Source organism: Marinobacter sp. UBA3604 (assembly GCF_002375325.1).
GTDB classification, from domain to species: domain Bacteria; phylum Pseudomonadota; class Gammaproteobacteria; order Pseudomonadales; family Oleiphilaceae; genus Marinobacter; species Marinobacter salarius.
Genome location: NZ_DFMB01000008.1, coordinates 6,606 through 59,376 on the forward strand (window position 1 = coordinate 6,606; position 52,771 = coordinate 59,376).

At 56.5% G+C, this 52,771-nt stretch carries 43 protein-coding genes and 2 tRNA genes; 11 read left to right on the forward strand and 34 right to left on the reverse strand.

The window, feature by feature from the left end:
* The 4 genes from B2590_RS01440 to B2590_RS01455 form a co-directional block, all read right to left on the reverse strand.
* A partial coding sequence (locus tag B2590_RS01440) for a hypothetical protein (RefSeq protein ID WP_286847804.1) occupies positions 1-2,148 on the reverse strand: 2,148 nt, incomplete at its 3' end.
* 9 nt (positions 2,149-2,157) lie between these two features.
* Entirely contained in the window at positions 2,158-3,540 is a 1,383-nt protein-coding gene (locus tag B2590_RS01445; protein WP_286847805.1) for a tyrosine-type recombinase/integrase, read from the reverse strand.
* A 136-nt stretch (positions 3,541-3,676) separates the two neighbouring features.
* Positions 3,677-3,750, reverse strand: a tRNA-Arg gene (locus B2590_RS01450).
* 162 nt (positions 3,751-3,912) lie between these two features.
* Positions 3,913-3,989: transfer RNA gene (locus B2590_RS01455), tRNA-Pro, on the reverse strand.
* A gap of 164 nt (positions 3,990-4,153) precedes the next feature.
* On the opposite strand from B2590_RS01455, the gene folD reads away from it, so the two are divergent.
* On the forward strand, positions 4,154-5,011 hold the full coding sequence (gene folD / locus B2590_RS01460) for a bifunctional methylenetetrahydrofolate dehydrogenase/methenyltetrahydrofolate cyclohydrolase FolD (protein ID WP_075196075.1): 858 nt from the start codon (positions 4,154-4,156) through the stop codon (positions 5,009-5,011).
* Positions 5,012-5,064: 53 nt separating this feature from the next.
* Here folD and B2590_RS01465 read toward each other — a convergent pair whose 3' ends face one another.
* From B2590_RS01465 to B2590_RS01475, 3 genes are all read right to left on the reverse strand, one after another.
* Positions 5,065-7,245, reverse strand: coding sequence for a malate synthase G (locus tag B2590_RS01465; RefSeq protein ID WP_286847807.1), 2,181 nt, complete (start codon positions 7,243-7,245; stop codon positions 5,065-5,067).
* A 143-nt stretch (positions 7,246-7,388) separates the two neighbouring features.
* Positions 7,389-8,771, reverse strand: coding sequence for a cysteine--tRNA ligase (cysS, locus tag B2590_RS01470; protein ID WP_126812262.1), 1,383 nt, complete (start codon positions 8,769-8,771; stop codon positions 7,389-7,391).
* 40 nt (positions 8,772-8,811) lie between these two features.
* The gene (locus tag B2590_RS01475) at positions 8,812-10,488 is read right to left on the reverse strand and encodes a glutamine--tRNA ligase/YqeY domain fusion protein (protein WP_286847809.1); all 1,677 of its coding nucleotides are present in this window, start codon (positions 10,486-10,488) and stop codon (positions 8,812-8,814) included.
* A 138-nt stretch (positions 10,489-10,626) separates the two neighbouring features.
* On the opposite strand from B2590_RS01475, the gene B2590_RS01480 reads away from it, so the two are divergent.
* The gene (locus tag B2590_RS01480; RefSeq protein ID WP_041333789.1) at positions 10,627-11,136 is read left to right on the forward strand and encodes a peptidylprolyl isomerase; all 510 of its coding nucleotides are present in this window, start codon (positions 10,627-10,629) and stop codon (positions 11,134-11,136) included.
* Positions 11,133-11,858, forward strand: a complete 726-nt coding sequence (locus B2590_RS01485) for a UDP-2,3-diacylglucosamine diphosphatase (protein WP_199447514.1) — start codon at positions 11,133-11,135, stop codon at positions 11,856-11,858. The genes B2590_RS01480 and B2590_RS01485 overlap by 4 nt, the downstream gene beginning before the upstream one ends.
* A 48-nt stretch (positions 11,859-11,906) precedes the next feature.
* Here B2590_RS01485 and B2590_RS01490 read toward each other — a convergent pair whose 3' ends face one another.
* The 5 genes from B2590_RS01490 to B2590_RS01510 form a co-directional block, all read right to left on the reverse strand.
* Complete coding sequence (locus tag B2590_RS01490; RefSeq protein ID WP_136633129.1) at positions 11,907-12,617, reverse strand: amino acid ABC transporter ATP-binding protein; 711 nt, start codon at positions 12,615-12,617, stop codon at positions 11,907-11,909.
* A gap of 95 nt (positions 12,618-12,712) precedes the next feature.
* The gene (locus B2590_RS01495) at positions 12,713-13,798 is read right to left on the reverse strand and encodes an amino acid ABC transporter permease (RefSeq protein ID WP_051946669.1); all 1,086 of its coding nucleotides are present in this window, start codon (positions 13,796-13,798) and stop codon (positions 12,713-12,715) included.
* Positions 13,798-14,985 carry an amino acid ABC transporter permease gene (locus B2590_RS01500; RefSeq protein ID WP_085680117.1) on the reverse strand — a complete coding sequence of 396 codons (1,188 nt, stop codon included), beginning with the start codon at positions 14,983-14,985 and terminating at the stop codon, positions 13,798-13,800. The genes B2590_RS01495 and B2590_RS01500 overlap by 1 nt, the downstream gene beginning before the upstream one ends.
* Before the next feature lie 93 nt (positions 14,986-15,078).
* Positions 15,079-16,104, reverse strand: coding sequence for an amino acid ABC transporter substrate-binding protein (locus B2590_RS01505; RefSeq protein WP_036205048.1), 1,026 nt, complete (start codon positions 16,102-16,104; stop codon positions 15,079-15,081).
* A gap of 260 nt (positions 16,105-16,364) precedes the next feature.
* On the reverse strand, positions 16,365-17,246 hold the full coding sequence (locus B2590_RS01510; RefSeq protein WP_349678077.1) for a hypothetical protein: 882 nt from the start codon (positions 17,244-17,246) through the stop codon (positions 16,365-16,367).
* A 99-nt stretch (positions 17,247-17,345) separates the two neighbouring features.
* Between B2590_RS01510 and B2590_RS01515 the strand changes: the two genes are divergently transcribed.
* Together B2590_RS01515 and B2590_RS01520 are read left to right on the forward strand one after the other, a co-directional pair.
* On the forward strand, positions 17,346-19,214 hold the full coding sequence (locus B2590_RS01515; protein ID WP_075196049.1) for an LTA synthase family protein: 1,869 nt from the start codon (positions 17,346-17,348) through the stop codon (positions 19,212-19,214).
* A 33-nt stretch (positions 19,215-19,247) separates the two neighbouring features.
* Complete coding sequence (locus B2590_RS01520) at positions 19,248-21,044, forward strand: glycerophosphodiester phosphodiesterase family protein (protein ID WP_075196050.1); 1,797 nt, start codon at positions 19,248-19,250, stop codon at positions 21,042-21,044.
* On the opposite strand, the gene B2590_RS01525 is transcribed toward B2590_RS01520, so the two are convergent.
* Both B2590_RS01525 and B2590_RS01530 read right to left on the reverse strand, forming a co-directional pair.
* On the reverse strand, positions 21,019-22,335 hold the full coding sequence (locus B2590_RS01525; protein WP_218618585.1) for a winged helix-turn-helix domain-containing protein: 1,317 nt from the start codon (positions 22,333-22,335) through the stop codon (positions 21,019-21,021). The genes B2590_RS01520 and B2590_RS01525 overlap by 26 nt on opposite strands.
* A complete protein-coding gene (locus B2590_RS01530; protein ID WP_218618586.1) occupies positions 22,227-22,991 on the reverse strand; it encodes an ATP-binding protein in 765 nt (254 codons plus the stop codon). The genes B2590_RS01525 and B2590_RS01530 overlap by 109 nt, the downstream gene beginning before the upstream one ends.
* Before the next feature lie 128 nt (positions 22,992-23,119).
* On the opposite strand from B2590_RS01530, the gene B2590_RS01535 reads away from it, so the two are divergent.
* A complete protein-coding gene (locus tag B2590_RS01535; RefSeq protein ID WP_075196051.1) occupies positions 23,120-23,725 on the forward strand; it encodes a DUF1326 domain-containing protein in 606 nt (201 codons plus the stop codon).
* A gap of 40 nt (positions 23,726-23,765) precedes the next feature.
* On the forward strand, positions 23,766-24,488 hold the full coding sequence (locus B2590_RS01540) for a DUF2182 domain-containing protein (RefSeq protein ID WP_178380795.1): 723 nt from the start codon (positions 23,766-23,768) through the stop codon (positions 24,486-24,488).
* On the opposite strand, the gene B2590_RS01545 is transcribed toward B2590_RS01540, so the two are convergent.
* The 3 genes from B2590_RS01545 to B2590_RS01555 all read right to left on the reverse strand — a co-directional run bounded on the left by B2590_RS01545 (position 24,482) and on the right by B2590_RS01555 (position 26,817).
* The gene (locus tag B2590_RS01545; RefSeq protein ID WP_075196053.1) at positions 24,482-25,591 is read right to left on the reverse strand and encodes a hypothetical protein; all 1,110 of its coding nucleotides are present in this window, start codon (positions 25,589-25,591) and stop codon (positions 24,482-24,484) included. The two genes, B2590_RS01540 and B2590_RS01545, sit on opposite strands and share 7 nt — an antisense overlap.
* 15 nt (positions 25,592-25,606) lie before the next feature.
* On the reverse strand, positions 25,607-25,945 hold the full coding sequence (locus tag B2590_RS01550; RefSeq protein ID WP_087148974.1) for a DMT family transporter: 339 nt from the start codon (positions 25,943-25,945) through the stop codon (positions 25,607-25,609).
* 101 nt (positions 25,946-26,046) lie between these two features.
* Entirely contained in the window at positions 26,047-26,817 is a 771-nt protein-coding gene (locus tag B2590_RS01555; RefSeq protein WP_007154058.1) for a ferredoxin--NADP reductase, read from the reverse strand.
* 119 nt (positions 26,818-26,936) lie between these two features.
* On the opposite strand from B2590_RS01555, the gene B2590_RS01560 reads away from it, so the two are divergent.
* Positions 26,937-27,872: a LysR family transcriptional regulator gene (locus B2590_RS01560; RefSeq protein ID WP_036205030.1), complete on the forward strand. Its 936-nt coding sequence runs from the start codon at positions 26,937-26,939 to the stop codon at positions 27,870-27,872.
* A gap of 14 nt (positions 27,873-27,886) precedes the next feature.
* Here B2590_RS01560 and B2590_RS01565 read toward each other — a convergent pair whose 3' ends face one another.
* Positions 27,887-28,489, reverse strand: coding sequence for a tRNA-(ms[2]io[6]A)-hydroxylase (locus B2590_RS01565; protein WP_036205028.1), 603 nt, complete (start codon positions 28,487-28,489; stop codon positions 27,887-27,889).
* Positions 28,490-28,683: 194 nt separating this feature from the next.
* Here B2590_RS01565 and acnB point away from each other — a divergent pair, with 194 nt between their 5' ends.
* On the forward strand, positions 28,684-31,278 hold the full coding sequence (acnB, locus tag B2590_RS01570; RefSeq protein ID WP_036205853.1) for a bifunctional aconitate hydratase 2/2-methylisocitrate dehydratase: 2,595 nt from the start codon (positions 28,684-28,686) through the stop codon (positions 31,276-31,278).
* Between the two features lie 262 nt (positions 31,279-31,540).
* Here acnB and putP read toward each other — a convergent pair whose 3' ends face one another.
* From putP to B2590_RS01635, 13 genes are all read right to left on the reverse strand, one after another.
* Positions 31,541-33,031, reverse strand: coding sequence for a sodium/proline symporter PutP (gene putP / locus B2590_RS01575; protein ID WP_036205025.1), 1,491 nt, complete (start codon positions 33,029-33,031; stop codon positions 31,541-31,543).
* Between the two features lie 214 nt (positions 33,032-33,245).
* On the reverse strand, positions 33,246-36,425 hold the full coding sequence (gene putA / locus B2590_RS01580; RefSeq protein ID WP_075194788.1) for a bifunctional proline dehydrogenase/L-glutamate gamma-semialdehyde dehydrogenase PutA: 3,180 nt from the start codon (positions 36,423-36,425) through the stop codon (positions 33,246-33,248).
* 201 nt (positions 36,426-36,626) lie between these two features.
* On the reverse strand, positions 36,627-37,406 hold the full coding sequence (locus tag B2590_RS01585; RefSeq protein ID WP_136633329.1) for an AraC family transcriptional regulator: 780 nt from the start codon (positions 37,404-37,406) through the stop codon (positions 36,627-36,629).
* A 67-nt stretch (positions 37,407-37,473) separates the two neighbouring features.
* Positions 37,474-38,106, reverse strand: a complete 633-nt coding sequence (gene tmk, locus B2590_RS01590; RefSeq protein ID WP_286810927.1) for a dTMP kinase — start codon at positions 38,104-38,106, stop codon at positions 37,474-37,476.
* Positions 38,103-39,170: an endolytic transglycosylase MltG gene (gene mltG, locus B2590_RS01595; protein ID WP_151982523.1), complete on the reverse strand. Its 1,068-nt coding sequence runs from the start codon at positions 39,168-39,170 to the stop codon at positions 38,103-38,105. The genes tmk and mltG overlap by 4 nt, the downstream gene beginning before the upstream one ends.
* 4 nt (positions 39,171-39,174) lie before the next feature.
* Positions 39,175-39,990: an aminotransferase class IV gene (locus B2590_RS01600; protein ID WP_151982525.1), complete on the reverse strand. Its 816-nt coding sequence runs from the start codon at positions 39,988-39,990 to the stop codon at positions 39,175-39,177.
* A gap of 7 nt (positions 39,991-39,997) precedes the next feature.
* Entirely contained in the window at positions 39,998-41,245 is a 1,248-nt protein-coding gene (gene fabF / locus B2590_RS01605) for a beta-ketoacyl-ACP synthase II (protein WP_036205013.1), read from the reverse strand.
* A 115-nt stretch (positions 41,246-41,360) separates the two neighbouring features.
* Positions 41,361-41,594 carry an acyl carrier protein gene (acpP, locus tag B2590_RS01610; protein WP_007154069.1) on the reverse strand — a complete coding sequence of 78 codons (234 nt, stop codon included), beginning with the start codon at positions 41,592-41,594 and terminating at the stop codon, positions 41,361-41,363.
* Between the two features lie 132 nt (positions 41,595-41,726).
* Complete coding sequence (gene fabG, locus B2590_RS01615; protein ID WP_007154070.1) at positions 41,727-42,470, reverse strand: 3-oxoacyl-ACP reductase FabG; 744 nt, start codon at positions 42,468-42,470, stop codon at positions 41,727-41,729.
* 16 nt (positions 42,471-42,486) lie between these two features.
* Positions 42,487-43,422: an ACP S-malonyltransferase gene (gene fabD, locus B2590_RS01620; protein WP_075194783.1), complete on the reverse strand. Its 936-nt coding sequence runs from the start codon at positions 43,420-43,422 to the stop codon at positions 42,487-42,489.
* A 129-nt stretch (positions 43,423-43,551) separates the two neighbouring features.
* Entirely contained in the window at positions 43,552-44,553 is a 1,002-nt protein-coding gene (plsX, locus tag B2590_RS01625) for a phosphate acyltransferase PlsX (protein WP_051946665.1), read from the reverse strand.
* 43 nt (positions 44,554-44,596) lie between these two features.
* Positions 44,597-44,776: a 50S ribosomal protein L32 gene (gene rpmF, locus B2590_RS01630; protein ID WP_036205010.1), complete on the reverse strand. Its 180-nt coding sequence runs from the start codon at positions 44,774-44,776 to the stop codon at positions 44,597-44,599.
* 71 nt (positions 44,777-44,847) lie between these two features.
* Positions 44,848-45,402 carry a YceD family protein gene (locus tag B2590_RS01635; protein WP_075194781.1) on the reverse strand — a complete coding sequence of 185 codons (555 nt, stop codon included), beginning with the start codon at positions 45,400-45,402 and terminating at the stop codon, positions 44,848-44,850.
* Positions 45,403-45,523: 121 nt separating this feature from the next.
* Here B2590_RS01635 and B2590_RS01640 point away from each other — a divergent pair, with 121 nt between their 5' ends.
* On the forward strand, positions 45,524-46,159 hold the full coding sequence (locus B2590_RS01640; RefSeq protein WP_075194780.1) for a Maf family protein: 636 nt from the start codon (positions 45,524-45,526) through the stop codon (positions 46,157-46,159).
* Here B2590_RS01640 and B2590_RS01645 read toward each other — a convergent pair.
* From B2590_RS01645 to rluC, 3 genes are read right to left on the reverse strand one after another with little or no spacing between them, the layout of a single operon-like run.
* The gene (locus B2590_RS01645) at positions 46,126-47,175 is read right to left on the reverse strand and encodes a S49 family peptidase (RefSeq protein ID WP_036205005.1); all 1,050 of its coding nucleotides are present in this window, start codon (positions 47,173-47,175) and stop codon (positions 46,126-46,128) included. The genes B2590_RS01640 and B2590_RS01645 overlap by 34 nt on opposite strands.
* Positions 47,176-47,200: 25 nt before the next feature.
* On the reverse strand, positions 47,201-47,848 hold the full coding sequence (locus B2590_RS01650; protein ID WP_036205004.1) for an HAD family hydrolase: 648 nt from the start codon (positions 47,846-47,848) through the stop codon (positions 47,201-47,203).
* A 50-nt stretch (positions 47,849-47,898) separates the two neighbouring features.
* Positions 47,899-48,840: a 23S rRNA pseudouridine(955/2504/2580) synthase RluC gene (rluC, locus tag B2590_RS01655; protein ID WP_178380760.1), complete on the reverse strand. Its 942-nt coding sequence runs from the start codon at positions 48,838-48,840 to the stop codon at positions 47,899-47,901.
* Between the two features lie 704 nt (positions 48,841-49,544).
* Here rluC and rne point away from each other — a divergent pair.
* Positions 49,545-52,727 carry a ribonuclease E gene (gene rne, locus B2590_RS01660; RefSeq protein ID WP_286810926.1) on the forward strand — a complete coding sequence of 1,061 codons (3,183 nt, stop codon included), beginning with the start codon at positions 49,545-49,547 and terminating at the stop codon, positions 52,725-52,727.
* Positions 52,728-52,771 lie beyond the last annotated feature (44 nt).

Below are 52,771 nucleotides of genomic sequence, written 5' to 3' on the forward strand. Positions count from 1 at the left end.
ATCGGTAAGAGCATCCGTAAAATACTCTACATCCGACTCCACATGCTTATTTTCCAAAAACCTGAAAAGAGGAACAATTTCTCCCCACTTTGATTCCTCATAGTTCTGATAGAAAACAGCATCATTAGAGAAAACCTTGGCTCGGATGTCGTTCAACATTCTCAACAGCTTTATTACGGAAAACTTAACATGGGATTGAAACGGCTTCAGTTTAGATTTATCAGTGTTAATCCAGACCTCAACCTCATCATCGTCCTTTGCTTCAGCATCAACTTTTACATCAAACGTTCTTGCATCTAGCCAAAACGCATTTGAGAAGCGTATGCCGCATTGGGATACAAAACAAAAAAATGTTGAAAACACGTGCACTGTTCTTGGATCAAAATTATCTAGACCTTCCAGCTCAGAGAGATCTAACGATACATTTCCGAACGATATATCTACGGTTTCAGCGTACTCCCGGAACTTCTTGCGCCAGGCTTCTCGGCTTAACTCTTTTTCGACTAGATCTCTTCGAGCACGTAAAGAGCAATAAGAGAAAGCAATTAAAAATTCTCTCAGAAGCCACCAATAATCGTAATCAACCTTTTTTTTCTGAGCTTCCGCGTACGAATATCCTCGTATTTCTGGGGCAAGACTCATCGGGTTGGGTACAGAAAGACCTTCAAGATTTATATAGCTATCAAAAAACGCACTAATATTTTTTAGGCCTGCCTGTAACGCATTTACGTTAGCTTTACCGCCTTCAGCACCAACATCCGCGCACTTCTCGAAGAAAGTCGGCAAGGTAACGGGCAGAATTGCATTTGGATCAAGACGCAACAGAAACGAATGCGTGTTCCGAATAAAAAGATTGGGATCAAAGTCTTCGAGGCATTCTGGCACTCTTAGGTTAGGTTCTACATTCTCCTTAAACCATGGGAGATATGAAAATATATATGCGTTGAATATTCTTAACGACCCAGCCTTAGTTTTCTTGGTGTTTTTTTCGTACCCATCGCCTAAAAAATCTTTTTGATGGGCCAGCCAAAGGCTTTTAGGATATGTCTCGTACAATTTCTCAGGTCTAAACGATCCAAGTGCCTTGTCAGTCAAAAAATACGAGTCAAAACGAACAAACTTTTTGTTTACCAGCTCATAAACTGAGCACCCTTGAGGTATCGGTGCAATTCCCGGCCGATATCTTGCATCTCCATATTCTGTGCGAACAATGGTAGGAAACTTTTGCTTGTAAAGCCGACCGCTTTTTGCGTTTTGGTTTAGCCGCACCGCGTGGTCGACGCCGAGTTGTTTTGCATTGAGACTGAAATCATAAGGATCAGAAAGACCTGCCTTCGTCCGGCGCTCTATAATCTCGCGCTGGTAAATCTGAGGGACCGACCCAATTCTCACGACCGTATCATTGAGTTTCTTGGTATAAAGAGTTAAGTAATCTTCCTCGTGCAGCCTAGAATAGAGCCAAAGGGCTGCCTGAGGCCCCCTCGCAACATCGGTTAAGGCCAAGTTCAACCTTTGCACTTCAACAAATAAAGACAGGTCGAATTTGGTTGCGGCTTGATAGGCAAAATAATGACGCATAAGAACAGCTGCGGAGCTAAACTGCTTGTGACTCTCATTTTCCCTGTACCATTCCCAAGCAAGCTGCTGCATTCTCAAATCAAGCGAACCAGAAAGTTTTTCAAGATAGCGCTTATCGCTCGCGACACACCAAAACTGTATCTCGGCAGGCAGTTTCTTGAACCATGGTGTGAGCACAATGCTCCCCGCCCTTGGTACAGCAAACAAAGGGGTAGGCGGTAAAAAAATCATTCTTTGAAGTGCTAAATGAAAAACTAGCACATTAAAGAGTGACCAAACCTTAGTAGACGTTTCATGACTGAGTGACTCTGAAAAAAAATCACTCAAGATATCTCTGAGCGCCGAAATATCTTTTGGCCGTTGGCCATAACAAAAAATATTTACAAGATTATGAAACTTGTCGACGTTTTCTGGAAAAATAGTTGTTCTAAAAAATGTTAAAAGCTGAATGTGTGCTTTTCGATATTCCCTGGGCACCTCTTCAACTTTCAAAAATTCGATCGCTTCCGAAACCACTTTGTTTTGTTTGAAACCCGTTCTGGTAACGATAAATGGTTTATCAAAATCCACAATAATACCTTATTGATCCGCGATCTTCTTGATGCGAGTGAGATCCCAACCCTTCTTTTTAATCAACGCTTGGGCTCGCTGTATTTTACTCATCGTTACTCGCGTGTCCGGTAAAGAGTAGCCTTCTGTAGTTGATTCAAACTTATGCCCCATGTGTTTCTTTACAACGCTCAGCGGGAACCCAAAGCCCCCCTCTCCGTTCGGCTGGTAATTCCGAAGCCAGGTTCCGTAAAAATGCCGAAGCGAATGTAATGAGTACAGCTCTTTTGCCTCGATACCTATGCGCCTCTGAGCCTCTTTAAATGTCCTGTTATGAGAGGTCGAGTCTTTATCAAACCACGTCTTTCCCTGAGCATTATTTGCCATGGTAACGAAAACGAAATCATGCGAAGGATTAAAACGATCTCGCTCTTCACTTATGTAGTTCAGCAGGTATTCGAAAAAGATCTCTTTAAATGGACTTAAAAACAAAACATCCTTGGTCGTCCGACCCTTGAAAGCGAGTTCAGTAATTTGACAATCAGTTAGATCGTCATAAACCTGAATCCGGTCTGCGTAAGGCAGAATCTGGACCAGCTCTTCCTCAATCAATAAATCTTCAAATCTCAGTTGCAGAGCCTCTGACGTCCGTATGCCTGTACCAGCCATTAGCGAGAACAAGCATATATCTCGATAAGAGGATGCATTCTTAATAAGATCCAAAATTTTATCTATCGGGAAACATTTCTCGTAAAACCGATAATCAGGATCTTGAGGCCTCCCAAATCGTCTAGGCATCGATAAGTGTGGGCGAGTTATTTGTTTTGGGCCCCCCGAGATGCAACCGGCAAGCATAGATTTTCTTAGAAGCGCAGCCTTCTCAGATTTCTTCAGCGATCTCATCTTTCCAAGCTGCTCAATAAGTTGCTCCTCGCTAACAAAAGTATCAACCTCAAACCGCTCGTTGACAGCTTGTTGAGAGATCCACTCTTTATCGTTGAACTTCAAGAATCTATTAACGGTTGATAAGTAACGTCCTGTCGAAGATCGGGCCAAACCTTCAAAACCAAGATGGTGGGCGACTGCGCTGACAAATGGGCTGGGAGAACGATGACCCTCAGCCAGAAAAGAGGGGTACATAAACAATACGCGGTTCAAAAAAAGGCCCGAGCCATTGAGCTTCAAACCAGATTGAACCTGCAAGTCAGAGCAGGCGCATAGATAACGCAAAAAAAGTTGTAGGTCATTTATAACTGCGTTGAGAGTGGCTTGCCCGGAACCCTCAGACTCAGATAGATATTCAAGGAACTCTCGCGGGCCTAAAAATTCCGCGCCGCTCTCCACATCAAAATAGGTGGCTATTTTATAGCCAGTATGATGCCGAAACCGGTGTGTCTGAACCCTGCTTTCCACGGATGCACTCCATCTGAGGTACAGAGTGGATCGTAGTGCTGGATGCACTAATGAGCAACGAAAAAGAAGAAAAATCTTGTGAAACGGAAGTACTAGAGTCAGGCTAGATTATAAGCCATTGATTTATATAGGAATGCGTCCCCCGCAGGACTCGAACCTGCGACCCTCGGCTTAGAAGGCCGATGCTCTATCCAGCTGAGCTAGGGGGACATAAATCGCAAGTGGAGGATAACTTTGCGGATGCATAAAACTCAGGTACAGATAAGAACCTGCGACCACCGGCTTAGAAGGCCGATGCTCTATCCAGCTGAGCTACGAGCGCATAAACCGTTCGCCCACCTGACTGTTCAATATCCTGGACTGACCAGAAAGTGGTCGGGGTAGAGAGATTCGAACTCCCGACATCCTGCTCCCAAAGCAGGCGCGCTACCAGACTGCGCTATACCCCGTCTAAACTGAACAACAGATACCTCAGCAAAGTTGGCGCGCATATTACCGGCGCCGAACCGGTCCGTCAACACGCATTTGGGGTTTTCGCCCATCGATTGGCGACGGAGCCCAAGCATGAGACAATGCTGCGCCTTTATTTTCGCACAACCGACAAGACAAAGACATGAGCGCCAAACTGATCAACGGAAAAGATATCGCCGCCTCTGTGCGACAACAGGTTGCGGCAGGAACCGAGGCCCGTAAACAGCAGGGGCTTCGTGCGCCGGGGCTGGCTGTGGTGCTGGTGGGCAATGACCCGGCCTCGCACGTATACGTAGGCAACAAACGCAGGGCCTGTGACGAGGCGGGCATCATGTCGCTCTCCTACGACCTTCCGGAAGACACGTCACAGGAGGCCCTGGAGGCACTGGTTGACGAGCTCAACGAGAACCCTGACGTAGACGGCATCCTGGTGCAGCTTCCCCTGCCCGACCATATGGACCCAGACCCCATTCTGGTAAAGATCCGCCCTGACAAGGATGTGGACGGCTTCCACCCCTACAACATCGGCCGCCTGATGCAGCGCAAACCGGCCCTGAGACCCTGCACGCCCGCAGGCGTCATCACCCTGCTGGACAGCGTAGACACCCCTTACAAGGGCCAGCACGCGGTTATCGTCGGCGCATCCAACATCGTCGGCCGCCCGATGACCATGGAGCTGCTGCTCAAAGGCGCCACAGTCACAATATGCCACCGGTTTACCGACAATCTCGAGAAATTTGTGCGGGAAGCGGACATTCTGATTGCCGCGGTCGGAAAGCCAGGACTGATCAAGGGCGAGTGGGTCAAGCCCGGAGCAACGGTGATTGATGTGGGAATCAACCGGATGGAAGACGGCAAGCTGCGTGGCGATGTGGATTTCGCAGCGGCGTCGGAGCGGGCTGCTTACATCACCCCGGTTCCGGGAGGCGTAGGGCCGATGACTATTGCCACGCTACTACAGAACACGCTCTATGCAGCGAACGAGCTACACAAGGATTAATCTGGCCTCATAAAAAACCCCGCATTCGCGGGGTTTTTTATCACCGGCCCGGATTACTGACCGTACTTCTCTTTCGCCTTCAGACGATAGGCGTGCAGAAGCGGCTCGGTATAGCCATTTGGCTGTTCACGGCCCTTGAGAACCAGATCCATGGCGGCCTGGAAGGCAATGCTGCCCTCAAACTCCGGCGCCATGTCACGGTAGGACGGGTCGTTCGCATTCTGGCGATCAACCACCGCTGCCATGCGCTTCATGGTTTCATTGATCTGCTCTTCGGTGCAGATGCCATGGTAAAGCCAGTTAGTCAGCAACTGCGAAGCGATACGCAGGGTAGCGCGGTCTTCCATCAGGCCCACGTCATTGATATCGGGAACCTTGGAGCAACCGACACCGCTGTCGATCCAGCGCACCACGTAACCAAGAATACCCTGGGCGTTGTTGTCCAGCTCCTGCTGAATTTCTTCCGCCGACAGGGATTTCGGGTCGTCCATTACAGGCACGGTCAGGATGTCATCCAGGTTGGCACGGGTGCGGCTTTCCAGCTCTTGCTGGATATCCGCAACGCTCACCTGATGATAATGGGTGGCGTGCAACGTAGCCGCTGTTGGTGATGGAACCCACGCGGTATTGGCGCCGGCTTTCGGGTGGCCAATCTTGGCTTCCAGCATACCCGCCATCAGGTCCGGCATCGCCCACATACCTTTACCGATCTGGGCAACACCTCGGAAACCGGTTTCCAGCCCGACGTCCACGTTCCACTGCTCGTAGGCCTGAATCCAGGCAGCCTGCTTCATCGGCCCCTTGCGGATAAACGGCCCCAACTCCATGGACGTGTGGATTTCGTCACCAGTGCGGTCAAGGAAGCCGGTATTGATGAATACGGCACGCTCCCTGGCGGCATGGATACAGGACTTGAGGTTAACGGTGGTGCGCCGCTCTTCGTCCATGATGCCAACTTTCAGGGTGAAGGCCGGCAGACCAAGCGCATCTTCAACACGACCGAAGAACTCATTGGTAAACGCCACTTCTTCAGGCCCGTGCATCTTCGGCTTAACAATGTAAACCGAGCCGGTGGTGCTGTTCTGCAGCTTTCCAGTGCCTTTGAGGTCGTGAATCGCGATCAGTGAGGTCATGAGGCCGTCCATCAACCCCTCAGGCACTTCACTGCCGTCTTTCAGCAGGATGGCCGGGTTGGTCATCAGGTGACCCACGTTACGCACAAACATCAGGCTGCGGCCTTTCAGCACCAGCTCTCCGCCTTCCGGCTTGGTGTAGGCACGATCACCGTGCATCTTGCGGGTGGTTTGCTGGCCGCCTTTCTCGAAGGTTTCTTCCAGATCGCCCTTCATCAGCCCCAACCAGTTGCGGTAGGCCAGAGCCTTATCATCCGCATCCACGGCAGCGACAGAATCCTCACAGTCCATGATGGTGGTCAGAGCCGACTCCATCAGCACATCTTTTACATGCGCCCCGTCATCCTTCCCGATCGGGTGGCTGGCATCGACCTGAATCTCGAAATGCATGCCATTCTTGACCAACAGCACGCCCGTGGGTGCATCGGCGGCGCCGGTGTAACCCACAAAGCCGGACTCGTCTTTCAGGCCGGTAGACTCACCGTTCTGCAACTTGACCACCAGCTTGCCACCCTCAACCAGATACCGGGCTGCGTCTTTGTGGCTGCCAGAAGCCAGCGGAGCGGAACTGTCCAGAAGGTTGCGCGCAAATTCAATGACCTTGGCACCACGAACCGGGTTATAGCCACGGCCTTTTTCGGCGCCGTTTTCCTCGGAGATCGCATCGGTGCCGTACAGCGCGTCGTAAAGGCTACCCCAACGGGCGTTGGCCGCGTTCAGTGCAAAACGGGCGTTCATCACCGGAACCACAAGCTGGGGACCTGCCATGGTGGCCACTTCCGGATCCACATTTGAGGTGGAAATTTTGAAGTCGCCAGGCTCATCAACCAGGTAGCCGATATCCTTCAGGAACGACTTGTACTCGGCCATGTCGAGCTTCTGGCCCTTGTGGTCACGATTCCAGGTGTCCATTTTCTCCTGGATGTCGTCGCGCTTGGCAAGCAGCTCTTTGTTGCGGGGAGCCAATTCGTGAACAATCTTGTCGAACTCGGCCCAGAATTTGTCAGCGTCGACACCCGTGCCCGGAATTGCTTCGTTATTAACGAAATCGAACAGGTTCTTTGCGACCTGAAGGTCGCCGACTTGTACGCGTTCTGTCATCGTTGTTTGCCTCAGTGGGTTACTGTATTCCCTGCCCTTTTTACGGGTTTACCCGTCAGGGCCGTTATAATTCGAGGGCGGTATTGTACGGGAATTTCCCTACAAGGTCATTCCCGCGCCAACAACACGACCTTTGGTTGACATCATCCCCTGCGCCAGCTGGTGCCTTCGCGACTGTCGTCCAGGATAATGCCTTTATCGGCCAACTCATCCCTTATACGGTCCGCCTCGGCGAAATCTTTCTGCTTTCGCGCATCGGCTCGGGCCTGGATCATCGCCTCAATGTCGTCTGCACTGAGCTCGCCGCCAGTGTCGGCCTGGAAGTAGGCTTCCGGGTCCTGCTGCAACAAACCCAGAATACCCCCGAGCCTTACAAGCACTGCCGCTTGCTGGTTAGCCTTTTCGCCGCGCCCTTCCCTGCGGTCCAGGTTGATTTCATTAGCGACAGCATGAAGAACCGCAATGGCTCCTGCGGTGTTGAAGTCGTCATTCATGGCCTCGGCAAAACGCTGGTCGTGTTCCGTTTCCGCCACGTTCTTGGCCGGCACCAGACCACGCAGGGCATGATAGAGCCGGGTGAGCGTACGCCCTGCTTCCGCGAGATTTTCTTCCGAGTAATCCACCTGACTGCGGTAATGACTGGACACCAGGAAGTAACGCACCACCTCCGGCGCATACTTCTCAAAGATCTCACGGATGGTGAAGAAATTGCCCAGGGACTTGGACATTTTCTCCTTGTTCACCCGAATAGCGCCGGCGTGCATCCAGGTGTTCACGAATGTGTGACCATTGGCACACTCGGACTGGGCAATTTCGTTCTCATGGTGCGGGAACAACAAATCCGGCCCGCCGCCGTGGATGTCGAAGGTTTCGCCGAGGCAGCGGTTAGACATGGCGGAACATTCGATATGCCAGCCTGGACGGCCATCTCCCCAAGGCGAAGGCCAACTTACCTCACCCTCTTTGGCGGCTTTCCAAAGCACGAAATCCGCCGGGCTGCGCTTGGCTTCCTGAACATCCACCCGTGCGCCAGCCACAAGGTCTTCAAGCTTTTTCTTGCTGAGTTTGCCGTAATCGGAGTACGAATCTACGGAGAAGTAGACGTCGCCGTTATCGGCAGCATAGGCATGACCGCCTGAAACGAGCTTGTGGATCATGGCCACAATGTCATTAATGTATTCGGTCGCACACGGCTCCTCTGTAGGCGACAAAACACCCAGCTTAGCCTCATCCTCGTGCATGGCATTGATCATGCGCTTGGTGAGGTCGCTATAAACTTCGCCATTCTCGTCAGCCCGGCGCAGGATCTTGTCGTCGATGTCGGTGATATTGCGCACGTATTGGACATCGTAGCCGCTGTGACGCAGGTACCGCGTGATCACATCAAACGCCACCAACACCCGCGCATGCCCCAAATGACAGTAGTCATATACCGTCATGCCGCAGACATACATGCGAACCTTTCCTGGTTCGATCGGCTGGAACTCTTCCTTTTGCTGACTAAGGGTGTTGTAGATTCTAATCACGCTACGCTCGTTAAATAATTGAATGAATGTATCACCGAACTTACTTGCCCTTGCCCCAGGAATCCCTGAGGGTCACGGTACGGTTAAACACCGGACGGCCTGCTGCCTCAGTCAGCTCCTGATCGCAGAAGAAATACCCCTCACGCTCGAACTGATATGGCAAATCAGTACGGGGCTGGGCCAAACTCTTCTCTACTCTGGCGCCTTTGAGGACCACCAGAGATTCCGGGTTGATCAGGTCCACAAAGTCAGTCTCTTTATCACTGTCCGGCGACTCATGGTTGAACAGGCGGTCGTATTGATTGATATCCGTCTCAACGCTGTCAGTGGCCGACACCCAATGAACGACACCGTTCGGTTTGTAGCCTTCGGGGTTAACGCCGAGGGTATTGGGATCGTACTCGCATTTCAGTTCAACAATCTCACCGCTGTCGTCACGGATAACCTCACGGCAGGTCATGACGTATCCGCCACGCAGACGCACCGCCTGCTCCGGAGCAAGACGTTTCCATTTACGGGGCGGTTCTTCCGCGAAATCTTCCCGGTCGATGTACAGGGTCTGGCTCCAGGTGACTTCACGCTCGCCCATGTCCGGGTTCTGGGGGTGAACCGGCAACACCAGGGTTTCGGTCTTGTCTTCCGGGTAATTGGTCAGTGTCACCTTCAACGGCCGCATTACGCACATGGCGCGGGGCGAACGGGTGTTCAGGTCTTCGCGGATGGCGTGCTCCAGCATCCCCATATCCACAGTGCCGCCGGCCTTGTTGACACCGATCATGTCACAGAAGGTACGGACGGAATCCGGGGTATAACCACGGCGGCGCATTCCGGAGATGGTGGGCATGCGTGGGTCATTCCAGCTATCCACAAAGCCTTCGTCCACCAAACGCTTGAGTTTGCGCTTGCTGGTGATGGTGTAATTGAGATTCAGCCGGGCAAATTCGATCTGCCGTGGCTGGCAGGGAGCTGAGATGTTGTCCAGCACCCAATCATAGAGCGGGCGATGATCCTCGAATTCCAGTGTGCACAGGGAGTGCGTAATCCCCTCCATGGCGTCGGAAATCGGGTGGGTGAAGTCATACATCGGATAGATGCACCATTTATCGCCAGTCTGGTGATGGTCGGCATAACGAATCCGGTACAGAATCGGGTCCCGCAGATTGATGTTCGGGGAGGCCATATCGATTTTGGCGCGCAGCACCAGCTCACCGTTCTGATACTTACCGGCGCGCATATCGCGGAACAGCTGAAGGTTTTCTTCCACCGGCCGGTCACGATAGGGGCTGTTCTGGCCCGGTTCTTTAAGCGTACCCCGGTACTCGGCCATCTGATCGGCAGTCAGCGCGCACACATAGGCTTTGCCCTTTTCAATCAACTCAACGGCAAAGTCGTAAATGGCGTCAAAATAGTCCGAAGCGTAGCGAACCTCTCCGCTCCATTCACAACCCAGCCAATGAACATCCTTCTTGATGGAGTCAATATACTCCTGGGATTCCTTTTCCGGATTAGTATCATCAAACCGCAACGTGCATTCTCCGCCAAAGGTTTCCGCAATGCCGAAATTCAGGCAAATGGATTTGGCGTGGCCGATGTGCAGGTAACCATTCGGCTCGGGCGGAAAACGGGTCACAACCTTACCCGTGTGTTCGCCTTTGGCAACGGCGTCTTCGATCAGGCTCTGGATGAAGTTATGGGCTTTCTTGGACTCGGCGCTCATACAATCTCAATCGTAGGGTGTGTATCTGAAACCGCGTATTATACTCACAAATCATTGCCTAACTCATGCACGCGTACAAACTCTTCAGTACAATAACAGCCACGTTGCTTTTAATACCTACTTGAACAGGAAACCCTGATGATTCTGCTGAAAACCTCCCACGGTGACATCACTCTGGAACTGGATTACGACAAGGCCCCCGAGACTGCCAAAAACTTCGAACAGTACGTTCGCGACGGTTTCTATGACGGGCTGATTTTCCACCGTGTCATCAGCAACTTCATGATTCAGGGTGGCGGCTTTGAACCGGGGATGACCCCGCGAAAGACCCGCGAGCCCATTCAAAACGAAGCCAACAACGGCCTCAGCAATATGCAGGGCACCGTTGCCATGGCCCGCACCATGGACCCGCACTCCGCCACTGCGCAGTTCTTCATCAACGTCGAGAACAACGGCTTCCTCGACCACACCGCCGAGAATGCCGAAGGCTGGGGCTACTGCGTTTTCGGCAAGGTTGTGGAAGGCATGGAAACCGTTAATGCCATTCGCGCGGTGCGTACCACTATGCGTGCAGGCCATCAGGATGTGCCTGCAGAAGATGTGGTGATCGAGAAAGCCGAAATCACAGGGGACGGAGGCGCGGCGTGACCACGCTGTTCATCTCAGATTTACACCTGGAAGAGTCCCGCCCGGACATCACCAACGCGTTTTTGGGATTCCTTGAAGACAAGGCCCGAGGGGTAGAGCAACTCTACATTCTCGGCGACTTTTTCGAAGCCTGGATTGGCGATGACGAGCGAACGCCCCTGCAGGAGCAGATTGCGGCGGCACTGCGCGCGGTCAGTGACTCGGGCACCAGGTTGTACCTGATGCACGGAAACCGGGACTTTCTGATTGGCGAAGATTACTGCAACCGAATCGGCGCCACTCTACTGGATGACCCAACGGTGGTGGATCTTTACGGCACGCCTACCCTGCTAATGCACGGTGACAGCCTGTGTACCGCGGATGTGGAGTACCAAAAATTCCGCGCCAACATGCGCAACCCGCAATGGCAGCAGATGATTCTCCAACGACCCCTGGCCGAACGTCAGCAGATGGCCCGTCAATTACGGGAAATCAGCATGGCCAAGAACCAGGGCAAGGAAGAGTTCATTATGGACGTCACCGCGGATGAGGTGGTGAAGGAAATGGAGGCGCACGGGGTGCAACGACTGATCCACGGCCACACCCATCGTCCGGCTGTTCACGAGCTGGAGGCAGGCGGTAAGCCGGCAAAGCGGATTGTGCTGGGCGACTGGGACGAGAACGTCTGGTGGCTGGAGGTAGAACCGGACAAGGAACCGGTTCTTACCAAACAACCACTTTAAAAAGAGCCGGGCGACGCCCGGCTCTTTCCGTTAGGTGTTGCAGGCCGTTCAATGCTGCAGGATCTGCTTCAGGAACTTCTGGGTCCTGGGCTCCTGCGGGTTGGTGAAGAAATCGTGGGGCGGCGCCTCTTCAACGATTTCACCACCGTCCATGAAAATCACCCGGTCAGCCACCGTCTTGGCGAAGCCCATCTCATGGGTAACGCACAACATGGTCATGCCACTGCCCGCCAGCTCAATCATGACGTCCAGCACCTCCTTGATCATCTCAGGGTCCAGCGCGGACGTCGGCTCGTCAAACAGCATGATTTTCGGCTTCATACACAGCGCCCTGGCGATAGCCACCCGCTGTTGCTGACCGCCGGAAAGCTGACCTGGGAATTTGTTGGCCTGGTCCGGAATTTTCACCCGTTCCAGATACTCCATCGCCGTAGCCTCAGCTTCCTTGCGCGGCGTTTTCCGCACCCAGATCGGCGACAGGCAGCAGTTCTCGAGCACCGTCAAATGCGGGAACAGGTTGAAATGCTGAAACACCATGCCAACCTCGCGCCGGACGCTGTCGATCTGACGTACATCGTCGGTCAGTTCCACGTCGTCGACAATGATTTTGCCTTGCTGGTGTTCCTCTAACCGGTTGATACAGCGAATGAACGTGGATTTACCCGAACCGGAGGGGCCACATATCACGATGCGCTCGCCATGGCGAACCGCCAGGTTGAGGTCCTTCAGCACGTGGAAATCGCCGTACCACTTGTGCATGCCCTCCACCCGAATAATATCGGACTTGCCAACGTCCGAGGACGGTGACGATTGCGTATCAGGAGTTTGCGTTTGTTCTGTCATTGGTTTACCCATCAGGTTCTGTGACCGGTATCTAGTTTGCGCTCAAGGTTCTGGCTGTATCGGGAGATGCCGAAGCAAAACACCCAGAAACAGAACGCCACAAAGACATACCCCTCCACGGCCACGTTCTGCCAGGCGGGGTCCGTAACCGTCGATTGAACGGTGCCGAGAATATCGAATAGCCCGATAATCAGCACCAGCGTTGTGTCCTTGAACAACGAGATAAACGTATTAACGATGCCGGGAATAACAAGCTTGAGCGCCTGGGGCAGGATAATCAGTCCCATTTTCTTCCAGTATCCAAGGCCCAACGCACTGGCGGCTTCGTACTGCCCACGGGGAATCGCCTGCAGGCCGCCGCGAATGACCTCCGCCATATAAGCCGATTGCCAGAGCGTGATACCGATGAGTGCCCGCGCCAGTTTCTCGAAGTTCATGCCCTCCGGGAGGAACAACGGCAGCATCACCGAGGCCATAAACAGAACCGTAATCAACGGGACTGCTCGCCACACTTCGATGAAAACCACACAGAGCCCACGGATGATCGGCATCTCGGAGCGACGCCCCAGTGCCAGCAAGGTGCCGATTGGCAGCGAAGCAATGATGCCGATATACGCCAGAATCAGCGTCAGCATCAGCCCACCCCACTTCGAACTCTGAACCTCTTCCAGGCCAAACACGCCACCCGGAATCAGGAAGTAGCCGACAATCGGCAGCCCGGTCAGGCCGAACAATCCCAGCCATTTACGGCCAGGAAAGCGTTCAATGAACTGAGGCGCGAAAGACAGTGCCAGCAGGCCGAACATGATGTCCACGCGCCACTGGAATTCCTCGGGGTAAAACCCGTAGATAAAGAAATTAAGCCGCTGGTTGATAAACAGCCAGCAGGCTCCCGCTCCGGTACAGTCACTCGGGTCGGTGCCCTGGAAGTTCGCATCCAGCAATACCCAATTGAGCAAGGGACCCACGCTGGTCACGATCAGATAGCCCACCAACAGGGTCAGAATCGTATTGTGCCAGCTTGAAAACAGGTTTTCCCGCGCCCACCGGACCGGATCAATGCGCCTTTTTGGCGCTTTCATGGTTGACTCAGCCATCATCGCTCCTTAATCGCTACAGCCCGGTTATAGATATTCATAAACAGGGAGATCAACAGGCTGATGGTGAGATAAACGGCCATGGTAATGGCCACAACTTCCACGGCCTGGCCGGTCTGGTTCAGCGTGGTTCCCATGAACACCGCGACCAGATCGGGATAACCGATGGCCGTAGCGAGCGAGGAGTTCTTCACCAGGTTGAGATATTGGCTCGTCAACGGCGGGATAATCACCCGCATCGCCTGGGGAATCACCACCAATCTGAGCGTAAGACCATTCGGAAGGCCCAGTGCCTTCGATGCCTCAGTCTGCCCCTTGCTGACCGACAGGATGCCGGACCGAACGATTTCCGCGATGAAGCTGGCGGTATACAGGGACAAGGCAATCCATAGCGCCGCCAGTTCCGGAATGATGGAAATGCCACCACCGAAATTGAAGCCCTTCAGTGCTGGCAAATCCCATTCCAGGGGCTGACCGGCGAGGAGGTACGACACTATCGGAACCAGAACCAGAATGCCCACGCCCACCTTGAACGTTGGGAAAATCGCTCCGGTCGCCAGTTGGCGCCTCTTGGCCCATATACGAATGCCAATGACGGCTGCAATAGCCGCGAGAACGCCTCCCCACACCAGACCAAAGCCATCCTGAGTCACCGGCTCCGGCACATACAGGCCACGATTGTTGAGGAAAAAAGCTCCGCCGACGTCCACGCTCTGGCGCGGTGAAGGCAGGCTGCTGAGCACCGCAAAGTACCAGAAGAAAATCTGCAGCAGCAGGGGGATGTTGCGGATCACTTCGATATAAGCCAGAGAGACTTTGGCAACCAGCCAGTTACTTGAAAGCCTGGCGACACCGATGATGAAACCGAGGATAGTGGCGGTCACCACACCCATTGCCGATACCAGAAGGGTATTGGTCAGGCCGACCCAAAAGGTTCGACCGTACGACATGGTGGCGTCGTAAGGGACCAGGCTCATGATGATGCCGAACCCGGCTGATTCATCAAGGAACCCGAAACCGGTGCTAATGCCACGGCTTTCCATATTGGAAAGCGTATTGTCGATAAGAATCCAGCCACCCCAGAAGACGAGGGCAATGGCTACTACCTGGAAAAAAATAGCGCGAACCCGCGGGTCGTACCAGGGCTTTGGCCCCGCAGGTTTGGAATCAAAGGTTTGTTTTTTCATGCATGTTCCCGGAAAGCTAGCCCGCGACGAAACGAATCACAGATGTCAGTGGGCGGCTCCAACGGGAGCGCGCCCACTGGGTGCTTTCAGGTATTAACGTACCGGAGGCGCGTACATAACACCGCCTTCGGTCCACAGGGCGTTGATGCCCCGCTCCAGACCAAGCGGAGTGTCCGGGCCTACGTTGCGATCGTACATCTCGCCGTAGTTGCCGACCTGTTTGACGATCTTGGCGCCAAAATCACCCGGCAGACCAAGCTTGGCTCCCATGTCGCCATCAGTGCCCAGCAGGCGCTGGATGTTCGGGTTATCTGACTTCAGCATGTCGTCAACGTTAGCGCTGGTGACACCCAGTTCTTCTGCGTTGATCTGCACAGCCAGCACCCACTTCACGATATTGAACCACTGGTCGTCACCCTGGCGCACGACCGGCCCAAGGGGCTCCTTGGAGATGGTGTTGGGAAGGATCTTGGCCGAATCGGGGTCGGACAGTTTGGAGCGAAGTGCCGCAAGCTGTGAACGGTCTGAGGTCAGCACGTCACAACGACCGGACGCAAAGCCCTGGACCGTCTGTTCAGATGTATCAAATACAATGGGTTTGTATTCCATGCCCTTGGCGCGGAAGTAGTCCGACAGGTTGAGCTCGGTGGTTGTACCGGCCTGGATACAGACAGTCGCACCGTCCAGTTGTGTGGCATCGTCCACGCCGATGCCTTTGTTCACCAGGAAGCCCTGACCGTCGTAGTAGTTAACACCGGCGAAGTTGAGACCCAGCGATGCATCCCGGGTAAGTGTCCACGTGGTATTACGGGACAGCATGTCTATTTCACCCGACTGGAGTGCGGTAAAACGCTCTTTCGCGGTCAAAGGCGTGAACTCGACCGCCTTGGCGTCCCCAAAAATCGCAGCGGCTACGGCACGACAGGTGTCGACGTCTATACCGGTCCAGTTACCTTTGTCGTCCGGCTGTGAAAACCCCGGAAGACCACTGGTTACACCACACTGCAAATGCCCTTTTTCCTTGACGCTTTCAAGCGTCGTAGCCGCACTGGCAACCGAAGCGGTAAAAACTCCACACAGCATGGCTGCGCCGACGGCAATCGACTTGGCGTTCTTCATTATTTTATCTCCAAAATTCCGTTGGTTAGAGGTGCACAGAATATGAGCAATTTACGAGCCAGATATACCAACGTGTTGATTTATAGTATTTGTTTTATCAAACAAGCAGCCTCGAATACTGTCTTCAACCTCTACAGGCCTCAACTTTGTGCAGCGAATGCCTCACATCAGCACGCGCTGACAGACCATAGGGCAGGCAATTTCTCAACCGCTTCCCTATAAAGTAGAAGGCGTTCGCGAATTGGACCAGTTTTCACGAATTATTTTGGTGAGACCAAAGTATGATCCGGCTCCCGATAGCTTTCCAAACGACTGAGCCAGCCCGTCAGCCAGCGTTCTCGTTCGATCGGAGCGTCGGCGTTCCCGGCCCGACGGGTCAATACATCGGCGGCTGCGCTTCGGAATCGGTCAAGGGTCGGCCGGTCATCGCCTTTCATGGCAAGAAGGACCTGTAACAACCCCCATCCTTCACCGTTGTATTGCTCCGTGGCGGACAGCCCCTCCCCCTTGAAGTTCACATAGTCAATGACGGCATAAACCCCGCCGGACGTACTGACCAGTTCCTCAAGATGCCGCTTTACACGTGCTCGTTGGGCGTCAGGAGCTGCCTGCGTGACACGTAACAGGGAGCTACTGGCCCGCTGGACAATAAAGCCGGCCTGGAGATCCCGGGTCGCCAGCAGAAACTCCCTCAGTTCGGCAACACGGGCAGAATCTGCCACCTCGAGAAAAGCGGCTCTGTCGGGCCATGGCGCGTCAAATGGGTCCAGCCGTGCGAGCCAGCGGGGCAATGGTGCGTCACGCTTGGCCATGTACCGAATCAGTGCGGGAAAGCTTTCTACGAACCGCCCCTCCACTGCCGACGGATACCAGATAAAATGCCCGATACCGAGCGACGGAAAGGCTTCACCTTCGTTCCAGTGCACAAGGCAGGCTTTCTTCGCAGAACATTCATTACGAAAAATCTGCTGCCCCACCCAATCGAGCTCAGCCTCACTTAGCGTAATCGTAGGTGCGCTTAGGTCCTGCACGCCTGTCGATTCCGCTTCTGCCTGCGCGGGATCCATTTCATCGGAGCACCCTGACAGGGTAAAAATGATCAGCCATCCGATTACCAGTGATTCATAAACGTTCCGCGACATTGCCAGCCTCCAGCCGGTAGCGATAACCTGTTTGTTTGGCACCCGGTCTTTCACGCCTATGCTGACGACCTTAATCGCCGCTCGATACCGGACCACACTATGACATTTTTCTCTGGGCTCATGGCCAGACATTTCCGCCAGACACTGGTTTTGGCTTTCTGCTGGCTGGTTGTTGTCAGGGCGAGCTATGTGCTGCAAAGCGGTGTCGTTCCCGATCCGCTGGCAATGATTGCCGGCGACCTGGCCGGTGCGTTTGTTCTCGCTGTTTTGCTGTGCATCACAAGAGGCATTTCGAGGGTTATTCTGGTCGTGGTTCTGGGATGCGCAACGTTTGTTGCCGGCATGCACCTTACCGTTCACGGAACCCTGTTCCAGCTGTCACTGATTGGCAAGGGCGTTGATCCAACCTTTGTGACTGGCAGCCTGATCAACATTCACGCGCTCTGGCTTCCCGTCTACCTTTCCCTTGCCTGGATTCTTCATTGGCAGCACCGTCGTCTCGACACCGAAACATTGCCGGCAGGCAGGACCGGGCAGGTGGTGGTTGCGGTGCTCGTAGCCGCGGTCTATGGCGTGTCTTTCCAGAGCCTTACAACGCCCGCAAACAACGTTGTCGCCAGCTTTTTCGCCCAGATACCAGGGGCGATCATAGGGCCACTCGCCCCAGCACTATCCACGGAAGACGAGGACCTCAACGGGTCTGAAAAAGCCCTGAAAACCCTGCAGACGGCGAGCTTTTTTCGTCACCAGGTTGCCGCCCCCATTGTGAGGGACCACCCCAACGTGCTGCTGGTCATGATTGAGGGCATGTCCGGCGGTTATTTCCCAAGCCTGAGCCGCTATCACGATCTCGACCCAACCGTTACCCTGGCCAGCCTTGAAGAAAACCTGCTCCGTCATGGATTTCGTATCTACCGGAATTCGCTGAGCATGGAGCGCCAGACAGATCGCGGCACCTTTGCCATCCTGTGTGGCGAATACCCGGACTTCCGCCGGCAATCGCGGAAAATGGTTGATGTAGCTGAAGGCCGGGTTGTGGTGGACTGCATGCCCAAACACCTGAAGGAACATGGCTACCACACGGCCTACTGGCAGGCCGCGCCGTTGGATTACATGCAAAAGGGTGAGTTCATGCCGCAGGCCGGATTTATCGATGTCACCGGCGCAAAGATCTTCAACAGCCCCGAAGAAGAAGTGGAAGGTTGGGGGCCACCTGATCCGATCTATTTCAGCAACGTTGCAAAGCGTCTGCGACAGCTTGATGAGAAGCCCGGCCCGTGGATGGTCACCCTGCTGAACGTGGGGACCCATCACCCGTTTAAAATCGGAAAAGAGCCGGAGCAACAACCACCGGATGACGAATTGAGCACCGAGGACATCACACCAGAGCCTCAGGAGGCGCGCAAGAAGGCCATGAGAACCATGGAAGATGCCTTGAATCGGTTTCTTGACGACCTGGCGTCCGACGGCATTCTTGACGACACTTTAGTCATTATCACATCGGATGAGTCCGGCGGATTCATCCGCAAGGATCATGAATCCGTGCCTCTGAACAGCAACGTTGGTGTGCTGGCGATACGTCCTCCGGACAGCGATTCACTCGAAGATTACGCCAATCGTGACCAGATTGTGGCGCAAATCGATATTCCACCCACCATCCTGGATGCAACGGGGCTCGGGACAGAGGCCGGCGACATGATTGGCCGGAGCCTGATGGTCAAGCAACCGAAACAGCAACGCGACCTGTTGTTGGCGGACACCTATACCGGGCTCAAGTATTTCCTGAGGGAATCGGGGCAGCTTCTGAGCTGCAGCGAACTGATGACCGACTGCACCACTTGGCGCTTTAATCCGGAGCGACTGTTTGGCACGCTTGAGGCGACGAATGCCGAACCATTCCTGACGTTCGATGAGCGCACTGCATTGTTCAACAGGGCAGCCCTCATGAAGCCCGCAGAGGACCCCTGAGCTTGAAACTTCGATATGGGAACGGCTACCTGAATGAAGATTCTTGCACTGCACACTCTGGCATTCCTGCACGTTCATCGCCGGGCGCTGTTGGTCTTTTATCTGTTTTTCACCGGCCTCGTTCTGGCCGCCATTGCGCCGCTCTTTTCCAGCGCCCTGGCAGCGCTTCGGCCGATAACCGGTCACGCCGCCATCAGCACTGGTGGGCTGGTGCAGTTTGTGGTGTCCCCTGGCGGCTTACTATGGATCAGCGCAACGGCGACCCTGACCGCTCTCCTGGTAATCCTGCAACAGGCGGGCATGACCTGGATTGCCGCCTCCGGCGGAGGCCGCGAATACCGGATCGCCATTGCGACGCTGTGGGCTCTTGCGCGACGTTTCAAACAACTACTCACCCTCACCCTGCTGCAATTGGGCGGCCATGCGCTGATCGCTGTGCCTTTCCTGCTGGCCATAGTGGTGAGTTACCAGTGGCTGATCTCACCCCACGACATCTACTATCTGAAGCTGGAACGGCCACCCGAAGTCTGGTGGTTCCTGGGCATATCTGGTGTCGCAGCGCTGGGAATCGCCGTATGTAACGGCTGGCTTTATCTGCGCTGGGTACTATCGGTTCCCCTGCTCCTGCTGGAGCGCAGAGGTGCGCGCGATGCTCTCAGACAAAGTAGCCGCTATATCCACGGCCAGCGCCTGCCTGTGATGGGCGCAATCATCGCAGGCCTGGTCGGCCTGGCGCTGATCCCCATCGTGGTTACATGGCTGTTCCAGGCAATGGGAGGCGAGATCATAACGAGCCTGCCGGAGCGAATGGGCGTGCTGATGCCCGTCACCCTGGGCCTGATCGCGCTCTATATCCTGTTCACCCTCACCGCCGCCTTTGCCGGCATGGCGGCCTACAGCATGCTGATATACAGCGTGTATAGACAGGCAACGGGTCACCACCGTCACAGCACTGCCCAAACCCTGCCCCGGCGGGCCTCACCACTGGCGTGGTCGGCCGAGCTTTTAATCATCATCCTGGCCGCCACCCAGGCCTGGTTTGTCCTGCAATCCTTCGACCACCGGGACGATGTTTCCATTACTGCCCATCGTGGCAGTGCTTTCAAGGCGCCGGAAAACACCATGAGCGCCATAAGACAAGCCATTGAGGATGGCGCTGACTACATTGAAGTGGATATCCGCATGACCGCGGACGGCGTGCCGGTGCTTTGGCACGATACCGACATGCGACGTGTCTTCGGCCTGAACGCCAGGATCTCCGATATCACCCTGGAAGAGGCCCGTGCCCGGGACGCTGGTTCGTGGTTCGGCCCTGCGTTCAGCGATGAGCGAATCGCCACGCTGGAACAGGTCATCGAAACCACCAGAGGACAAGCCCATCTATACCTCGATCTGAAGCCCGCTCCGGAGACGCCCGACCTGACCAGGGAGGTGGTCCATATGCTGCAGCGCATGGATGCCGTGGAGAACACGGTGATTGCGGCCGCCGAATGGCGGGTCCTGGCCGAAGCGCGACAACTGGAGCCTTCGCTGAAAACCAGCCTGCTGGCACAATTCATCGTTGGTCCGCTGTGGGAGCAACACTTTGACATACTGGGCCTGCGACAGAACCGTGTCACTCCCGCCACGGTGGCTCGCACCCACCGTGCTGGCAACGAACTGCATGTCTGGACGGTCAATACGCCACAGGCGATGTCACGCTTCATCGACATGGGGGTGGACAATATCATTACCGACCGACCGGCTGTGTTGGCGCAACTGCTGCAACGCCGGCAGGCACTGACCGACGCAGAACTTCTGGTGATCAAGCTCCGGAACTGGCTGCGCTAGTCTGCCCACCTGGCCGCAGCCGATACCCTACGCCAGACACGGTTTCGACCCGGGCAGCCTGATCCCCCAGTTTCTTGCGCAAAGTGCGAACCACCGCGTCAACCACGTTGCTGCCACCCTCGTATCGCGTCCCCCATACATCCCGCAACAGTTCACTGCGCGACACGGCCTTGCCCTCACGAGCATTCAGGTAACGCATGACACCGAATTCCAGTGGCGTCAGAGCTACCCTGCCCGTTTCGAGTACCAGTTCCCGGGCGTCCGGGTCCAACAGTTCGTTCGCACGCCGAACGCCAAGCTCCGCAGCGGCAAGGTCCGCCAGCCAGCCGTCCACCGAGGCGGGGCCAAAATCGAGCACGGCAGAATGGTAGCGTCGGCCATCCAACACAACGGTGTGATCTTCCAGCACTTCAAAACCCAACCGTCTGGCGACAGCAGCGTAGGCGCCCATATCCCGGACTGTCAGGTAAACACGGCGAAGTCTGGGCCTGAGCTCCATGTAGGCACGTTTCAGGTCCAGCCAAACCGCTGCCTGTACGTCACCCGGAGAGTCTCCGTCATCAATGCTCAACCAGCGGCGGCAAAACAGGGCAATGGCATCCCGGGGCATGGGATGTTGTTTGAGATGGGAATACCACTGGCCAGCTATCGGATCGTCCAGCAGCCAGGCCGGCTGGAGCTCGTCCGAACGGAGCTTGCCGTAGAAACCTACCATGCGGCCCTCACCGTCCCGGACCGATGAGAATGCCTGGGGCAAACGGCGCCACCACGCCATCAAAGCTCCGGCGGCCTCACTTCCCTCCCAGGTATGGGTAATATCCTCCAGCGCAGGTCCATCGTCCGCCTGGGCTGGCTCTACGGCGAACGTGGGGGAACCACTCGGGAAGAACGCTTCCCGCACCACTGGGTTTTCAATCATGAACAGCATGTCGGCGGTGTATCGCCAGAGATCACCGCCACCGGCAACGCCCGCCTCTGTCGCCAATTGCCGCCAGGCTGTACGGCGGTATTCGAGATAGCGCGCCGGATCACTCGCATGCAGGGAACGCGCAATGGCCTCTCGCACCGCATCGTGGATCAACAGACCATCGCTGGCGCCAACCACAATGGGCAAGCGACGCAGCCTCTCCCAGGCATCCTGGGGCGGCACATCCGGAAACAGCGCTTGCAGTAGCGACAGGGTTACCCGGCGGACAACGGCCGCCCCCTCAAGCACCCGCCGGGTAACTTCATCGCCAACATCCTCAAGAAAAATCCGTGTGAGTTCATCAAGGGCGCACCGGTGGGCCATTGCTCCGGCGAGGCCTCCCTCACGGCTGCCGCAGCGAGCTTCAACGCCAACGGATGGCCATGAGTACAGCGGGCGATCAGGGATATGTCCGCCTGCTCCAAGCCCAGGCCCTGCAGGAAGTTCTCCGCCTCTGTGTCGGTCAACGAGGAAACCGGGACAGCCCGCATTAACCACCCCCATCCCGGGCTCGCGTACCAGGCTGAGGTAGGCGGCTGGCGCCCCACCAGAACCACCCTTACGTTTTCGGGCAATAGCGGAATGAACACCTGCCTCAACCAGGTATCCAGAAGCCTGAATACTTCAAAGGTATCGAAGGCCAGTACAACAGCGCCGCCCAGCTCTCCCAACCGATCAGCGATGTCCCCGGCACGCGATCCTGTGTCACCAATGGCCTCCGCGAGCGCCCCGAGCACACCCTGCTCAGTAGGCTCCACATGGCGACAATCAAGCAGGATAACCGTTGCTCCCCCGGCCCGGGCGATCGTTGCGAAACGCGCCAGCAACGCGGACTTGCCAATGCCGGCGATACCGTGAACGTGTAACACCCTCGGCCCCTTTGGCATCAACATGGTTTCCAGAGCGCCAAGCTCTGTATCGCGCCCTACAAACGTCCGGTGAGCCCGGGCCGCCAGTATGTCGGACATCCGTTGCGGCATGATCGTCTCCCTCCGCTACATTCTCACGATATTCTCATCCCCTCATCACCTCAAAACACCTATTCAGGGCTATAACTGACAATAGCAGTAACCGCACACCAACCCTCAATTTGAGTAAGGAGGCGACGATGAGCACCCAATGGCAAATTCAGGGTGACTATCTTGAAAGTTGCACATGCAAAGGCGCTTGCCCATGCATTTACCTGGAGCCACCGACAGAAGGCGACTGCTCGGCCCTGGTCGGCTGGCACATCAAGAAAGGAGCTTACGGCGAGGTGGCGCTTGATGATCTGAACATTGCGCTTGCGCTCAACGCCCCGGGGCCCATGGCAGAAGGCAACTGGAAAGTTGTGTTGTACCTCGACCAACGCGCCGATGAGCACCAGCAGGAAGCGCTTGGCAATATCTTCGGCGGCAAGGCCGGCGGCCACCCGGAACTGCTGGCCTCCATGATCGGAGACGTTCTTGCTGTCGAGAGACAGCCCATCGGGTTTTCCGTTGATGACGGCGGGCGGCATCTGACCATCGGCTCATCCTACGAAGCCGATGTCAAAGCGATCGAAGGCCAGAATGGACACAAGGTCACGATCGACAACCACCCACTGGCCGTCGCTCCGGGCCACTCACTGGTCGTTGCGAAGTCACGGAGTTTGCGCCATCGGAATCACGGCATCGATCTGGATATGAGCGCACGGACAGCGCTCTACTCCCCATTCGAATACGCCGGCCCCTGACAACGGAGAGACACCTGAGGTGATTTCGATGGAACTGACAATGGCTAAGATTCATTCGTGGGAGCGTGCAGCCATTGGCGCCTCCCTGGGAATCCTGACCGCATTGTCATGGGCCTATATGGCCATGCCAATGACTATGGCGGCCAGTTCAGGTCTGTCATTCCTCGGTCTTGGCACCGTCATGTGGATGGTGATGATGGCCGCCATGATGCTTCCGGGTGCGGCCCCGATGATCATGACCTATATCCGGGTTCACCAGCGCCGGCGCCAGCTCGAGAAGGCCGCGGTACCAACCTGGCTTTTCATGGCCGGGTACCTTGCCGTCTGGGCCGCCTTCGGCGCGGTCGCAGCCGTGGCTCAATGGGCATTGCACGCCAACACCCTGATGACCTCGGCAATGGGGCATCTGGAACCACTTCTCGGGGGCTGCCTGCTGGTTGTCGCTGGGGCTTTCCAGTTCAGCTCTCTAAAACAAGCTTGCTTGAGCAGATGCCAGTCACCCATAACCTTCCTGATGGCGGAATGGCGCGACGGCGCAATCGGTGCCTTTACAATGGGAGCCCGCCATGGCGCCTTCTGCACCGGCTGCTGCTGGGCGCTGATGCTGCTAATGTTCGTCGGCGGAGTGATGAACCTGGCCTGGATGGCAGTGCTTGCGCTCTATTTCCTGGCGGAGAAACTGGTGCCCTGGCCGCAAACGTTTAGCCGGATTACCGGCGCCGTTTTGATGGTCGGGGGGCTTTTGGTGGGAACCCTCTACTGAAGGCCGGAAAAATAACCGGGCCTGCGGCCAGCAAGCCGGTAGAGCAGCGCAAGCAGCCCCTTCAACAGCGCGATGGCCGGCCAAAGTAACCAGCTTGCCAGATAGAACAGCGGCACTAGGATCAGCAACCAGCCCGCGAGCTGGACCATCATCGGGGAGACACCCAGTACATCGGCCACCCCGGCAAAAAAGTCGTTGATGATGCTGGGGTGGGCGACCACCAGGTAGCCAGCGCCAATGATCAGGGGCCACTTCGCATAGCGGGCGCTGCGGAGAATCAGCCGCCCGCTGCCGGCAATACGAGCAGCCAATGCCGCCGAGCGTGTTGAAAGCCTGGCGCCCTGGGTCGCCTTTGCCGCCGTGCGACCGGCCCGAAGTACCTTTACGGCACTGGCAAACACCAACACATCCACCGATGCCCAGCCTATGTCACTGGCGGAGATGTCTTCTCCAGTTCGATAATCCGCCTCCAACTGTCGCACGCCGCTGGTGAAGAACTGGGCAACCCCTTCCGTAATCCTCTCGGTCTGTACCCATTGGGTCTGACCATTCCCGTCCACCACGAATTGCCCGAGAAAATCGTGGCCCTCGTTGCGGATGAAGTTCACTGCGTACCAGCCTCGCTGTTCGGGCGTCAAAGGCTCCGTTTCTTCCGGCGTCCGTTCGCTCTGGTCCTTGCCGCGGAGCTCAGCAATATAGTCCCGGGCGCGTTCATACTGACGGGCAGCCTTGTTCATCCATTCAATGGAGCTGATGGGCTGGCGAAGGAAGTAGTGAATCGGCGGCAGGGCGTTTTCTCCATAGGTGCGCAACACCTCCTGGAATTCCGGCTCGGACGCATAAAGCGGAAAAACGGCGCGGGCCATGTCAGGGTGTGTCATCAAAGCTGCCTGGGCCTTGAGGAGCAGAAGAGGGTCGTCCCCCAGGTCCAGCATGGCGGCCTGGACGTCAACAGGCTCGTCCCCGATACCGTCAAAACCGGGCAATGCCTCCCGGGCCTGAATCGAAATCAGTTTCTGCTCAATGGGTACCGGATCGGAGGCGAGACTGGCGATTGCGGCAACCAGCAGCGCGATACCCAGAATCACCATGGCCTTCTTCAAACATCCACCTCTGCCTCAATGCGTTGACCCTATACTGCCTGAGAATACGTTGATTACCATAACGCCGGCAACGATAAGGCCGATGCCGAGGATGGCGGGAAGGTCCAGCGTCTGCCCAAAGAACAGGTAGCCCGCCAGCGCAATCAAGGCCACGCCGGCACCGGCCCACACCGCATATGCCACTCCCACTGGCAAGGTTTTCAGGGTCAACGCCAGGAAGTAGAACGCCAGGATGTAGGACACCACCACAACCAGCGACGGCCACAGACGGGTGAAACCCTCAGAACTTTTTAGAAAGGAGGTTCCGATGACCTCCGCAACGATAGCCACCGACAAATATAACCACTGAATCATTCCACAATTCACCTTTCAGACTGGCGCAAAATGCAAAAACCCCGAAGCTCTCACTTCGGGGTTTTGCGGACATTGGGATCAACCCTGGCGACGCGGAGGATTTACTGCTCCACGAAGGCCCTCTCGATCACATAGTGGCCGAGGTTACCATGGCGTGCTTCCTTGAACCCCATGTTATTGAGGATGGAGCAGGTGTCTTTCAACATGCTGGGACTGCCGCACACCATGAACCGGTCATTTTCCAGGTCAAATTCCGGAAGGTCCAGGTCCTTCGTCAGCTTGCCGTTTTCCATAGCGTCGGTCAGACGCCCAGTGTTACGGAAATCCTCACGGGTGACCGTAGGATAATAAAGCAGCTTGCCATCCACCATTTCACCGAAGAACTCGTTATTCGGCAGCTCCTCGATCTCGGACTGATAAGCCAGCTCGGACTTGTAGCGAACGCCATGGGTCACGATGACTTTATCAAAAGCCTCATAGACTTCCGGGTCCTTGATGATGCTGATAAAAGGTGCCAGACCGGTGCCCGTGCTGATCAGCCAGAGATTCTTGCCCGGCAGCAGGTTGTCCATTATCAGGGTACCGGTGGGCTTGCGGCTGACCATGATCTCGTCACCAACCTCAATTTTCTGCAGACGTGACGTCAGCGGGCCGTCCTGAACCTTGATTGAGAAGAACTCCAACTCCTCTTCATAGTTGGCACTGGCGATGCTGTAGGCACGCATCAGCGGCTTACCATCGGTTTCCAGGCCAATCATTGTGAAGTGGCCATTCTTGAACCGGAACCCCGGATCACGGGTGGTGGTGAAGCTGAAGAGTGTGTCGTTCCAGTGACGAACACTTGTTACACGCTCTTTATTCAGGTTGCTCATGGTATCGCCCGTTCGTTAGCCGTTAGCAAATAAGTAAAAATCATTGTGTAAATAGTAACCCAAGGGTAACCTATCGACAAAATGGGATATTTTCATAACCTTATTCGGAATTATCGATTATGAAGTTTAGCTTCCGCCAACTCGAGGTCTTCCTGGCTGCGGCGCACTTCCAGAACATCACCCGTGCGGCGGATTCCCTGGCCATGTCTCAGTCCGCGGCCAGTAGCGCCCTGAAAGAACTGGAGAGCCAGTTCGACATCCAGCTCTTCGACCGGGTCGGAAAACGACTGCAGCTCAATGAGCTCGGCCGTCTCTATCGGCCAAAGGTCGAGGCTTTGCTGGCCCAGGCCGGGGAACTGGAACAGGCGTTCAGCAAGCATACTGAAGTCGGCGCCCTGAAAGTCGGCGCTACCCTCACTATTGGTAACTATCTGGCTGTTGGCGTCATGGCCCAATACATGAATACCCCTACCCACCCGAAAGTGGCGCTTGAAGTGGCCAACACCCGCACCATAGCCCAGCGCGTCAAGGATTTTGAACTCGACATCGGGCTGATTGAAGGTGAACTGCAATCCTCTGAGCTGGAGGTTATACCCTGGCGAGGCGACGAGCTGGTGGTCTTTTGTTCCCCGGACCATCCCTTTGCCCGGAAGGGTAGGCTTTCGGATGCGGACCTTCGCTCGGCAACCTGGGTGATGCGTGAGCAGGGGTCCGGCACCCGGCAGACCTTTGAACGTGGCATGCACGGCCTGCTCCCAGACCTGGACATACTGCTGGAACTCGAGCATACCGAGGCGATTAAACGCGCGGTGGAAGCCAACCTTGGGATCGGCTGCCTGTCATGGGTGTGCCTTGCCGATGCGTTCAGGAGGGGCAGCCTCGTACCGTTGAAGGTCCCGGAGGAACGACAGTTCGACCGAACCTTCTATTTCATACTGCACAAACAGAAATATCGGAGCGCCGGCATCGACCGCTGGATTGACCTGTGCGAACAACTTCAGGATCCACCGCTTCCTGAGGAGCGCGGCCTGTTGTACGACAGGAAATCTTCTTGATCCCGCTTTAAAAGTCAGACTGGCCCGCTATGGAACCGGAACTCGGTGTCCGGTGTCTCAATCAGTTGTTGCTCCAGCGCGAGGAAGGTCGCAACCCGATCCTCCACCGAGTTTCCCGCGGCCTGCTCGGCTAATGTCAGGTAGTCACGGTAGTGTCGGGCTTCGGACTTCAGCAGCCCGGTGTAGAAATCTGACAGTGTCGCATCCAGATGCGGTGCCAGCGCCGCGAACCGCTCGCAGGAACGGGCCTCGATAATGGCACCCACGATCAGCACATCCACCAGCCGACCGGGATCTTCTGTGCGTACTTCCTGCCGCAACCCGGCTGCATATCGAGCCGGGCTCAGGTGACCATAACTCACCCCCCGCTTTTTCATGATAGCCAGCACCTGCTCGAAATGACGCAACTCTTCCCGCGCAAGACGCGACATCCTGTTGAGCAGGTCGGTGTTATCCACATAGCGATACATCAAACTCAACGCCGTGGACGCTGCTTTTTTCTCACAATGGGCATGATCAATCAGCATCAGGTCCTGATTGGCCAGGGCGTTTTCAATCCATCGCTGTGGCGTTTTGCAGGGCAGGAAATCGTGAATCTGGTCGAGGGAATCGGTCATTGTTTACAGCAGGTCGGCTTCTCGGGCACGGCAGTATACCGCAACAAACCACAATATCCGACCACAGTCCAACTTAACTTTATAAGGGGTTTCCTATAGAATGCAGCGCCAACTTAGCGCCTTTTCGCCATAAAACTCCCGCCAGGCAACGACGCCCAAGGCGCGGGACATTCCAACTGATGAGGGTCCATATCGTGTTAGAAGCCTATCGTGAACACGTTGCAGAACGCGAGGCTCTGGGCATTCCCCCGAAGCCTCTAAACGCTGAGCAGACCGCCGCACTGGTCGATCTCCTTAAAAACCCGCCAGCCGGCGAGGAAGAGACGCTGGTCTATCTGCTTGAAAACCGCGTTCCGCCGGGTGTGGACGAAGCCGCTTATGTAAAAGCTGCTTTCCTGACCGCCATTGTTAAGGGTGAAGCAACGTCTCCCCTGCTGGACAAGCCAAAGGCCGTTGATCTGCTGGGCATGATGCAGGGCGGTTATAACATCGCGACCCTGGTCGACCTGCTGGACGATTCTGAACTGGCCGAACAGGCCGGCGAAAAGCTCAAGCGCACCCTGCTGATGTTCGATGCCTTCAACGATGTGAAGGAAAAGATGGACGCCGGCAACGCGGTCGCCAAGGCTGTGGTTGAATCCTGGGCTAACGCCGAGTGGTTCACCAACAAGAAGAAGGTTCCTGAAAGCACCAAAATGGTGGTTTTCAAGGTTACCGGCGAAACCAACACCGACGACCTGTCACCGGCTCCCGATGCCTGGTCCCGTCCGGACATCCCGCTGCACGCCCGCGCTGCCTATAAAATGGAGCGTGATGGCCTGAAGCCGGAAGAGCCCGGTGTTACTGGCCCAATGAGTCAGATCGACGACATCAAAGCCAAGGGCCTGCCCGTTGCCTTCGTAGGCGACGTTGTTGGTACCGGCTCCTCACGTAAGTCTGCCACCAACTCAGTACTGTGGTTCTTCGGTGACGACGTTCCGGGTGTTCCGAACAAGCGCGCCGGTGGCGTGTGCATTGGTAACAAAGTAGCCCCGATCTTCTTCAACACCATGGAAGATGCTGGCGCCCTGGTTTTCGAAGCACCGGTTGACGACCTGAACATGGGCGACGTTATCGACATCCGTCCCTACGAAGGCAAGATCCTGAACGAGGCGGGTGAAACCATCTCGGAGTTCGGCTTCAAGTCAGAGGTTATCCTGGACGAAGTTCAGGCCGGCGGCCGTATTCCGCTGATCATCGGCCGTGGCCTGACCGCCAAGGCGCGCGCAGCACTGGGCATGGGCGCCACAGACATCTTCCGTCTGCCGAATGATCCGGAAGAAGGCACCAAAGGCTTTACCCTGGGTCAGAAGATGGTCGGCAAGGCCTGCGGTCTGGAAGAAGACAAAGGCGTTCGCCCCGGCACTTACTGCGAACCGCACATGACTACGGTCGGCTCCCAGGACACCACTGGTCCGATGACCCGTGATGAACTGAAAGACCTGGCCTGTCTGGGCTTCCAGGCCGACCTGGTGATGCAGTCATTCTGTCACACCGCCGCCTATCCGAAGCCGGTTGACGTGGAAATGCAGCACACCATGCCGGACTTCATCCGCACCCGCGGCGGTGTTTCCCTGCGCCCGGGCGATGGCATCATCCACTCCTGGTTGAACCGCATGCTGTTGCCGGACACTGTCGGTACCGGCGGCGACTCTCACACCCGCTTCCCAATGGGCATCTCCTTCCCGGCCGGTTCCGGTCTGGTGGCGTTTGCTGCAGCGACGGGCGTTATGCCCCTGGATATGCCGGAATCCGTCCTGGTTCGCTTCAAGGGCGAAATGCAGCCAGGCATCACGCTGCGCGATCTGGTACATGCGATCCCACTGTACGGCATCAAGCAAGGCATGTTGACCGTTGAGAAGAAAGGCAAGATCAACGAGTTCTCCGGTCGCATCCTGGAAATCGAAGGCCTTGAGCATCTGACCGTTGAGCAGGCGTTCGAGCTGTCTGACGCTTCCGCTGAGCGTTCCGCAGCCGGTTGTACGATCAACCTGTCTGAAGAGTCCGTGGCTGAGTACCTGCGTTCGAACATCACCATGCTGCGCTGGATGATCGCCGAAGGTTATGGCGACCCGCGCACCCTGGAGCGTCGCGCCCAGCAGATGGAAGAGTGGATTGCCGATCCCAAGCTGATGCGTGCCGACAAAGACGCCGAGTACTCCCACGTTGTGGAAATCGATCTGGCTGACATCAAAGAGCCGATCGTGTGCTGCCCGAACGACCCGGACGACGCCAAGTTCCTGTCCGAAGTCGCCGGCGACAAGGTCGACGAAGTGTTCATCGGTTCCTGCATGACCAACATCGGCCACTTCCGCGCTGCTGGCAAGCTGCTGGAGATGAACAAGGAGCCGCTGAAGACCCGCCTGTGGATGTCTCCGCCTACCAAGATGGACCAGGCGCAGCTGATGGAAGAAGGCTACTTCAACACCTACGGCACCGCCGGTGTTCGCACCGAAATGCCGGGCTGCTCCCTGTGCATGGGTAACCAGGCCCGCGTGGCAGCCAAGAGCACGGTGCTGTCCACCTCCACCCGTAACTTCCCGAACCGTCTGGGCGATGGTGCCAATGTGTACCTGACCTCTGCGGAACTGGCAGCGGTTGGTGCGGTACTGGGCAAACTCCCGTCTCCGGCGGAGTACATGGAGTACGCCAAGGACCTGAACAGCATGTCGAAAGAGATCTACAAGTATCTCAACTTCGACCAGATGGAGAACTACACCAAGAAGGCGTCTGAAGCGAACGTTGCTTAAGACCTGACCTTCTGGTTTAGCTCCATGGAAACGCCAGCCTTCGGGCTGGCGTTTTTTTGTTTGAAGTAAACGTTACGAGTCAGATCGGGCACGGTGTGGGGTGCCTTTTCTGCCGGGGAAAAGGTGTCTGAGCGCAGCGAGTTCTTTTTCCCAGAAGAAAAGGTACCCCGCGGCGGGCCCAGCCCCTTGTAAACAGACCTACAAAAAAAGGGGCTCCCGAAGGAGCCCCTGTTCTTACTCAGAGCGTTGAAAACGCGCCTGTTTACCGGGTGATGTGCTGATACTCACCGGCATCTTCAGTAACCGAGCTCACCACCATAATGGCAATGAAAGCAGCAATGAAGCCAGGAATGATCTCGTACACGCCAGGACCACCCATGAACTCACCGTTCCAGCCCAGAGAGATCCAGATCATGACCGTGGCAGCACCCACAACCATGCCTGCGATGGCGCCAGCGCCGTTTGTGCGCGGCCACATCAGTGACAGGATAATCAGCGGGCCAAATGCGGCGCCGAAGCCTGCCCAGGCGTTACTGACCAGGGCCAGAACCTGAGAGTTCGGGTCGGAGGCAATAACCGCAGCTACCAGGCCTACCAGTACAACACACACACGGCCTACGCCGACGCATTCTTTGTCGGTCGCTTCTTTACGCAGGAACAGGCGATAGAAGTCTTCGGTCAGTGAAGAAGACGACACCAGCAGCTGGCTGGAAATGGTACTCATGACTGCAGCAAGCAGTGCCGCGTAGAGGAAGCCTGTGATCAGCGGATGGAACAGAAGATCTGAGAGCAGGATAAAGATCGTTTCCGGATCTTCGATATTCATACCATTGCGAATCGCGTACGCCCGGCCAAACACACCGAGGGAGACGGCGCCAATCAGGGAGATAAGCATCCAGGACATGCCGATGTTACGGGCAGTCGGTACTTCATCCAGCGTACGGATCGCCATGAAACGCACAATGATGTGTGGCTGGCCGAAATAGCCCAAACCCCAGGTTACCGCAGACAACCAACCGATGAGCGTCAGGCCTTCCGTCCACGACAGTAGCGTGGGGTCGACTTCGTTCAGGGTTTGCGACGCCTGGGCGAAACCACCGCCGCCTTCACCAAAGAGGACAACCGCCGGCATGATGACCAGTGCCAGCATCATGATGCAGCCCTGTACGAAGTCCGTCATGCTTACTGCCAGGAACCCGCCGACCACGGTGTAGGCCAACACCACACCCAGCGTGATGACGATACCAACCGCATAGTCGCTCAAACCACCGAAATTGAAGATGCCGGAGAATGCACTCTCAAACAGCTTGCCGCCCGCAACCAGGCCGGATGCCGTGTAAACCGCGAAGAAGATAACGATGACGATGGCTGACACGGTACGCAGCGAAAGCGCCTGTGTCGGGAACCGGTTTGCCAGGAAGGACGGGATGGTGATCGCATTGCCATAGTGAACCGTCTGTTCACGAAGACGCGGCGCTACCAAGGTCCAGTTAAAAAACGCACCCACGAGCAGGCCGATACCGATCCAGGCCGATCCCAGGCCCGATGCAAACAGCGCCCCGGGCAACCCGAGAAGCAACCAGCCACTCATATCCGAAGCACCGGCCGACAGGGCCGCTACCTTTGGACTGAGGGCTCGCCCACCCAACATGTAATCTTCGGATGAAGACGTAGCTCTGCGCATGGCATAAACGCCGATGGCGATCATGAGCGCAAAGTAAGCAAATAGACTGATCCAAACTCCAATAGCCATGAAACTCCTCCAGTTCAAATGGACGGAATCAACTCCGACCGTTTAGCGCGCTTACCACGGTGAACCCGGTAGTCGCACCCTTTGTTTTTTTGACTCGCTAAACTACTCACGTCATTAAGGCGCTACGGCTTACAACGCCTGCCTCCCCATCTCAATACTTACCTCCTATCGTTCAGGTTTTCGTTCCGCACTGCCTTGTGAGCAAAGCGTCCTATCAAACCTTTTCAATGCCAAGCGACAACAGTGACGCGTTTCCACCCACCGCTGTGGTGTTGATGGTGCGGGTTCTCTCCGTCGCAAACCGTAGCAGGTAGTGCGGCCCGCCAGCTTTGGGACCGGTACCGGAAAGTCCCCGCCCCCCGAAAGGCTGAACACCAACAACCGCGCCAATCTGGTTTCGGTTAACGTAGGTATTGCCCACTTTTACCCGCCGCTCGATATAGGCCGCTGTGGACTCACTTCTGCTGTGAATACCCAGGGTAAGTCCATAACCCGCCGCATTAATTTCATCGATCACATCGTCCAGCTTCTCTGCAGTGTAGCGGACTATATGGAGAACAGGGCCGAAGTGTTCGTCTTTCAACTCGTTGATACTTGAAATGGCGTAGGCGGACGGTGGAACAAAGTAGCCGTCGCGGCAGGCCTCCGGTATTGGCGCCTGCGATACCAACCTGGCATGTTTGCCAAGCTCGGTCAGATGGGCTTTCAGACCATCCCGCGCTTCTTGATCAATCACCGGTCCGACATCGGTGCTGTGACGCTCAGGGTTGCCGACCATCAGTTCCTGCATGGCGCCCGCCAGCAGGCTTTCTGTGCGCTCAGCGACCTCTTTCTGGATATAGAGCACACGCAGTGCCGAGCAACGCTGCCCGGCACTGGCGAAAGCGGACTGGATGACATCCCTGACCACTTGCTCCGGCAGCGCACTGCTGTCCACAACCATGGCATTCTGTCCGCCGGTCTCGGCGATGAAGGGCACAATTGCCCCCTCACGCTGCGCCAGAGTGCGATTGAGTATGTGCGCTACCTGTGTAGAGCCGGTGAAGGCGACGCCGGCAATTCTGGGGTCCGGGGTCAGTTTGCCGCCGATTGTTGCGCCATCACCGGGTAAAAATTGAATCACATCGGGTGGGAAGTCAGCTTCCAACATCAGTTCAAAAGCCCGTTGAGCAACCAGACTTGTCTGCTCCGCAGGCTTGGCGATAACAGCATTTCCTGCCACCAACGCCGCCATCACCTGGCCAGTAAAAATAGCCAGGGGGAAATTCCAGGGGCTGATGCAGAGGAAGACGCCCCGCCCTTCCATGTAAAGCTCATTGCTCTCGCCCGTGGGGCCAGGTAGAGCCAAGGCCTTGCCAAAGCGGGATCTGCCCTGGAGGGCATAATAGCGACAGAAATCGACGGCTTCGCGCACCTCGTCGATACCATCCTGTATGGTTTTCCCGGCTTCACGGCAGCAGATCGCCATCAGCTCCTGCATATTTGCTTCCATCAGCTCGGCGTATCGCTCGAGACAGGCGGCACGATCCTCCACCGGACGCTCCCGCCAGGAAACAAAACCTTCCGTTGCAACGACCAGGGCTTCTTCCGCCTGGGCTTCGGTCGTCCAGTACACCTGACCAACGTGTTGGGAGCGATCGTAGGGCGCATGGATATCACTCCGCTCTCCGTCCCGGCGCTTTTCGCCGCCAATGACCGGTGCAGCTTCCCAGCGTTTCTTTGCCCATTGGCCAAGATGATTCAGCAACGGATCCAGATGAGCCGCTACATGGATATTCATCCCTTTGGAGTTGCGCCGCTCGTTGCCAAAGATATCGACGGGCAATGGAATTCGGTCGTTGGGCAGTGAGTCGTATCCCTGCAGTTCCTGAACCGGATTCTGCACCAGAGCCTCTATGGGCGTTGCCGCGTCCACCAACCGGTGAACAAATGAGGAATTTGCCCCATTCTCCAGCAGCCGTCGTACCAGGTACGGCAACAGATCCTTGTGAGCTCCCACAGGGGCGTAGATGCGAACCGGAAGATTGTTGTCCTCAAGGATGCTGTTGTAGAGGGCGTCTCCCATACCGTGCAGGCGCTGGAACTCGATCCTGCGCCCTTTGTTCCTCGCCATGGTCAGAACCGAGGAAACCGTATGGGCGTTGTGGCTCGCAAGCTGCGGATACAACGCTCCTTCGGTGTAGTCACTCAGCAAATAACGCAGACACGCCAGATAGGAGGTGTCGGTAGCCTCTTTGCGCGTAAATACGGGGTAGCCCTCCAGGCCCAACTGCTGGCAGATTTTGATCTCGGTGTCCCAGTAGGCCCCTTTGACCAGGCGAATGGGGATCTCGTCACCCTGCTGTTTCGCCAGTTTGGTCAACCAGCACAATACCGGCAAAGCACGCTTGGAATAGGCCTGGATAACCAGGCCAAAACCACCCCACCCCTTTGCAACCGGTGATGTAAATGCCTTCTCAAACAGCTTTAGCGAGATTTCCAGCCGATCCATTTCCTCGGCATCGATGGTAATGGATACCTTCTTTTCCCGCGCAAACGTCAGCAGGTCAATGACTGTTGCGTAAAGCTCTTCCAGAACCCGCTCTTCCTGGGACGCCTCGTATCGAGGGTGCAGGGCTGATAGCTTGATGGAAATTGAGGGCGCTGGTGCCCGGCTGTCCGGGTAGGTATCGGTTCCCACGGACTCAATGGCATCCATGTAGTCCTTCAGGTAACGGTCAGCGTCGCCCCTGGTCATTGCCGCTTCGCCGAGCATGTCGAAGGAGTAGGTGTAGCCCAAATCCCGGTACTCGCGGGCGTTCCTCAATGCTTCGTCGATATCCCGTCCGAGCACGAACTGTTTGCCCATAATGGCCATGGCCTGGTACATCGCGCTCCGAATGACCGGCTCGCCACTACGCTTGATAAGACGCTTCCAGATACTGGACGGGGAACCGTCCAGTCGTTTATCCATCTTGACCACACGACCAGTCAGCAGCAGCCCCCAGGTGGAGGCATTGACCAGGGTCGACTCACTGCGGCCCACGTGCTTCTTCCAGTCAGCGTCCGACAGCTTGTCCTGAATCAACGCATCGGCGGTGTATTTGTCGGGGATACGCATCAACGCCTCGGCCAGACACATCAGCAGGATGCCTTCTTCGGTATCCAGGCTGTATTCCTGCAGCAGTGCGTCGACCATATGGACGGAGTCGTCCTGCTCGCGGACCTTTCTGATCAGGCTCGTTGCCGTTTCAGTGACGTCTCGATGCTCAGAAGCATCGCTTTGGGCAAGGGGGATCAGTTCGTTGAGGTAACGTGTTTCGTCGACGGCGTAGTTGGCAGTAATCGCTTGCCAGAAGAACGACTTTGGCTGTTCCTGAAATGCAGGCTCGAGCACCTTGCTTGCATTGAACATCTGAGCGCCTCGCCGACGGTTCCCGTCTATGGCCGGGCCCCTCGAACTTTTATTATGGTTGGGTCAGGCAACGCGTACGTACCGTACTGCGCTGTGACGTGATCAGCTACCCTGTTAAGTTAGTATTACTACGGACTTCAGGCTTACAAAATCCTACGATTCTTTTGTAAATTCGTCCGAAAATGAGGCTTTTTTAACAAATCAGGCGACTTTGTCACCAAAACGCAATCTGGAGGGCGTCGTACCTTTGTGTTTTCTGAGCGCGTTGGTGAGGGCACTCTGGGAGGAAAACCCAGTCCGGTAACTGATTTCGGAGACCGAAAAGGAAGTCATGGTCAGGAATTGCACGGCCTGGTCAAGCCGGGTCTGGAGCAGAAACTGGTGGGGGGTAATACCCGTCACATCACGAAACATCTCGTGGAAGCGGCTGACACTGAGGCAGGCCACACCGGCAAGATCGCTCACCGTTATCTTTCGCTGGATATTCTCCATGATGTAACGGCGGATCGTGTCGGGGCTGATGGCATGGCGGTTCTGGCGCACCTCCCTGCCTTCGTTCAGGCGCCCGGCCATACAGTGCAGGATGCTTGCCCCCATGTGCCGCTGCATATCCTGATTATCCGGCGAGCGATCGAACTCTCCCGCCACGAACTGAACCAGCCCTTGCAGCTTATTGTCCAGAACCAGTGTGCGCGGCCGCTCAAACAGAGGCGCGAGTGTTTCATACTCACTGTGCTCAGGACTATTTATGGCCGGCATGTAGGGATCGAGGTTGATAACCAGAACGTGGTTCTGCAGATCACCACAGTAATCGTGGCGCGCTTCAGTGGGCACCAGGCAGGCTCGCCAGGTGTCCAGGTGTGAACCTGTTCCATCCACACTCAGGTCGGCCTCTCCACGAACACCGACAACAATCTGATGATGCTCGTGACGATGATGGTGTGAAGCGGTGGGAAGCTTGAGCAAACGTGCGTCCAACATGCCCGCGATCCGGAAATTTCCTGAGAATGTAGCTCAATTAAAGCAGATCATCGGCAAACTTGCACGACTACGCCCGACTCACCAGACTCCGAAGCAGGCCCGCGACCTCGTCGCTGACCGCCTCAATCGGCTGGGAGGCGTCCACGATGTGATAACGGCCCGGCGCGCTGGCGGCGCGAGCGAGATAGGTCTCGCGTATTCGCTCAAAAAACGCTACCGCTTCCTGTTCGAACCTGTCCAGATCCCCCCGATGGCGGGCACGGGTCATACCGGTTTCCACCGGTGCGTCCAGCAGGATAACGTGATCCGGGCGCACCGTGCCCTGCACCAGGCTTTCCAGTAGCGCTATGCGATCGGCGGGCACACCACGCCCTCCCCCCTGATAGGCAAAGGTGGCGTCGGTGAACCGGTCACACAGAACCCAGCGACCAGCCTCCAGTTCAGGAAGAATACGCGTATGAAGGTGTTGTGCCCTGGCGGCGAACATCAGCAGCAGCTCGGTGGTTTCGTTCACGGGCTCATCACGCGGCGCCAGCAAGAGCTCGCGAATGGACTCCGCCATCGGGGTGCCGCCGGGCTCTCGGGTTACAACGCATTCAACGCCAAGCGCGTCCAGCGTACTTGCGGCGTTCGCCAGTTGAGTGGACTTACCAACCCCTTCCGTACCTTCAAAGGTAATAAACTGCCCTCTGCAGGTCATTGGCCACCCTCTTCCGCTGTTGTATCCGGAGACGGTGCTGGAGACGAACGGTAGTCTGAACGGCGGTTGAGCTGAAACGCCCTCACGGCCTTCTGGTGCTCCGCCAGGGTTTTAGAAAACTTGTGGGTGCCATCGCCACGCGCCACAAAGTAGAGCGTATCGCCTTCAGCCGGATTCAGCGCCGCATGAATCGCTTCCCGGCCGGGCAACGCGATGGGAGTGGGCGGAAGTCCGTCGATCCGATAGGTGTTGTAGTCAGTGTGGGTTCGCAGATCCTTGCGAGTGATACGCCCCTGGTATTTCTCTCCCATCCCATAGATGACCGTAGGATCGGTCTGCAACCTCATACCTTTCTCCAGGCGCCGGACAAAGACGCCGGCCACTTCCTCCCGCTCATGAACCGCACCGGTTTCGCGCTCAACGATCGACGCCATAATCAGAGCGTCATAGGGAGCATCGTAAGGCAGGTTTTCAGCCTTGGCCTGCCATTCCGTCGCAAGCACCTCTTCCATTCGCTCAAAGGCCCTGCGTAACAGGTCAAGGTCGGTTTCACTGCTGGTAAACAGGTAGGTATCCGGAAAGAAGCGGCCCTCGGGATGCGCCCCTTTGGCACCCATCGCTTCCATGATCCGGTCGTCGGCCCAGTCGGCGGTCACCTGCCCAAGACGCTCACTGCTGGCGAGCGCGGCGCGCATGTCACGGAAGGTCCAGCCTTCGATAAACTGAATCTGCCAGTGTTTGGTGTCACCGGCGACCATCGCATTGATCATGTCGAGACTGGTCATGCCATCGGTGAACTCATATTCGCCAGCCTTTAATAGCGCCTGCTCCGGGTAAAGACGACCATGAATCTTCAGCCACAGACTGTCGCCCACAAGGCCTTCCGCTTCGAGTTTACGCGCAACCTGACCGTAACCGCTCCCGGAGGGCACGCTGAACAGAACCGGCTCATCCAACGCTACAGGTTGCTCAAGGGTCTGAAGCCCCTGCCATAACCAGAGACCACCCCCGGCAAGCGCCAGGACGGAGAGACAGAACACACAGATGAGTAACTTCTTGAACAAGCTTTTATTCCAAAGTTTTCAGAGGGTCGCAGATTGTCTCAAGCCCATCATCAACTGGCAAATCAACGCTGCCCAATCTGCGAACCGCGACAATACCCACAACGCTGTTAACGAGATACAGCCCACGCAGCCCGGGTGACGACAGCAACGCAGGCTGGATGATTTGCTCCCGGATGGTATGGCCGGATGCGCGCAGACACTCAAGGGCGAACTGCCGCATGACGCCGGCCACTGCAAGGCTCTCAACCGGAGGGGTTACCCACTCTCCCTCCATCCTGATAATGAGGTTGGTTCGCGTCCCCTCAAGCAACTGCCCGTCGGCGTTCGCCATGATCAGTTCGAATTCCTCGCCACTGAACTCACGGCTTGCCATCACCTGCTCCAGCCGGTTCAGGGTCTTGATACCCGCCAGCCTCGGATTCACGGTGAGTGGAAACTTGGACAGCGCTGCAACCACTCCTCCCGGAGGGGGAAGTATGGGCATCGGAGAGGAGGTGACAATCAGGCTTGGCTCACACTCGACAGGAGACCGATAACCTCGCCCGCCACTCCCTCGAGTGAGGACGAGCTTCAGCACCCAGTCGTCGCCGTATTGGGACGCCAGATCGCAACCCGAGCGGCTAATTTCAGCATCCAGGTCACTGCGCTCAACCGGAATGCCCAAGCGGCCAGCATCGGCCACCATACGATCCAGATGGTATGAGCGCAGCACGGCTTGCCGGCCACGCATACGGATGGTTTCAAACAACCCATCACCGTAGGCCAACCCCCGGTCTGTCGCTGAAACTCCATTGCCGTCGGGGCGAATAACGTTCAACACAACCCGGTCAATCCTCGTAACGACGGAAAATCAGGGTGCCGTTTGTACCACCAAAGCCAAAAGAGTTGGACAACGCAACCCGGACATCAGCTTTGCGGCTCTTACCGGCCACAAAATCCAGGTCACAACCATCATCGGGATCGTCAAGGTTGACGGTCGGCGGCAGCATACCTTCCCGGATCGCCAATACCGAGAAAATCGCCTCAACGGCCCCGGCAGCGCCAAGCAAGTGCCCGGTCATGGATTTGGTGCTGCTGACAGCCAACTTGTAAGCGTGGTCGGCAAATACCGATTTCACGGCAGACACTTCTGCCAGGTCTCCCACGAGCGTCGAAGTGCCATGGGCATTGATGTAGTCGATGTCGTCGGCGCCGAGCCCGGCATCGCGAATCGCATTCTTCATGGAGCGCGCGGCACCCTCACCGTTCTCTGGGGGAGCAGTTATATGGAACGCATCGTCGCTCATACCGAAACCGATCACTTCGCCATGAATGGTGGCACCACGGCGTTTCGCGTGCTCGAGATCCTCCAGCACCAGCACGCCGGCGCCGTCGCTGAGCACAAAGCCGTCCCGGCCACGATCCCACGGCCGGCTGGCCTTTTCCGGGTCGTCATTGCGGGTGGACAGCGCACGCGCTGCCGAAAACGCGGCAATTGAGCTTCGGGTGGTGGCCATTTCCGAACCGCCGGCCAACATCACATCGGCATCACCGTAAGCAATGGTGCGCGCTGCATAGCCAATGTTATGGGTGCCGGTCGTGCAGGCTGTCACGATGGCGATGTTTGGGCCCTTATAGCCAAAGCGGATAGCCACGTTTCCTGAAATCATGTTGATTACGGAGGCTGGCACAAAGAAGGGAGACACTTTTCGCGGCCCGGACTTCTCCATCGTGATCACGTTTTTCTCGATGTATTCAAGACCGCCTATGCCTGAGCCGATGGCAACCCCTACCCTTTCACGATCAAGATCGGTGTACTCATCAAGACCACTGGCATCTACCGCCTGTTGAGCGGCGATCAGGCCGTAATGAATGAAGGCATCCAGTTTTCTGGCGTCCTTCGTGGACAGGTACGGTTCAATATCCAGGTTCTTGATGCCACCGCCGATTCGTGTGTTGTATCCGGTGGTATCAAAACGGTCGATTCCGGCAATGCCGCTGCGACCGGAACAAATGCCGTCCCAGGACGAATCCACATCGTTACCCAGTGGCGAGAGCATTCCCATGCCTGTGATTACAACACGTCGTTTAGCCATACCCCTTCACCTGAGTTCCTTGCTGATCATGGACTGGAATTCCTGCCAATAAAAAAGCCGTCCGATGTCTAGTCACATGGACGGCTTTTTGCCTGGCGATAAAGCGTGCAGAGTATCAGGTGTGCGCGACGATGTAGTCGATCGCGTCCTGGACACTCGCCAGCTTTTCCGCTTCCTCGTCGGGAATCTCGGTCTCGAACTCTTCTTCGAGTGCCATGACCAGCTCAACGGTGTCCAGTGAGTCAGCGCCAAGGTCCTCTACAAAAGAAGATGTGTTCTGAACTTCGGACTCTTTAACGCCCAACTGCTCACAAACGATCTTCTTCACGCGCTCTTCAACTGTACTCATAATGTCCTCACTTTTGTGTCAACCAAGCAACTTAAGTGCTGCCAGTTTAGTTTAAACCATACCTGCAAACAAGCAGGGGTTCCATTCAAACATGTTGTGCGACAAGGGTTTGCGCACACGTCCCCGCAGGGACTATCCCATGTACATACCGCCGTTCACGTGGATCGTTTCGCCCGTCACGTAACCAGCGGCCTCCGACGCCAGGAAGGCAACCACCGCAGCCACTTCTTCCGGCTCACCCAGACGACCGGCAGGTATGACTTCCATCATAGCCTCGCGTTGCTTGTCGTCCAGTTTTCGGGTCATATCCGTATCGATAAATCCGGGCGCTACGCAATTGGCGGTAATGCCCCGGTTCGACATTTCTTTCGCCAGGCTGCGGGTAAAACCCTCAACTCCGGCCTTGGCAGCGCAATAGTTGGCCTGTCCGGGGTTACCCATACCAGCCACAACCGAGCTGATATTGATCACCCGACCCCATCGCGCCTTGGCCATTCCCCGCAATACGGCCTTGCTGGTCCGGTAGACGCTGGACAAGTTGGTTTCCACCACCGACGCCCAGTCATCGTCCTTCAGCCGCATCAGCAGATTATCACGAGTGATCCCTGCGTTGTTGACCAGGATCGCCGGCGCACCGGCTTTCTCGTTGATTTCCTTCAGGCCAGCCTCGATGCTGTCTGGGTCGGCGACGTTCATTACGATACCGAAACCCTTCGCGCCTGCTGCTTTCAGGTCAGCGGAAATCGACTCGGCGCCATTCTCACTGGTTGCCGTACCGACCACCATGGCGCCCTGATCTGCCAGCGCCTTTGCAATGGCCTTTCCGATCCCGCGAGTTGCACCCGTTACCAGCGCTGTTTTGCCTTCAAGAGACATGTGTTGCTCCTATTTATTACTGTCCAAATGCCTCTGACGCCTTTGCCAGCGCATCCGGCTCGTCAATGCCGTAAACCGACAATTCACGGTCAATGCGCTTCGCCAGCCCTGCAAGGACTTTACCGGCGCCGCACTCTACAGCGATCCGCACATCATTTGCCACCAGTTTACGAACGGTATCGGTCCACAACACCGGAGAGTATAGCTGCTTGACCAGATTAGCCTTGAGGGATTCACTGTCCTGGGCGACGGAAGCGGTAACATTCTGAACTACCGGGATGACAGCATCGTTAAACGTTACTTCGTCCAACGCGGTTGCCAGTTCCTCCGCGGCTCCCTTCATCAGGGCACAGTGGGAAGGCACACTCACCGGCAGTGGCATGGCCTTGCGGGCGCCTCGGGCCTTGCAGGCTTCGATGGCGCGTTCGACCGCTCCAGCAGCACCAGCAATCACTACTTGCCCAGGGGCATTGAAATTGACGGCGGCAACCACGTCACCATTCGCCGCTTCGGCACAGGCGGCGGTTACGTCGTCGTCTTCGAGACCAAGAATGGCTGCCATCTTGCCTTCGCCGGCTGGCACGGCGGCCTGCATGAGCTCGCCACGCAGTTGCACCAGTTTAATGGCATCAAAAAAGTTCAGGCTTTCCGCTGCAACCAGCGCACTGTACTCACCCAGGCTGTGCCCGGCGACAAAGTCAGGCGCCTGCCCTCCTGCTACAAACCACTGCCGCCAGAGCGCGACGCTCGCCGCCAACAGCGCTGGCTGGGTAACCGTGGTCTGATTAAGCTCTTCCGCAGGGCCATGCTGGCACAGGTGCCAGAGATCATACCCCAGTACATCGGAGGCTTCGGAAAACGTTTTTTCTATGATCGGCCAGTTCTCGGCTGCTGCTCCCAGCATACCGACAGACTGCGATCCTTGTCCGGGAAAAATAAAGGCTGATTTCATAGTGGGAATCTTACCGTCAATGAGGGGTTACGGGAGATTAGCCAATAGTACAACCTGAGGGCCGATCCGGCCAATCTAGCAAAAATGGGGAGAGACTTTAGTCTCAGGGACAGGTTAAGGCTTGAGCACTCAGATCATCAGGTCATCGAGACGGTCGTTTATGCGGCTGGGCACTTCCAGCTCAACTTCACGAACCGCCTGACGTATGGCGGCCAGCATGGCGCGCTCGTTGGCGTTGCCATGGCTCTTTATCACCACCCCTTGGAGGCCAAGGAGACTGGCACCGTTGTGCCTTGAGGGGTCCATAAGCCGGAGCAGCCGTCCGATGATCGGCCGCGCGAAGAAGCCGACGCACTTGCCGTAAAACGTTTTCGTAAAGGCTTGTTCCAGCAATTCAATCAGCAGACCGGCAACACCCTCACCCGTCTTCAGGGCAATATTCCCGACGAAACCGTCGCACACCACCACATCCGCCACGTCGCGGAACAGATCACTGCCCTCGATGTATCCGATGTAGTTGATGGTATCGCACTGGGCCAGCATGTGAGAGGCAAGCCGCACTTGCTCATTGCCCTTGATTTCCTCTTCGCCAACATTAAGCAGAGCGACTCGAGGTTCTGGCTGATTACAGATGGCCGATGCCATCAGTGAGCCCATCAGTGCGTACTGATAGAGGTTTTCCGCAGTGGAGTCCACGTTGGCGCCCAGATCGAGCACGTGGCAACGCCCCCGAAGCGACGGAATCAGTTTGGCGATTGCAGGGCGCTCAATACCCGGGTACATACGGATAACAGAACGGCCGAACGCCATGAGCGCGCCGGTATTGCCAGCACTGACACAACCTTGAGCAACGCCATCGCGAACAAGCCCCAGCGCCACGGCCATGGACGAATTGCGTTTGTGGCGAAGCGCATGGGAGGGCCGCTCATTCATCCGCACGACATCGGCAGCTTCGACGATACGAATCCGCGAGTGCCCAGGATGCAACAAAGCCTCGAGCTCACTCCGGATTCCTACCAGAACGAGACTCAAGGCTTCGTTTTCTTTCACCGCATCCAGTGCAGCGGAGGCCACAACATCGGCTCCGCGATCACCACTCATGGCGTCAATTGCGATGGTGACCGGCTTCACCGTTCCTCCATCTCGCACTGGCGGGTGGATTGATCGCGACGGTTTACTCGTCGCGAGCCTCAATTACCTGCTTGCCACGGTAGAAACCGTCCGGCGACACGTGGTGACGACGATGCACTTCACCAGTCGTGGTGTCAGTGGACAGAGCTGCCGTGCTCAGAGCATCGTGTGAACGACGCATACCGCGCTTTGAGCGGGTTTTTCGATTTTTCTGTACAGCCATGATTATGCTCCTGACCTGATAAACGTGTGTTCGTTAAATTCGCGACGGTTTCCAGGGAAAACGACGCCTGATTAATGTTTCTTTGTCTTGAGATCCGCCAGTACGCTGAACGGGTTGTCTTCAGACTTCCTGACCGGCTCGTCCCCGGATTCATCCGGTTCAAAGGCTTCCAGCTCTTCTCGGGCGGGACATTCGTCACGCTCATGAAGCGGAAACGGCGGCAGAACCAGCAACAGTTCGTCCTCAGTCAAGGACCACAAATCCGCGCTGAAATCGTCCGTCAGAAACGGTTCAAGCTCTTTTGGCAACTGCTGGGCCTGCTCATCGCTGGTCACCAACCCCAATGTAAAGTGGGAGACCAGTGTCTTTTGCATGGGCCCCATGCAGCGCTGACACTCCAGGGTAACCGGTGCTTCCAGCTCACCTGTCACCATGCGTCGGCGTTCGCCGTCCATGGAGAATGACAGGCTCACCCGGCACACTGCGCCGTCCTCAAAACCAAATACAGAATCACCAAAACGAGACAATGCCTGCAGAGGAATTTCTCCCTCCAACACTATTTGTTGCTCTGCCAATCGGTAAGGATCGACAGTTTTGGGCAGCTCGGTGCTTGAGGCTTTTGACATAGGCGCGCAATTTTAGGGACCTGACCGCCCGCTGTCAAAGACTTCATGCGCTTTTGGGCAAGGGTTACACTGCGGATAGGTGTATTCTACGATAATACCAAGCAATGACATAAGGAACCCAATGCAACACCGCCCACTTCTGCTTGCCTCATCATCACCTTACCGGCGACAGCTGATGGAACGGCTGGGACTGCCCTTCCAGGCCGCATCACCGAACGTCGATGAATCACCAGAGATAAGTGAAGGCCCGGAACAGCTGGCCGTGCGACTGGCGCTAAAGAAAGCAGAAGCACTCGCCGGGGATTATCCTGACCACTGGATCATCGGCTCTGACCAGGTTGCCTGCCTCGAGGATGGCACCGTGCTGAACAAGCCGGGAAACCATGAGCGCGCCGTGCAGCAGCTGAAGCGCAGCAGCGGCCAGAGAGTCTCATTCCTGACGGGCCTGGTACTGCTGGATTCCGGCACTGACGAACGGCAGAGCCACTGCGAACACTTCCACGCCCATTTCCGGGAGCTAGACGCGGACGAAATCGACAACTACCTACACATTGAGACGCCCTACGACTGCGCAGGCAGCTTCAAAATGGAAGGCTTGGGCATCACCCTGTTCAAGCGACTGGAAGGGGACGATCCGAACAGCCTGATCGGGCTGCCGTTGATCGCACTCACCAGAATGCTGCTAAATTGGGGGCTGAATCCACTGCATCAGCCCCACGACCCTCAGCGCAGCTCCAGCCGCGATTCAGCGAAGTAGCGGGCAATACCACTGCCTACAGAAACGCCGAACTGGTCAACAATTTCCTGGAACGGCGATTCTCGGCGGCTGTAGTCCACAAGATCCTCCTGGCCGATAACCTGTCTTGCCACATGCGAAGAACTGCCAAGACCATCGATCAGGCCAAGCTCAAGCGCCTGCTCACCACTCCAGACCAGCCCTGAGAACAGTTGCTCGTCATCCGCAAGCCGATCACCCCGCCCCTTCCGCACACTCTCGATAAACTGACTGTGAGTGGTTTCCAGAACGTCTTGCCAGAATTGCACCTCTTCTTCTTCCTCCGGTGAGAACGGATCCAGGAACGCCTTGTTCTCACCCGCCGTGTACAGACGGCGGTCGACCCCCAGTTTGTCCATGATCCCGGTAAATCCGAAACCTCCGGCCACCACACCGATGGAACCCACGAGACTCGCCTTGTCGGCGTATATTTCATCAGCAGCCGCAGCAATATAGTAGGCGCCAGAGGCACCAATATCGGAAATCACCGCATACACTTTTTTCTCCGGATACTCACCCCTCAGCCGAACGATTTCGTCATAGACGTAACCGGACTGGACCGGACTGCCGCCCGGACTGTTGATGCGCAGGATCACCCCCACCGAATTCTCTGCCTCAAACGCTTCGCGCAGGGAACCTACAATGTTGTCGGCGCTGGCGAGCTCATCCGCCGCAATAGTGCCCTCGATCTCCACGAGTGCCGTATGCTTTCCCTTGGCAGCGGATTCCAGCGCACCGCTTAGCGGGAACTGGATCATCAGCAGCAAGGCAAAGAGATACCCGAACGTCAGCAGCTTGAAAAATATCCCCCAGCGGCGGCTTTTTCGCTGCTCTGACTGCAGAGACATCACCAACTTTTCGATCAATTTCCAATCACGAGCCGACTCCGGCGGCATCGCCGGCTTGCGGCGACTTCCCTCAGGCCTTTTCGCCCCGCTTTCCGGGTTTTCTGGTTCGCTCCCCCAGCCAGGATGCCTGTCTGATTCCCAATCGCTCATTGCTACTTCCTGTTACTGTTGCGGCTCAGAGGCCGAGTACGTCGCGCAGGTCTTTTACCGAATCGACGACCGCGTGCGGTGCGTAATGCCCCAGCACATCACGTTTATGCACACCCCACTCCACACCAATAGACGGCATCCCGATACGCTGGGCCATCTCAAGATCGTACCGGGTATCGCCGATCATAACCGCTTCCGCCGGCTCAATGCCGTAAAAGCGGATGATCTCTCCGAGCATCGCCGGGTCGGGCTTGGAGCGGGTTTCATCCGCGCAGCGAGTAATATCAAAATGCGGCCCAAGCCCGCTGGACACCAAAGCACCTTCCAGGCCGCGGCGGCTCTTGCCGGTGGCCACCGAGCAGCCGCGCCCCGCTGCACGAAGGTCAGCCAGTACGTCCGCCATGCCCGCAAACACATTCTGGGGCGTAGTCACCTTGGAGAAAAAATAACGGGCATAACCTTCGCGAATCGCCGTCATTTCCTCCCGCGTTATACCGGGATACAGCTTTTCCAGAGCTTCAATCATGCCCAGGCCGATGATATCGCGATAGGCTTCCCGCTCCAGTTCCGGATACCCCAGCTCGGTGGCCGCCTGATGAAGGCTGTCGGCAATATGATCAACGGAATCCACCAGCGTTCCGTCCCAGTCAAAAATCACGACCTTTACGTCCATTGATACTTCCTTGGTGCGGTCATTCTGCTTGCGAACCACAGAACAACGGATTATTCGGAGGCCTTCCGGCGCGCCGCCAGCTTGGCCATGAGTTCGCTGAAAGCCTCATCATAGGGAGCCTCAAGATGAACTGACTCTCCCGTGGAGGGCAGCGTAAAGTCCAGGGCGCGGGCGTGGAGCATTAAACGCTGACCGCCGGCGGAACGAAATGCCCGCAGGCTTACATCATCCATATACTTGTCATCGCCGGCAATCGGATGCCCCGCCCAGGCACTGTGAACACGGATCTGATGGGTGCGACCGGTTACCGGTGAGGCCTCAACCAGGGTATACCCTGAAAAGGAGTCCAATACCCGGAAGCGGGTGAGAGAGTCCTTTCCTGCCTCATCCACGCGAACACGGCGCTCACCGGAGCCAAGCTCAAACCGCAGCAACGGCTCGCTGACCTTCCTGACAGCCCCAGGCCAGTCGCCCGCCACCAGAGCATGATAATGTTTACGAATACGCTTGTGACGCAACTCGTCCTGCAAATAACGCAACGCAGAACGCTTCTTTGCAACCATCACCAATCCCGATGTATCCCTATCAAGCCGATGCACGAGTTCCAGAAACCGGGCCTCCGGCCGCGCCGCCCGCAAGACTTCGATCAGCCCGAAATCCAGCCCGCTACCACCGTGAACCGCTATACCGGATGGCTTATTAACCACCAGCATCTGATCATTTTCAAACACCACCGCGTCCTGCATGACCCCCTGAACCCGGGAGCCTGGAACTACCTGCGCCGGCTTTTCCTTTCGGGTAACCGGTGGAATGCGCACCTCATCACCCGTATTCAGACGGGTGTCGGGCTTCACCCTGCCCTTGTTCACGCGCACCTCGCCCTTGCGGATAATCCGATAGATGATACTGCGCGGTACATCCCGGATCTGCGCCATCAGGTAGTTGTCCACGCGCTGACCGTGGTTATCCTCATCAACCACCACCTTTCGCACACCCTGCCTGATTTCGCCACCTCTGGAGCCGGGCACAGAGCTACTCTTTTCGCCACTGACAGGCTGCGATGACGAAGAGGGACGTTTTTGCCTGGTCGATCTGGACATGGATACCTTACCGCTGGAAACCCTGCGGGATTGAAGGAGCCGGCGAATACTGTTATATTCCGGCGTACTCTGCCGTTTGTCTACGGCCTGGCCAGTATGCCAGAAGCCGGAGCGGCAGGAGTATACCGACACTATTTGAGAGTTTGAACGCCGAAAGCCCAATCATTACCGGGCTCGGCGATTGAAATCCTCCCGGGCCAAAACGGAAGACGCTGATTACAGCGACTGTCCAGAAGCCGGGGGAACAAGAAACCGTACGGAAAACCGTCGGGCGACATCGCGAAGAATCATTACCAGCACGCAGGGCCGGGCCGTCCAGCATACGAATACGACGTGAGACCCAGGCACCCGCGTGAACCTGAAAACGGATAACATGCGCCAACAGACTCTGACCCAAAGCGACTCTTTCCTGCCCACAGGCAGGCGAACCGTCGGCGGTGGCCTCGGAACCCCGGGAAAATTCCCCGCAGGGATCTGATTCGTCTGGCCGTCGGATTACCCCTGTTACAAGGGGCCCACGGCACGCAAGTTCTGCTTCGCTGATGCTATTCCCCAGGTTTTCTGTCCAAACCAAACGACAGGAACCATTTCTTTCCATGAAAAGAATGCTGATCAATGCGACTCATCCCGAAGAGTTGCGCGTAGCCCTGGTTGACGGCCAGCGTCTGTTTGACCTCGACATCGAATCCAGCTCCCGTGAGCAGAAGAAAGCCAATATCTACAAGGGTCGCATAACCCGTGTAGAGCCAAGCCTGGAAGCCGCTTTTGTGGACTTCGGCGCGGAACGCCACGGATTCCTTCCTCTCAAAGAAATCTCCAAGGAGTATTTCAAGAAATCACCCGGCCAGATTGAAGGCAAGATCAACATCAAGGATGTGGTTGCCGAAGGTCAGGAAGTCATTATTCAGGTGGATAAGGAAGAACGTGGCAACAAGGGTGCAGCCCTCACCACCTTTATCTCCCTTGCGGGCCGATACCTCGTGCTCATGCCCAACAATCCTCGCGCCGGCGGCATTTCCCGTCGTATCGAAGGTGAAGAGCGGGCGCAGCTGAAAGAGGCCATGAACGATGTACAGGTGCCCAAGTCCATGGGCATCATCGTTCGTACCGCCGGCATCGGCCGCACCACCGAAGAGCTGCAGTGGGACCTGGACTACCTCGTCCAGTTCTGGGAGGCCATTACCCAGGCCGCCGGTGAGCGCAAGGCGCCGTTCCTTATTCACCAGGAAAGCAACGTCATTATCCGCGCTGTACGCGACTATCTTCGCCAGGACATTGGTGAGGTACTGATTGACGCCGCAACGGTGTACGAGGATGTATTGAACTTCGTTCGCGCCGTCATGCCCTCGTTCGAAAACAAGATCAAGCTGTACAAGGACGAAATCCCCCTGTTCAGCCGTTACCAGATCGAAGGCCAGATCGAGACCGCGTTCCAGCGTGAAGTGAAGCTGCCCTCCGGTGGCTCCATCGTGATCGATCCCACCGAGGCACTGGTGTCCATTGACATCAACTCCTCCCGTGCCACCAAGGGCCACGACATTGAGGAAACCGCGCTCCAGACCAACCTGGAAGCGGCGGAAGAGATTGCCCGCCAACTGCGTCTCAGGGACATGGGCGGCTTGATCGTGATCGACTTTATCGACATGACCCCGGCCAAGCACCAGCGCGAAGTCGAGCAGAAGATGCGCGAAGCACTGGAAATCGACCGCGCCCGGGTACAAGTGGGCAAGATTTCACGCTTTGGCCTGCTTGAAATGTCTCGCCAGCGTTTGCGCCCATCCCTGGGCGAGACCCGCAGCGAAGTCTGCCCTCGCTGTGAAGGCCAGGGCACCATCAGGGGCATTGAGTCTCTGGCCCTGAGCATCATGCGCCTGATCTACGAGGAATCCTCCAAGGAAAAGACTGGCCAGGTCCGTGCCGTGGTGCCCGTCGCCGTTGCCACATTCCTGCTAAACGAGAAGCGCAAGCAGTTGGCCGACATCGAAGCACGCCAGGAAGTGGAAGTGGTGGTGGTTCCCGCACCTCACATGGAAACACCTCACTTCGAAATCCTGCGCATGCGTGACGATGAGACCGGCGTGGAGCATGTATCGAGCTACCAGGTCGCTCAGGAATACAGTGAACGGGAAGAAGAAATCTTCGAGGCCCCTGCTGCCCAGCCACCGGTCCGCGAACAGGCAGCGGTGAAAGCCATTCGCCCGGTTGCGCCCGCACCTGCCCCGGAAAAGGCAGCGCAAGAAACCCCGGCCGAACAGACTGATGGCCTGTTCCGCAAACTTGGCCGCAAGATTGCGGATTTCTTCAGCGGTGAGGAAGTCATCGGTGAACCACCGGTGAAACGGGAACAGCCTAGCGGCTCCAACCGTGACGACCGCCGTACCCAGGACCGCCAGGACCGTCGTAAATCCAGGGTGGCCCGTGACGACAACCGTTCCGGAAATCGCAGTGGCGCTGACCGCCGTCAGGCCGGCGCCAATCGTGGCGACAGCAGCCGCAGCGATGACAACCGGGGACGTAACCGAGGTGCAAACCGCAATCGCGGAGACGACCAGGGCCGCAGTGGCCAGGGCCAGCAGGGAAGTGCTGACAAGAGCGCCGACAAGACAGCCGATAGCCGCAGGGATGGCAACCGCAAAGACGGCCAGGGACGCGGGCAAGGGCGCAACAAGCCCCAGACCAGCAGGGACCAGAAGGACCGCCAGGAACAACAGGACACCAGTCCCCAGAAAAGCGCTGCCGCCGACAAGTCCGGCTCCGATGAAAAACGTCGCAAACCAAGACGTAATCGTAATCGCGACGGCTCCCCTGCTGAAAACCCGGCGTCAACACCGGCAGATCGGAAGTCCGCCCGCAGCGAAAGGCATCAGAAGGATACTCAGCCGGAAGAGCAGACCGACAAGCAACCTGCAACTCAGCCCGTAGGAAAGCCGGACGTAGCCGCGGCCAATACGGCAGAGCCCAAGCCGGCGGAAAGCGTGGCTGAAAAGCCTGCCGAAGCGACGTCAGCGGAAAGCGCGACAGAAGCACCGGTCGAGAAATCGGCGACGAAACCTGCGGAACCAACGGCCGAAAGTGCGGAGCCCAATAAAGCGCCTGAAAAACAGCCGCAGCCGGCAACGTCTGGCACCGCGAAGCCCGCCCAGCCGGACACCGCGGGCAATGAGGCAGTGAAATCTGAAGCAGAGTCCGAGACTATTGCTGAGGAGAAGCCGAAACGCCCTGCCCGTCCACGCCGGTCATCCAGGAAACCAGCTGAAAAGAAGGCTGAACCCACCGACGCAGATGCGACGACGGCCGACAAGGCTGAAAAGGCAACTCCGGGCAAAGAAACCCCAGAGGCCGTGGTAGAGGCCGAAACCCCCAAGCAGGAAGTGGATGCCAAGCCACAACCAACAGAAGCTGACACCAAACCCAAGGCGGAATCCAAGGCTGAATCCAAGGCTGACAGCACTGCTGACGCTGAGCCGACGGCAACCAAAACCGAGAAAGCGGAACAACCCGATACCGCCACCCCGGCGAGCGAGCCGGCAGCAGCGGATACGGTGAAAGAACCGCAGGAAACGACCAGCAAACCAGCGGCGGAACCGAAAGCCGAGGCCTCCGAGGCAGAGGAAACGCAAAAACCTGCAGAGAAGCCGGTTGAGCCCGCGGCTGAGCAAGAAAAGCCGAGTGAGCAGGTGAATGTACCGGTAACCCCGGGCCGTGCCTACAATGATCCGAGGGAAGTCCGTAAGCGTCAGCGGGCAGCCGAAGAGGCCAAAAAGGCCGGGAGTAACTGACGAATGCTATCAGATTCGGACATCGAAGCGCTGGAAGACATCCT

Coding starts and splice junctions, on each gene's coding strand:
- folD (WP_075196075.1), top strand. CDS start 4,154: ATGAGCGCCAAACTGATCAACGGAAAAGATATCGCCGCCTCTGTGCGA.
- B2590_RS01465 (WP_286847807.1), bottom strand. CDS start 7,245: ATGACAGAACGCGTACAAGTCGGCGACCTTCAGGTCGCAAAGAACCTG.
- B2590_RS01475 (WP_286847809.1), bottom strand. CDS start 10,488: ATGAGCGCCGAGTCCAAGAAAGCCCATAACTTCATCCAGAGCCTGATC.
- B2590_RS01480 (WP_041333789.1), top strand. CDS start 10,627: ATGATTCTGCTGAAAACCTCCCACGGTGACATCACTCTGGAACTGGAT.
- B2590_RS01490 (WP_136633129.1), bottom strand. CDS start 12,617: ATGCACAAGTGGTACGGCGATTTCCACGTGCTGAAGGACCTCAACCTG.
- B2590_RS01495 (WP_051946669.1), bottom strand. CDS start 13,798: ATGGCTGAGTCAACCATGAAAGCGCCAAAAAGGCGCATTGATCCGGTC.
- B2590_RS01500 (WP_085680117.1), bottom strand. CDS start 14,985: ATGAAAAAACAAACCTTTGATTCCAAACCTGCGGGGCCAAAGCCCTGG.
- B2590_RS01505 (WP_036205048.1), bottom strand. CDS start 16,104: ATGAAGAACGCCAAGTCGATTGCCGTCGGCGCAGCCATGCTGTGTGGA.
- B2590_RS01510 (WP_349678077.1), bottom strand. CDS start 17,246: ATGTCGCGGAACGTTTATGAATCACTGGTAATCGGATGGCTGATCATT.
- B2590_RS01515 (WP_075196049.1), top strand. CDS start 17,346: ATGACATTTTTCTCTGGGCTCATGGCCAGACATTTCCGCCAGACACTG.
- B2590_RS01520 (WP_075196050.1), top strand. CDS start 19,248: ATGAAGATTCTTGCACTGCACACTCTGGCATTCCTGCACGTTCATCGC.
- B2590_RS01525 (WP_218618585.1), bottom strand. CDS start 22,335: ATGGCCCACCGGTGCGCCCTTGATGAACTCACACGGATTTTTCTTGAG.
- B2590_RS01530 (WP_218618586.1), bottom strand. CDS start 22,991: ATGCCGCAACGGATGTCCGACATACTGGCGGCCCGGGCTCACCGGACG.
- B2590_RS01535 (WP_075196051.1), top strand. CDS start 23,120: ATGAGCACCCAATGGCAAATTCAGGGTGACTATCTTGAAAGTTGCACA.
- B2590_RS01540 (WP_178380795.1), top strand. CDS start 23,766: ATGGCTAAGATTCATTCGTGGGAGCGTGCAGCCATTGGCGCCTCCCTG.
- B2590_RS01550 (WP_087148974.1), bottom strand. CDS start 25,945: ATGATTCAGTGGTTATATTTGTCGGTGGCTATCGTTGCGGAGGTCATC.
- B2590_RS01555 (WP_007154058.1), bottom strand. CDS start 26,817: ATGAGCAACCTGAATAAAGAGCGTGTAACAAGTGTTCGTCACTGGAAC.
- B2590_RS01560 (WP_036205030.1), top strand. CDS start 26,937: ATGAAGTTTAGCTTCCGCCAACTCGAGGTCTTCCTGGCTGCGGCGCAC.
- B2590_RS01565 (WP_036205028.1), bottom strand. CDS start 28,489: ATGACCGATTCCCTCGACCAGATTCACGATTTCCTGCCCTGCAAAACG.
- putP (WP_036205025.1), bottom strand. CDS start 33,031: ATGGCTATTGGAGTTTGGATCAGTCTATTTGCTTACTTTGCGCTCATG.
- putA (WP_075194788.1), bottom strand. CDS start 36,425: ATGTTCAATGCAAGCAAGGTGCTCGAGCCTGCATTTCAGGAACAGCCA.
- B2590_RS01585 (WP_136633329.1), bottom strand. CDS start 37,406: ATGTTGGACGCACGTTTGCTCAAGCTTCCCACCGCTTCACACCATCAT.
- tmk (WP_286810927.1), bottom strand. CDS start 38,106: ATGACCTGCAGAGGGCAGTTTATTACCTTTGAAGGTACGGAAGGGGTT.
- fabF (WP_036205013.1), bottom strand. CDS start 41,245: ATGGCTAAACGACGTGTTGTAATCACAGGCATGGGAATGCTCTCGCCA.
- acpP (WP_007154069.1), bottom strand. CDS start 41,594: ATGAGTACAGTTGAAGAGCGCGTGAAGAAGATCGTTTGTGAGCAGTTG.
- fabG (WP_007154070.1), bottom strand. CDS start 42,470: ATGTCTCTTGAAGGCAAAACAGCGCTGGTAACGGGTGCAACTCGCGGG.
- fabD (WP_075194783.1), bottom strand. CDS start 43,422: ATGAAATCAGCCTTTATTTTTCCCGGACAAGGATCGCAGTCTGTCGGT.
- rpmF (WP_036205010.1), bottom strand. CDS start 44,776: ATGGCTGTACAGAAAAATCGAAAAACCCGCTCAAAGCGCGGTATGCGT.
- B2590_RS01635 (WP_075194781.1), bottom strand. CDS start 45,402: ATGTCAAAAGCCTCAAGCACCGAGCTGCCCAAAACTGTCGATCCTTAC.
- B2590_RS01640 (WP_075194780.1), top strand. CDS start 45,524: ATGCAACACCGCCCACTTCTGCTTGCCTCATCATCACCTTACCGGCGA.
- B2590_RS01645 (WP_036205005.1), bottom strand. CDS start 47,175: ATGAGCGATTGGGAATCAGACAGGCATCCTGGCTGGGGGAGCGAACCA.
- B2590_RS01650 (WP_036205004.1), bottom strand. CDS start 47,848: ATGGACGTAAAGGTCGTGATTTTTGACTGGGACGGAACGCTGGTGGAT.
- rne (WP_286810926.1), top strand. CDS start 49,545: ATGAAAAGAATGCTGATCAATGCGACTCATCCCGAAGAGTTGCGCGTA.